General features: G+C 72.4%; 54 protein-coding genes and 1 pseudogene (2 of these 55 cut by a window edge). 19 read left to right on the forward strand and 36 right to left on the reverse strand.

What is annotated here, in order from left to right:
• Positions 1-49, reverse strand: partial view of a helix-turn-helix transcriptional regulator gene (locus IE251_RS31955; protein ID WP_229897025.1) — the beginning only. Its footprint begins 722 nt before the window's first position; the window shows 49 of its 771 coding nt (coding positions 1-49); its start codon is at positions 47-49; its stop codon lies off the left edge, out of view.
• Positions 50-100: 51 nt separating this feature from the next.
• Here IE251_RS31955 and IE251_RS31960 point away from each other — a divergent pair, with 51 nt between their 5' ends.
• Complete coding sequence (locus IE251_RS31960; protein WP_189756445.1) at positions 101-1,555, forward strand: MFS transporter; 1,455 nt, start codon at positions 101-103, stop codon at positions 1,553-1,555.
• A 9-nt stretch (positions 1,556-1,564) separates the two neighbouring features.
• Here the strand turns inward: IE251_RS31960 and IE251_RS31965 are convergent, their stop codons facing one another.
• Positions 1,565-2,131 carry a DUF2690 domain-containing protein gene (locus IE251_RS31965; protein ID WP_189756446.1) on the reverse strand — a complete coding sequence of 189 codons (567 nt, stop codon included), beginning with the start codon at positions 2,129-2,131 and terminating at the stop codon, positions 1,565-1,567.
• Positions 2,132-2,419: 288 nt separating this feature from the next.
• Here IE251_RS31965 and IE251_RS31970 point away from each other — a divergent pair, with 288 nt between their 5' ends.
• A complete protein-coding gene (locus IE251_RS31970; protein WP_189756447.1) occupies positions 2,420-3,694 on the forward strand; it encodes a VanZ family protein in 1,275 nt (424 codons plus the stop codon).
• Positions 3,695-3,877: 183 nt separating this feature from the next.
• Here IE251_RS31970 and IE251_RS31975 read toward each other — a convergent pair whose 3' ends face one another.
• Both IE251_RS31975 and IE251_RS31980 read right to left on the reverse strand, forming a co-directional pair.
• Complete coding sequence (locus IE251_RS31975; protein ID WP_189756448.1) at positions 3,878-4,477, reverse strand: TetR/AcrR family transcriptional regulator; 600 nt, start codon at positions 4,475-4,477, stop codon at positions 3,878-3,880.
• 25 nt (positions 4,478-4,502) lie between these two features.
• Positions 4,503-5,513, reverse strand: coding sequence for an aldo/keto reductase (locus IE251_RS31980; RefSeq protein ID WP_189756449.1), 1,011 nt, complete (start codon positions 5,511-5,513; stop codon positions 4,503-4,505).
• A gap of 170 nt (positions 5,514-5,683) precedes the next feature.
• On the opposite strand from IE251_RS31980, the gene IE251_RS31985 reads away from it, so the two are divergent.
• The gene (locus tag IE251_RS31985) at positions 5,684-6,736 is read left to right on the forward strand and encodes a chitinase (RefSeq protein WP_189756450.1); all 1,053 of its coding nucleotides are present in this window, start codon (positions 5,684-5,686) and stop codon (positions 6,734-6,736) included.
• Positions 6,737-6,801: 65 nt separating this feature from the next.
• Here IE251_RS31985 and IE251_RS31990 read toward each other — a convergent pair whose 3' ends face one another.
• Complete coding sequence (locus IE251_RS31990) at positions 6,802-8,184, reverse strand: glycine--tRNA ligase (RefSeq protein WP_189756451.1); 1,383 nt, start codon at positions 8,182-8,184, stop codon at positions 6,802-6,804.
• Between the two features lie 161 nt (positions 8,185-8,345).
• Here IE251_RS31990 and IE251_RS31995 point away from each other — a divergent pair, with 161 nt between their 5' ends.
• The 4 genes from IE251_RS31995 (at position 8,346) to IE251_RS32010 (ending at position 11,471) form a co-directional block, all read left to right on the forward strand.
• On the forward strand, positions 8,346-9,305 hold the full coding sequence (locus IE251_RS31995) for a metal ABC transporter substrate-binding protein (RefSeq protein ID WP_189756452.1): 960 nt from the start codon (positions 8,346-8,348) through the stop codon (positions 9,303-9,305).
• 17 nt (positions 9,306-9,322) lie between these two features.
• Positions 9,323-10,096, forward strand: coding sequence for a metal ABC transporter ATP-binding protein (locus IE251_RS32000; RefSeq protein ID WP_189756453.1), 774 nt, complete (start codon positions 9,323-9,325; stop codon positions 10,094-10,096).
• Positions 10,096-10,998, forward strand: a complete 903-nt coding sequence (locus IE251_RS32005; RefSeq protein WP_189756454.1) for a metal ABC transporter permease — start codon at positions 10,096-10,098, stop codon at positions 10,996-10,998. Before IE251_RS32000 ends, IE251_RS32005 begins: the two co-directional genes overlap by 1 nt.
• Before the next feature lie 62 nt (positions 10,999-11,060).
• Complete coding sequence (locus IE251_RS32010) at positions 11,061-11,471, forward strand: Fur family transcriptional regulator (RefSeq protein WP_030777170.1); 411 nt, start codon at positions 11,061-11,063, stop codon at positions 11,469-11,471.
• Between the two features lie 98 nt (positions 11,472-11,569).
• Here the strand turns inward: IE251_RS32010 and IE251_RS32015 are convergent, their stop codons facing one another.
• Genes IE251_RS32015 through IE251_RS32030 form a run of 4 tightly spaced genes read right to left on the reverse strand, consistent with a single transcriptional unit; the run spans position 11,570 to position 13,632 of the window.
• Positions 11,570-12,412 carry an isoprenyl transferase gene (locus tag IE251_RS32015; RefSeq protein ID WP_189756455.1) on the reverse strand — a complete coding sequence of 281 codons (843 nt, stop codon included), beginning with the start codon at positions 12,410-12,412 and terminating at the stop codon, positions 11,570-11,572.
• Between the two features lie 31 nt (positions 12,413-12,443).
• On the reverse strand, positions 12,444-13,190 hold the full coding sequence (recO, locus tag IE251_RS32020; protein WP_030604856.1) for a DNA repair protein RecO: 747 nt from the start codon (positions 13,188-13,190) through the stop codon (positions 12,444-12,446).
• Positions 13,191-13,219: 29 nt separating this feature from the next.
• Positions 13,220-13,435, reverse strand: a complete 216-nt coding sequence (locus IE251_RS32025; protein ID WP_030777175.1) for a hypothetical protein — start codon at positions 13,433-13,435, stop codon at positions 13,220-13,222.
• A complete protein-coding gene (locus tag IE251_RS32030) occupies positions 13,432-13,632 on the reverse strand; it encodes a hypothetical protein (RefSeq protein ID WP_030777177.1) in 201 nt (66 codons plus the stop codon). Before IE251_RS32030 ends, IE251_RS32025 begins: the two co-directional genes overlap by 4 nt.
• A gap of 338 nt (positions 13,633-13,970) precedes the next feature.
• Between IE251_RS32030 and IE251_RS32035 the strand changes: the two genes are divergently transcribed.
• Genes IE251_RS32035 through IE251_RS32055 form a run of 5 tightly spaced genes read left to right on the forward strand, consistent with a single transcriptional unit; the run spans position 13,971 to position 20,479 of the window.
• The gene (locus IE251_RS32035) at positions 13,971-15,593 is read left to right on the forward strand and encodes an ABC transporter substrate-binding protein (RefSeq protein ID WP_189756456.1); all 1,623 of its coding nucleotides are present in this window, start codon (positions 13,971-13,973) and stop codon (positions 15,591-15,593) included.
• Between the two features lie 4 nt (positions 15,594-15,597).
• Positions 15,598-16,554, forward strand: coding sequence for an ABC transporter permease (locus IE251_RS32040; protein ID WP_030777182.1), 957 nt, complete (start codon positions 15,598-15,600; stop codon positions 16,552-16,554).
• On the forward strand, positions 16,554-18,530 hold the full coding sequence (locus IE251_RS32045) for a dipeptide/oligopeptide/nickel ABC transporter permease/ATP-binding protein (protein ID WP_189756457.1): 1,977 nt from the start codon (positions 16,554-16,556) through the stop codon (positions 18,528-18,530). Before IE251_RS32040 ends, IE251_RS32045 begins: the two co-directional genes overlap by 1 nt.
• Positions 18,527-19,531, forward strand: coding sequence for an oligopeptide/dipeptide ABC transporter ATP-binding protein (locus tag IE251_RS32050; RefSeq protein WP_189756458.1), 1,005 nt, complete (start codon positions 18,527-18,529; stop codon positions 19,529-19,531). Before IE251_RS32045 ends, IE251_RS32050 begins: the two co-directional genes overlap by 4 nt.
• A complete protein-coding gene (locus tag IE251_RS32055; protein WP_189756459.1) occupies positions 19,532-20,479 on the forward strand; it encodes a dihydrodipicolinate synthase family protein in 948 nt (315 codons plus the stop codon). It abuts the gene before it with no gap.
• A 45-nt stretch (positions 20,480-20,524) separates the two neighbouring features.
• Here the strand turns inward: IE251_RS32055 and IE251_RS32060 are convergent, their stop codons facing one another.
• The 4 genes from IE251_RS32060 to leuA all read right to left on the reverse strand — a co-directional run bounded on the left by IE251_RS32060 (position 20,525) and on the right by leuA (position 25,398).
• Entirely contained in the window at positions 20,525-21,472 is a 948-nt protein-coding gene (locus tag IE251_RS32060; RefSeq protein WP_189756460.1) for an RNA polymerase sigma-70 factor, read from the reverse strand.
• 84 nt (positions 21,473-21,556) lie between these two features.
• Positions 21,557-22,756, reverse strand: coding sequence for a sialidase family protein (locus tag IE251_RS32065; RefSeq protein ID WP_189756461.1), 1,200 nt, complete (start codon positions 22,754-22,756; stop codon positions 21,557-21,559).
• A 50-nt stretch (positions 22,757-22,806) separates the two neighbouring features.
• The gene (locus IE251_RS32070; RefSeq protein WP_189756462.1) at positions 22,807-23,502 is read right to left on the reverse strand and encodes a tellurite resistance TerB family protein; all 696 of its coding nucleotides are present in this window, start codon (positions 23,500-23,502) and stop codon (positions 22,807-22,809) included.
• A 174-nt stretch (positions 23,503-23,676) separates the two neighbouring features.
• Positions 23,677-25,398: a 2-isopropylmalate synthase gene (leuA, locus tag IE251_RS32075; RefSeq protein ID WP_030777198.1), complete on the reverse strand. Its 1,722-nt coding sequence runs from the start codon at positions 25,396-25,398 to the stop codon at positions 23,677-23,679.
• Positions 25,399-25,739: 341 nt separating this feature from the next.
• Between leuA and IE251_RS32080 the strand changes: the two genes are divergently transcribed.
• The 3 genes from IE251_RS32080 to IE251_RS32090 are packed head-to-tail and all read left to right on the forward strand — an operon-like array spanning position 25,740 to position 28,459.
• Positions 25,740-26,810 carry a M4 family metallopeptidase gene (locus tag IE251_RS32080; RefSeq protein WP_189756463.1) on the forward strand — a complete coding sequence of 357 codons (1,071 nt, stop codon included), beginning with the start codon at positions 25,740-25,742 and terminating at the stop codon, positions 26,808-26,810.
• Positions 26,811-26,831: 21 nt separating this feature from the next.
• Complete coding sequence (locus tag IE251_RS32085) at positions 26,832-27,098, forward strand: protealysin inhibitor emfourin (RefSeq protein ID WP_189756464.1); 267 nt, start codon at positions 26,832-26,834, stop codon at positions 27,096-27,098.
• Between the two features lie 44 nt (positions 27,099-27,142).
• Positions 27,143-28,459: a GH1 family beta-glucosidase gene (locus tag IE251_RS32090; RefSeq protein ID WP_189756465.1), complete on the forward strand. Its 1,317-nt coding sequence runs from the start codon at positions 27,143-27,145 to the stop codon at positions 28,457-28,459.
• Between the two features lie 4 nt (positions 28,460-28,463).
• Here IE251_RS32090 and era read toward each other — a convergent pair whose 3' ends face one another.
• Complete coding sequence (gene era / locus IE251_RS32095; RefSeq protein WP_030604902.1) at positions 28,464-29,417, reverse strand: GTPase Era; 954 nt, start codon at positions 29,415-29,417, stop codon at positions 28,464-28,466.
• Positions 29,418-29,592: 175 nt separating this feature from the next.
• On the opposite strand from era, the gene IE251_RS32100 reads away from it, so the two are divergent.
• Together IE251_RS32100 and IE251_RS32105 are read left to right on the forward strand one after the other, a co-directional pair.
• The gene (locus IE251_RS32100; RefSeq protein WP_189756466.1) at positions 29,593-30,903 is read left to right on the forward strand and encodes an ammonium transporter; all 1,311 of its coding nucleotides are present in this window, start codon (positions 29,593-29,595) and stop codon (positions 30,901-30,903) included.
• A complete protein-coding gene (locus IE251_RS32105) occupies positions 30,900-31,238 on the forward strand; it encodes a P-II family nitrogen regulator (protein WP_189756467.1) in 339 nt (112 codons plus the stop codon). Before IE251_RS32100 ends, IE251_RS32105 begins: the two co-directional genes overlap by 4 nt.
• Here the strand turns inward: IE251_RS32105 and IE251_RS32110 are convergent.
• The 19 genes from IE251_RS32110 to hrcA all read right to left on the reverse strand — a co-directional run bounded on the left by IE251_RS32110 (position 31,132) and on the right by hrcA (position 52,091).
• Complete coding sequence (locus IE251_RS32110) at positions 31,132-32,145, reverse strand: WxL protein peptidoglycan domain-containing protein (RefSeq protein WP_189756468.1); 1,014 nt, start codon at positions 32,143-32,145, stop codon at positions 31,132-31,134. The two genes, IE251_RS32105 and IE251_RS32110, sit on opposite strands and share 107 nt — an antisense overlap.
• A 72-nt stretch (positions 32,146-32,217) precedes the next feature.
• Positions 32,218-33,546 (reverse strand): beta-xylosidase, encoded by a 1,329-nt coding sequence (locus IE251_RS32115; RefSeq protein WP_189756469.1) that lies wholly within the window; start codon positions 33,544-33,546, stop codon positions 32,218-32,220.
• A 190-nt stretch (positions 33,547-33,736) separates the two neighbouring features.
• Positions 33,737-34,210 (reverse strand): hypothetical protein, encoded by a 474-nt coding sequence (locus tag IE251_RS32120; RefSeq protein WP_189756470.1) that lies wholly within the window; start codon positions 34,208-34,210, stop codon positions 33,737-33,739.
• Between the two features lie 1,065 nt (positions 34,211-35,275).
• Complete coding sequence (locus tag IE251_RS32125) at positions 35,276-35,629, reverse strand: cytidine deaminase-like protein (protein ID WP_189756471.1); 354 nt, start codon at positions 35,627-35,629, stop codon at positions 35,276-35,278.
• A gap of 47 nt (positions 35,630-35,676) precedes the next feature.
• A complete protein-coding gene (locus IE251_RS32130) occupies positions 35,677-36,036 on the reverse strand; it encodes an MmcQ/YjbR family DNA-binding protein (RefSeq protein WP_189756472.1) in 360 nt (119 codons plus the stop codon).
• Complete coding sequence (locus IE251_RS32135; protein ID WP_189756473.1) at positions 36,033-37,334, reverse strand: hemolysin family protein; 1,302 nt, start codon at positions 37,332-37,334, stop codon at positions 36,033-36,035. Before IE251_RS32135 ends, IE251_RS32130 begins: the two co-directional genes overlap by 4 nt.
• Positions 37,335-37,343: 9 nt before the next feature.
• The gene (gene ybeY / locus IE251_RS32140) at positions 37,344-37,841 is read right to left on the reverse strand and encodes an rRNA maturation RNase YbeY (RefSeq protein WP_030777220.1); all 498 of its coding nucleotides are present in this window, start codon (positions 37,839-37,841) and stop codon (positions 37,344-37,346) included.
• A 12-nt stretch (positions 37,842-37,853) separates the two neighbouring features.
• Positions 37,854-38,936: a PhoH family protein gene (locus IE251_RS32145; RefSeq protein ID WP_189756474.1), complete on the reverse strand. Its 1,083-nt coding sequence runs from the start codon at positions 38,934-38,936 to the stop codon at positions 37,854-37,856.
• A gap of 157 nt (positions 38,937-39,093) precedes the next feature.
• Positions 39,094-40,251 (reverse strand): carbohydrate kinase family protein, encoded by a 1,158-nt coding sequence (locus IE251_RS32150; RefSeq protein WP_189756475.1) that lies wholly within the window; start codon positions 40,249-40,251, stop codon positions 39,094-39,096.
• A 94-nt stretch (positions 40,252-40,345) separates the two neighbouring features.
• Positions 40,346-41,662, reverse strand: coding sequence for a glucarate dehydratase family protein (locus IE251_RS32155; protein ID WP_189756476.1), 1,317 nt, complete (start codon positions 41,660-41,662; stop codon positions 40,346-40,348).
• 122 nt (positions 41,663-41,784) lie between these two features.
• The gene (locus IE251_RS32160; protein WP_189756477.1) at positions 41,785-42,789 is read right to left on the reverse strand and encodes an adenosine deaminase; all 1,005 of its coding nucleotides are present in this window, start codon (positions 42,787-42,789) and stop codon (positions 41,785-41,787) included.
• Between the two features lie 20 nt (positions 42,790-42,809).
• Positions 42,810-43,715: a ribonuclease Z gene (locus IE251_RS32165; RefSeq protein WP_189756478.1), complete on the reverse strand. Its 906-nt coding sequence runs from the start codon at positions 43,713-43,715 to the stop codon at positions 42,810-42,812.
• A gap of 6 nt (positions 43,716-43,721) precedes the next feature.
• Positions 43,722-44,075: a histidine triad nucleotide-binding protein gene (locus IE251_RS32170; RefSeq protein WP_030604935.1), complete on the reverse strand. Its 354-nt coding sequence runs from the start codon at positions 44,073-44,075 to the stop codon at positions 43,722-43,724.
• Positions 44,076-44,188: 113 nt separating this feature from the next.
• Positions 44,189-47,419 (reverse strand): S41 family peptidase, encoded by a 3,231-nt coding sequence (locus tag IE251_RS32175; protein ID WP_189756479.1) that lies wholly within the window; start codon positions 47,417-47,419, stop codon positions 44,189-44,191.
• Positions 47,420-47,476: 57 nt separating this feature from the next.
• Positions 47,477-47,869 (reverse strand): VOC family protein, encoded by a 393-nt coding sequence (locus IE251_RS32180; protein WP_189756480.1) that lies wholly within the window; start codon positions 47,867-47,869, stop codon positions 47,477-47,479.
• Between the two features lie 19 nt (positions 47,870-47,888).
• Entirely contained in the window at positions 47,889-48,626 is a 738-nt protein-coding gene (locus IE251_RS32185) for a 16S rRNA (uracil(1498)-N(3))-methyltransferase (RefSeq protein WP_189756481.1), read from the reverse strand.
• A complete protein-coding gene (locus IE251_RS32190) occupies positions 48,623-49,726 on the reverse strand; it encodes a nitronate monooxygenase (protein ID WP_189756482.1) in 1,104 nt (367 codons plus the stop codon). Before IE251_RS32190 ends, IE251_RS32185 begins: the two co-directional genes overlap by 4 nt.
• Before the next feature lie 211 nt (positions 49,727-49,937).
• On the reverse strand, positions 49,938-51,074 hold the full coding sequence (dnaJ, locus tag IE251_RS32195; protein ID WP_189756483.1) for a molecular chaperone DnaJ: 1,137 nt from the start codon (positions 51,072-51,074) through the stop codon (positions 49,938-49,940).
• On the reverse strand, positions 51,075-52,091 hold the full coding sequence (gene hrcA / locus IE251_RS32200; protein ID WP_030604953.1) for a heat-inducible transcriptional repressor HrcA: 1,017 nt from the start codon (positions 52,089-52,091) through the stop codon (positions 51,075-51,077). It lies immediately after the preceding gene.
• A 161-nt stretch (positions 52,092-52,252) separates the two neighbouring features.
• Here hrcA and IE251_RS32205 point away from each other — a divergent pair, with 161 nt between their 5' ends.
• Together IE251_RS32205 and IE251_RS32210 are read left to right on the forward strand one after the other, a co-directional pair.
• Positions 52,253-52,975, forward strand: a complete 723-nt coding sequence (locus tag IE251_RS32205) for an MBL fold metallo-hydrolase (protein WP_189756484.1) — start codon at positions 52,253-52,255, stop codon at positions 52,973-52,975.
• Positions 52,976-53,043: 68 nt separating this feature from the next.
• Positions 53,044-53,859 carry a DUF3097 domain-containing protein gene (locus tag IE251_RS32210; protein ID WP_189756485.1) on the forward strand — a complete coding sequence of 272 codons (816 nt, stop codon included), beginning with the start codon at positions 53,044-53,046 and terminating at the stop codon, positions 53,857-53,859.
• Here the strand turns inward: IE251_RS32210 and IE251_RS32215 are convergent.
• The 3 genes and pseudogenes from IE251_RS32215 to IE251_RS32225 form a co-directional block, all read right to left on the reverse strand.
• A pseudogene (locus IE251_RS32215) lies at positions 53,837-54,085 on the reverse strand (Uma2 family endonuclease); the annotation flags it as partial. The gene IE251_RS32210 and the pseudogene IE251_RS32215 overlap by 23 nt on opposite strands.
• A gap of 141 nt (positions 54,086-54,226) precedes the next feature.
• Positions 54,227-55,459, reverse strand: coding sequence for a radical SAM family heme chaperone HemW (hemW, locus tag IE251_RS32220; protein ID WP_189756486.1), 1,233 nt, complete (start codon positions 55,457-55,459; stop codon positions 54,227-54,229).
• 40 nt (positions 55,460-55,499) lie between these two features.
• Positions 55,500-56,366: the 3' end of a SpoIIE family protein phosphatase gene (locus IE251_RS32225; RefSeq protein WP_189756519.1), read on the reverse strand. Its footprint extends 951 nt past the window's final position; only the last 867 of its 1,818 coding nucleotides appear in the window; the start codon falls outside the window, past its right edge — the gene reads right to left on this strand; the stop codon is at positions 55,500-55,502.

Here is a 56,366-nt window from a genome sequence, read left to right on the forward strand (position 1 = left end):
CCTCGCGGCGCAGTCCGGGGGTGCGGCGGCGGGGACCGCGGGACATCATGCATGACTCATTAGTTAGACACACTATCGAAATCGGCGTACGATGGCGGACATGCCCGAGTTGAGCCATCGCCGCCGCATGCTCGTGCTCGCGATCTGCTGCATGAGCCTGCTGATCGTGAGCCTGGACACCACCGCGCTGAACGTGGCACTGCCCGCGATGCAGCACGACCTGGACGCCACCACCTCCGGTCTGCAGTGGACCATCGACGCGTACACGCTCGTCCTGGCCTCGCTGCTGATGCTCGCCGGCTCCACGGCCGACCGGATCGGCCGCAAGCGGGTCTTCATGGCGGGCCTGGCGGTGTTCACCGCGGGGTCGGTGCTCTGCTCCCTCGCCCCGAACCTGGAACTGCTCGTCGTGTTCCGCATGGTCCAGGCGGTGGGCGGCTCGATGCTCAACCCGGTCGCCATGTCGATCATCACCAACACCTTCACCGACCCCCGCGAGCGCGCCCGCGCGATCGGCGTGTGGGGCGCGGTCGTCGGCATCGCCATGGCGGCGGGCCCGCTGGTCGGCGGGCTGCTGGTGCAGTCGGTGAGCTGGCGCGCCATCTTCTGGCTCAACCTCCCGGTCGGCCTGGCGGCCCTGCTGCTCACCCTGCGCTACGTCCCCGAGTCCCGCGCGCCCCGGGCCCGCCGCCCCGACCCGGTCGGCCAGCTGCTGGTGATCGCCCTGTTCGGCGCGCTGACGTACGCGATCATCGAGGCCCCGGAATCCGGCGCCGGTCCCGTCCTCCCCTTCGCCTTGATCGCGGTGGCCGCCCTCCTGGCCCTCCTGTGGTACGAGCCCCGGCGCGCCGAACCCCTCATCGACCTGCGCTTCTTCCGCTCGGCCCCGTTCAGCGGCGCCACCGTGATCGCGATCAGCGCGTTCGCGGCCCTGGGCGGCTTCCTGTTCCTGTCCACGCTGTACCTGCAGAACGTGCGCGGCCTCGACGCCCTGCACGCGGGCCTGTGGATGCTGCCGATGGCCGTGCCGATGTTCCTGTGCGCCCCGCTGTCCGGCCGTCTGGTCGGCAGCCGCGGCCCGCGGGTCTCCCTGCTGGTGGCGGGTGCGGCGATGACCGCGAGCGGTGTCCTGTTCGCCGCGTTCGAGGCGGAGACGGAGAACGCCACCCTGCTGCTCGGCTACGTCCTCTTCGGCATCGGCTTCGGCTTCGTGAACGCGCCGATCACCAACACGGCGGTGTCCGGCATGCCCCGCGCCCAGGCCGGGGTCGCCGCCGCCGTCGCCTCCACCAGCCGGCAGCTGGGCTCCACGCTCGGCGTCGCGGTGATCGGCGCGGTCCTGGCCTCCGGCATCGGCTCGTCGCCGTACCGTCCCACGTTCGTCCCGGCGGCCCGCCCCGGCTGGTGGATCCTCGCCGGCTGCGGCCTCGCCGTCCTGGTCCTCGGCCTGCTGTCCAGCGGCGGCTGGGCGCGCCGGACGGCCGAGCGGACGGCGGCGAGCCTGGAGCCGGCGGAGATACGCCCGGTCGCGGAGACGGCGTCGAAGGGGGCGTGACCCGGGCGGTCACCGCCAGGCGGTGGCCTCGGTCGCGTGGATGCAGTACCGCTCGAAGGTGCTCTTGCCACCGGGCTTCGGCACGGCGCACGCGGTGACCTGGAACTCGCCGTCGGGGACCGACACCATGTGGGTGAACTGGTCGTTGCCGTACGCGATCTCGGCGGTCCGCGTGCTGCCGCCCGTGACACTGACCGTCACCTGGTCGCCGGGATTCCCCTGCTCGATCTTCGCCCAGACCGCCTCGCAGTCCTCGCTGTAGCGGATCTGGAGGAGCGCGGGATTGCCCGCGGTGGGCTTGAAGGTGCCCGCGTCTTCGCCGCACCCCTCGTTCTGCGGGTTCTTCCCCTCGCAGACCGCTCCGTCGCCGGGGCAGGTCGGCTCGTCGAAGAGCGACTTCAGCACATGGTCGCCGAGCGGAGTCATCACGGCACCGGCCCCCGCACCCACAATGGCGACCGCGTACGCCAGCGCGGCCGGGCCGCTGAGCATTTTCCTCCACCACGGGCGGTGCGGCGGGGGGTTCGGGGGGTCGGAGGGTGCCGGGGAGTTGTCGCCGGTGTTGGCCGTAGTCATGAGAACACTCACCTTGACGTGCTGCTCCTGACGGCCAGGATCGCCCTGCCGCCGTCGCAGGCGTAAGGCGCACACGGAAGCAGGAAGGCGCGTCGGCCGGCCATGCATGCGCCCCCACGTGCCCACTCCGCACCACCAGAGGGCCGCCGAGCCGACTCCTCGTAAATGGCTCGGAGTTGTTTCCGCGACTCACGAACTGGCGCGGGCGATGGACTACGCTGCTCAGAAGGCCGTTTCTGCGGGCAGAGCGTCTCGCGCTCCCTTTCCCTCGAAAGGACCGCCGCTCTCGTGATCGACGCGTCCGTTCAGGCCATTCCCGGGCTGCTCGTCTGGTTCCTTCCGATCGCCCTGTGCTTGGCGGTGCCGTCAGCTCTGATCGCGCGTGCGCGCCGGAAACCGGTCACCGTGCGCGTACTCCTGGCCGTCTGTTCCGCCGGAATCCTCGCCGTGACCTTGCTGCCGGCAGACGGAGGTCCCGTCGGCGACGGAGCGGTATGCGATCTGAGTTCGCCATTTCCTCAGATGCTGACCTCTTCCAGCGCGCTGCTGAACGTTGCCTTGTTCGTCCCGGCCTCCTTCTTCGCCGCTCTCGTCTTTCCGCGCCCCCTGACCGTCCTCGCGGTCACATCAGTGGGAAGCGGACTCATCGAACTGTTCCAGGCGGAGGGGGCCATGGGCCGCTCGTGCAGTGCGACGGACATCGTTGCCAACACGACCGGTTCACTGATCGGAGTGGCGGCGGGAACCGTATGGTGCCGACGTACCGGGCGGCGGGTCACGGGAAGGGCCAAGCGTGATGCGCTCTGGGGCGCGACTCTCGCCGTTACCGGCTCTGCCGCCTTGGCCGCCACCTTCCACTCCTCCGTCACTCCCTACATTCCCCTGACAGAGCGACCGGGATTCGCGGCCGACCAGCGTGCCATCGAGGGCGCGGACACATGGATCACCGAGGCCGCCGCGTATGTCTTCGGAAAGGGGACGCGGATCGAACAGACCATTGTCGCGAAGCACAGTGGACTGGTGACGGCAAAGACCAACAGGGGCGAGATCACCGGATGGTGGCCTGAGAGGAAATTGGAAGAAGCCGCCTTCACGGACAACAGGGCAGAGCCCGGCTCCCTGAATCAGGCCCAGGCCGAAGAGATCTCGACCCGCTTCGTCCGCCGATGGTTCCCTGCCGAGGCGCTCGGCGCCGAACGAACCGTGCATGTCAGCGGATCAGGGAACAGCGCGGTCTACATGTTCGCGTACCGTCGGTACAAAAAGGGACTGATGATGCCTATGCGGCTGAATGTCACGGTGACCTCAAGTGGGCGCATCATGAACTTCACCGCCCGCGCGTTGACGGACCCCGAACTGCCCGAAAGCACCGTGTCGAAGGACGAGGCAGCGCGGCTTGCCCGCACGTACACGGGCCGTACCGCCCAAGGCGCGGTGCTCCTGGCCCAGAAGGTCAAGGGCCAGGGCTGGCGACCCGTGTGGATGATGGGTGCCGAGAGCGGTGATGTGTTCGTTGACGCCGTCACCGGCCTGCGGATCCCCCAAGGCGCCCTGGTCCGCTAGCGGTGTGCGAGCCGTCCTGCTGCCCCGTGCGGTGGTCGGGACCCCGAGCGGCGTCCAGGTGATCGTCCGCGCCGCGCCATCCCGGGCAGGGTGTGCGCGGCGGCGGCGAGGGCGCCGAGGACGTTGACCGCGTCGGCGGATCCAGGGGCCGTCGTACAACGGGAGTCCCTCATGCGCCGGGAATCACTGCCCTTCCGCCCTCAACCCCCGCACCAGCAGCCCCACCACCGCCTCGAACTCCTCCTCGATTCCCGGTGTCGTCCACTCGCGGGCGTACCCCGGGTCGTGGAAGCGGCCGGTCGCGTGGAAGACGGCGCGGGCGGCCGTGGCCGGGTCGGGGGCGGTGAAGTCGCCCGACTCCGCGCCCGCGGCGATGATCCGGGTGAGCTGGCCGGTGAGGTCGGCGATGTGGTCGTGGACCACGCCCCCGAGTTCGTCGACGAGCACGGTGTACGTGGCGAACAGCTCGGGGTCGTCGCCCGCCTTGTGCCGCTTGGCCTCGAAGAGGGCCGCGAGCCAGTCCCGCAGCCGCCGTTCCGGGGCGAGGTCCTCGGCGGCGGCGATGCCGGCGAGCCGCTCGGAGGTGCGGTCCAGCCAGCGCTTGGTCACCGCCTCGCGCAGCGCCGCCTTGGTGCGGAAGTGCCGGTAGACGCTGCCATGGCTGACGCCGAGCGCGCGGGCCACGTCGACCACGGTGGCCTTGGCCGGGCCGTGGCGGCGCAGCACCTCCTCGGTGGCTTCGAGGATGCGCTCGGCGGTCAGGGTCTCGGTGGTCGAAGGCATGCCTAGACGGTACCCGGCACGACCGTCAGCGTTCGCTGTCGAGCATCGCCATCTGCTCCGCCGCGTACCGGTCGCCGGCCGCCGCGTCCGCCGGCACGGCGGCCTCGATGGCGGCGAGGTCGGCCTCTTCCAGGGTCACGTCCAGCGCGCCCAGCGCCTCGTCGAGCCGCTGCCGGGTGCGGGCGCCGACCAGCGGCACGATGTCCTCACCCCGGGAGAGCACCCAGGCGATGGCGATCTGCGCGACGGAGACGCCCTTCTCCTCCGCGATCTTGCGCAGGGACTCGACCAGGGTGAGGTTGTGCCGCAGGTTGTCGCCCTGGAAGCGGGGCGAGTGGGCGCGGAAGTCGTTCGCGGCAAAGCCCTGGTCGGCCGAGACGTGCCCGGAGAGCAGCCCGCGCGAGAGCACGCCGTAGGCGGTGACGGCGATGCCCAGCTCGCGCAGGGTGGGCAGGATCTCCCGCTCGGGGCCCCGGGAGATGAGGGCGTACTCGATCTGGAGGTCCGCGATGGGGGCGGTGGCGGCGGCCCGGCGGATGGTGTCCGCGCCGACCTCGCTCAGCCCGATGTGCCGGACCCATCCCTTGTCGACGAGTTCGGCGATGGCGCCGACGGTCTCCTCGATGGGCACGTCCGGGTCGAGCCGGGACGGACGGTAGATGTCGATGTGGTCGACGCCGAGGCGCTGGAGGGAGTAGGCGGCGAAGTTCTTCACGGCGGCCGGGCGGCCGTCGAAGCCGAACCAGTCGCCGTCCGGGCCGCGCAGCGCGCCGAACTTCACGCTGACCCGCGCGTTCTCGCGCAGCGCGGCGGGGGCGGTGCGCAGCGCCTCGTTGATCAGCAGCTCGTTGTGGCCCATGCCGTAGAAGTCGCCGGTGTCGAGCAGGGTCACGCCGGCCTCCAGGGCGGCGTGGATGGTCGCGATCGACTCGGCGCGGTCCGCCTCGCCGTACATGCCGGACATGCCCATGCAACCGAGGCCGAGGGCGGAGACCTGGGGGCCGGTGGTGCCGAGGTTTCGGGTTCGCATCGTCATGCCCCCACTGTGGCATGACAGCTAACAGATTTCAATATCTGTCAGTCCAATAATGTCCACGCATACCCTCCGCGCCCCCGCGTGGTCCAGACCTCTTGACGAATGGTCTGGACCAGCGCACTGTCATGTCTGCGACACCCCATCGACCCGAACCCCCACCGGGAGGCCCGATGCTCCGCCGCACCCTGCGCCTGCTCACCGCCGCCCTGACCGGCGCCGTCCTCGCCCCGCTGGCCATCGCCACCGCACCCGCCGCCTCCGCCGCCGACACCTGCGCGGTGAAATCGAGGCCGGCGGGCAAGGTGCTCCAGGGCTACTGGGAGAACTGGGACGGCTCCGCCAACGGCGTCCACCCGCCCTTCGGCTGGACCCCGATCACCGACTCCCGCATCCCCGCCCACGGCTACAACGTGATCAACGCGGCCTTCCCGGTGATCCGCTCCGACGGCACCGCGCTGTGGGAGGACGGCATGGACGCCGGCGTGAAGGTGGCCACGCCCGCCGAGATGTGCCAGGCCAAGGCGTCCGGCCAGACGATCCTGCTGTCCATCGGCGGCGCGGCGGCCGGCATCGACCTGTCGTCCCAGACCGTCGCCGACCGCTTCGTGGCGACGATCGTGCCGATCCTGAAGAAGTACAACTTCGACGGCATCGACATCGACATCGAGACGGGTCTGGTCGGCAGCGGCAACATCAACCAGCTGTCCGCGTCCCAGGCCAACCTGATCCGCATCATCGACGGGATCCTCGCCCAGATGCCCTCGAACTTCGGCCTGACGATGGCCCCGGAGACGGCGTACGTCACGGGCGGCAGCGTCACCTACGGCTCGATCTGGGGCGCGTACCTGCCGGTCATCAAGAAGTACGCGGACAACGGCCGGCTGTGGTGGCTGAACATGCAGTACTACAACGGCAGCATGTACGGCTGCTCGGGCGACTCGTACTCGGCGGGCACCGTACAGGGCTTCACCGCGCAGACCGACTGTCTGAACAAGGGCCTGGTGGTGCAGGGCACGACGATCAAGGTGCCCTACGACAAGCAGGTCCCGGGGCTGCCCGCCCAGCCCGGCGCGGGCGGCGGCTACATGTCCCCGTCCCTGGTCGCCCAGGCCTGGCGGAACTACGGCACCTCGCTCAAGGGCCTGATGACCTGGTCCGTCAACTGGGACGGTTCGAAGAACTGGACGTTCGGCGACAACGTCAAGGCGCTCCAGGGCCGTTGAGCGGGCGCGGACACACGAATGCCGGGCGGGCCCTCATCGGCCCGCCCGGCATTTCGCGGTCGTGACTAGGCGCCCAGCAGACGCGAGGCCAGGTACCCCTCGATCTGGTCGAGCGACACCCGCTCCTGCTTCATCGAGTCACGCTCGCGCACGGTGACGGCGTTGTCCTCGAGGGTGTCGAAGTCGACGGTCACGCAGTACGGCGTGCCGATCTCGTCCTGACGGCGGTAGCGGCGGCCGATGGCGCCGGCGTCGTCGAACTCGATGTTCCAGTGCTGGCGCAGCGCCTGGGCCAGGCCCTTGGCCTTCGGGGACAGCTCCGGGTTGCGGGACAGCGGCAGCACGGCCACCTTCACCGGGGCGAGACGGTGGTCGAGCCGCAGGACGGTCCGCTTCTCCATCTTGCCCTTGGCGTTGGGCGCCTCGTCCTCGACATAGGCGTCCAGGAGGAAGGCCAGCATGGTGCGGCCGACACCCGCCGCCGGCTCGATGACGTACGGCGTCCAGCGCTCGCCGGCCTCCTGGTCGAAGTAGGAGAGGTCCTGGCCGGAGGCCTTGGCGTGCGCGGAGAGGTCGTAGTCGGTGCGGTTGGCGACACCCTCCAGCTCGCCCCACTCGCTGCCGCCGAACTGGAAGCGGTACTCGATGTCGGCGGTGCGCTTGGAGTAGTGGGAGAGCTTCTCCTTCGGGTGCTCGTACCAGCGCATGTTCTCCTCACGGAGACCCAGGCCGGTGTACCAGTTCCAGCGCTGCTCCATCCAGTATTCCTGCCACTGCTCGTCCTCGCCCGGCTTGACGAAGAACTCCATCTCCATCTGCTCGAACTCGCGGGTGCGGAAGATGAAGTTGCCCGGCGTGATCTCGTTGCGGAACGACTTGCCCATCTGGGCGATGCCGAACGGCGGCTTGCGGCGCGAGGTGGTCTGCACCTGGGCGAAGTTGGTGAAGATGCCCTGGGCGGTCTCGGGGCGCAGGTAGGCGACGGAGCCGGAGTCCTGGGTCGGGCCGAGGTGGGTGGACAGCAGGCCGGAGAACTGCTTGGGCTCGGTGAACTGGCCCTTGTTGCCGCAGTTCGGGCAGTTGATGTCCGCGAGGCCGTTCGCCGGGGCGTGGCCCTTCTTCTCCTCGTACGCCTCCTCCAGGTGGTCGGCGCGGAACCGCTTGTGACACGAGGTGCACTCGGTCAGCGGGTCCGTGAAGGTGGCGACGTGGCCGGAGGCGACCCAGACCTCGGAAGCCAGGATCACGGACGAGTCGATACCGACGACGTCCTCGCGCGACGTCACCATGTAGCGCCACCACTGGCGCTTGATGTTCTCCTTGAGCTCGACACCCAGCGGTCCGTAGTCCCAGGCGGCACGCTGGCCGCCGTAGATCTCACTGCAGGGGAAAACGAAGCCACGGCGCTTGCTCAGGCTGACGATGGTGTCGATCTTGTCGGCGGCCACGGTGCTCTCTTCATTAACGACGACGGGCGTTGAAGCGAGATGCTTCCAGCGAATGATTCAGGTTACCGGCGCAGGCTCCCCCACGACCAAATCGGCCCCTGTCCAGACCGTATGACGAGCGTTGTTGACAACGGTTTCCATATTTGTTGAAAATGACTGTCATGAACGTACGACGACGCCTCATACCCACCGCCGCGCTGGCCGCGGTCACCGCGCTCGGTACCGCCACCCTCGCCGGCTGCTCCGGCGACGCGGCGGGAGCGGGCAACACGTCCAAGTTCGACGTCGTCTCGTCGTTCTACCCGATGACCTTCCTCGCCGAGCGGATCGGCGGGGACCACGTCCACGTCACCACCCTCACCTCCCCCGGCCAGGAACCGCACGACCTGGAGCTGAGCCCGAAGCAGATCGGCTCCCTGGAGGATTCCGACGCGGTGCTGTACCTGAAGAACCTCCAGCCCTCCGTCGACAAGGCGGTGGCCCAGTCCCCGGTCGACACCAAGATCGACGCGGCCTCCCTGACCACGCTGGAGGACCACGGCAACGAGGTCGGCGGCCACGCGGCCGAGCACGACCACCACGAGGACGGCGAGGAGGCGGGCAAGGACCCGCACATCTGGCTCGACCCCGTGCGCTACGCCCAGGTCGCCGAGGGCGTCGGCAAGGCCTTCGAGAAGGCCGACCCCGACCACGCGGCCGACTACAAGAAGAACACCGCCGCCCTGGTCGAGCAGCTGAACGCGCTGCACAACGAGTTCCACAACGGCCTCGCGCACACGAAGAGCAAGGTCTTCATCACCACCCACGCCGCCTTCGGCTACCTCGCCGAGCGCTACGGCCTGACCGAGGAGGCCATCAACGGCCTCGACCCCGAGTCGGAGCCGAGCGCCGCCCGGGTGAAGGACCTGGAGAAGACGGCCGAGGCCGACGGCGTCTCCACGGTCTTCTACGAGACCCTGGTCAGCGACAAGACCGCCAAGACCATCGCGAACGACACCGGCCTGAAGACCGACGTCCTCGACCCGATCGAGGGCATCACCGACCACTCCCGCGGCCAGGACTACTTCGCGGTCCAGCGGGCCAACCTGAAGGCGCTCCAGCAGGCCCTGGGCGCCAAGTGAGCGGCACGGGAGGCACCATGACCACCGGCGAACCCGTCATAGCCCTGCGCGAGGTGAGGGCCGAGCTCGGCGCCCGGCCCGTGCTGCGCGGCATCGACCTCACCGTCGGCCGCGGCGAGGTCGTCGCGCTGCTCGGCGCCAACGGCTCCGGCAAGTCCACCGCCGTCCGCGCGATCATCGGCCAGGTGCCGGTCAGCGGCGGCACGGTCGAGCTGTTCGGCACCCCGCGCCGCTCCTTCCGCGACTGGGCGCGCGTGGGCTACGTACCGCAGCGCACGACGGCCGCGGGCGGCGTCCCGGCGACGGTCACCGAGATCGTCTCCTCCGGCCGGCTCGCCCGCACCCGCTTCGGGCCCTTCCGCAGGACCGACCGGGAGGCGGTCCGGCGCGCCCTGGAGCTGGTCGGCATGGCCGACCGCGCCAAGGACTCGGTGACCGCCCTGTCCGGCGGCCAGCACCAGCGGGTGCTGATCGCCCGCGCGCTGGTCTCCGAGCCGGAGCTGCTGATCATGGACGAGCCGATGGCCGGCGTCGACCTGGCCAGCCAGGAGGTGCTGGCCGAGACCCTGCGCCGGCAGGTGGAGGCCGGTACGACGGTCCTCCTCGTGCTGCACGAGCTGGGCCCGCTGGAGCCGCTCATCGACCGGGCGGTCGTCCTGCGCGACGGCTGCGTCCTGCATGACGGCCCGCCGCCGCGCGCGGTCGGCCAGCACGCCCTGCCCGGCCACGACCACGTACACCCGCACGCGCCGGCGGGCACCGAACCGATCCGCACGGGACTGCTGAGCTGATGGAATTCCTGAACTACGCCTTCATGCAGCGGGCGCTGCTGGCCGCCGTGCTGGTCGGCATCACCGCGCCCGCGGTCGGCATCTACCTGGTCCAGCGCCGCCAGGCCCTGATGGGCGACGGCATCGGGCACGTGGCCATGACCGGCGTCGGCCTCGGCTTCCTGCTCTCCACCTCCCCGGTGTGGATGGCGACGGCCGTCTCCGTGCTCGGCGCGGTCCTGATGGAGCTGATCCGCTGGTACGGCCGCACGCGCGGCGACATCGCCCTGGCCATGCTGTTCTACGGCGGCATGGCCGGCGGCGTGATGCTGATCAACCTGGCGCCGGGCGGCTCCAACGCCAACCTGACCTCGTACCTGTTCGGCTCCCTGTCCACGGTCGCCCCGTCCGACGTGACCGCGATCTGTGTGCTGGCCGCCTTCGTGCTGCTGGTCACCCTGGGCCTGCGCCGCCAGCTGTTCGCGGTCAGCCAGGACGAGGAGTTCGCCCGGGTCACGGGCCTGCCGGTGCGCGCCCTGAACCTGCTGACGGCCGTCACCGCGGCCGTCACCGTGACCGTCGCCATGCGGGTGGTCGGGCTGCTGCTGGTGTCCGCGCTGATGGTCGTGCCCGTGGCGGCGGCCCAGCAGCTCACCCGCAGCTTCACCGTGACCTTCGTGATCGCCGTCGCCATCGGCGTGGCCGTGACCGTCAGCGGCACGGTCACGTCCTACTACCAGGACGTCCCGCCCGGCGCCACGATCGTCCTGCTGACCATCGCCGCCTTCCTCGCGCTGACCGCGCTCGCCACCCCGCTGGCCCGGCGGCGCGCCCGCGCGGCGGCCGCGGCCCGGCCCGCCCCGGACCCCGCGGAGTGCGCGGTCCCGGGCGCGCGCGGCGCCGCGGACGAGGTCGGCGTCTGACCGCCGATCGCCCGGGCTGGCACAATGGCCCGGGCAGAAGCGAGCCATCGAAGGAGGCAACGGTGACGACCGCTGGACCGCCCGTGAAGGGGCGCGCGACCCGCCAGCGTGCAGCCGTGGCGGCGGCCCTGGACGAGGTCGACGAGTTCCGCAGCGCCCAGGAGCTGCACGACATGCTCAAGCACAAGGGCGACTCCGTCGGGCTGACCACGGTCTACCGCACCCTCCAGTCCCTCGCCGAGGCCGGCGAGGTCGACGTCCTGCGCACCTCCGACGGCGAGTCCGTCTACCGCCGCTGCTCCTCCGGGGAACACCACCACCACCTGGTCTGCCGCGCCTGCGGCAAGGCCGTGGAGGTGGAGGGCCCGGCCGTCGAGAAGTGGGCGGAGGCCATCGCGGCGGAACACGGCTACGTCAACGTGGCGCACACGGTGGAGATCTTCGGCACGTGCGCGGAGTGCGCCGAGGGCTAGCCGCCGTGAGAGAGCGGGGGCGTTGCCGGCCGCGGGCGCGTTGTGGCCGGTCGCGCAGTTCCCCGCGCCCCTCGGCGGGGCGCGGGTGACCGTGGCGGCTAGGAATCGCCCTTCATCGCGGCCTCCATCGCCAGCAGCTGCTCGTTCGGGACGGCGCCGCCGAAGCGGCGGTCCCGGGAGGCGAACTCCATACAGGCCCGCCACAGGTCACGGCGGTCGAAGTCGGGCCACAGCACGTCCTGGAAGACCATCTCGGCGTACGCGCTCTGCCACAGCAGGTAGTTGGAGGTGCGCTGCTCACCGCTCGGCCGCAGGAACAGGTCGACGTCCGGCATGTCCGGGTAGTACAGGTACTTCTGGACGGTCTTCTCGGTGACCTTCGACGGATCGAGCCGGCCCGCCCGCACGTCCTCGGCGATGGCCTGCGCCGCGTCGGCGATCTCGGCACGGCCGCCGTAGTTCATGCAGAAGTACAGGGTGAGCAGGTCGTTGCCCTTGGTTTGCTCCTGGGCGACCTGGAGCTCCTTCGCCACCGACTTCCACAGCTTGGGCATGCGGCCCACCCAGCGCACCCGGATGCCGAGCGCGTCGAGCTCGTCGCGGGTCTTGCGGATGAAGTCCCGGTTGAAGTTCATCAGGAAGCGGACCTCGTCGGGCGAGCGCTTCCAGTTCTCGGTGGAGAAGGCGTACAGCGAGATGTTGCGCACGCCGACCTCGATCGAGCCCTGGAGCACGTCCAGCACCCGCTCGGCGCCGACCTTGTGCCCCTCCGTGCGCGGCAGCCCCCGCTCCTTGGCCCACCGTCCGTTGCCGTCCATCACGATCGCGACGTGGTTCGGCACCAGCTCACCGGGGAGCTTGGGCGCGCGGGCACCGGACGGATGCGGCTCCGGCGCCTTGTACTCGCGCCGCTGGCGCCCCAGGATCCCGCGTACGACCATGTGCTTCTCGTCTCCTCGACCCGTGCCGTGGTTACTTCTCTACGTAGCGCAGGGAGCGCAGTCCGCGCTCCAGATGCCAGTGCAGGTAGGCGGACACCAGCCCGCTGCCCTCGCGGACGTACCTCGGCTCGCACGCGTCCGCCGTCTCCCAGTCTCCCGTAAGCAGCGCGCCCAGCAGGACCAGGGTCTGGGGCGACGGCACGACGCTGCCGGGCACCCGGCAGTCGGCGCACACCGAGCCGCCGGAGGCCACGGAGAAGAACCGGTTCGGGCCCGGCATCCCGCACTTGGCGCAGTCGCCGAAGCTGGGCGCGTAGCCGTTGACGGCCAGGGACCGCAGCAGAAAGGCGTCAAGGACGAGGTGCGGCGCGTGCTCGCCCCGGGCGAGCGTCCGCAGCGCCCCGACGAGCAGCAGGTACTGCTGTACCGCCGGCTCGCCCTCGTGATCGGTGAATCGCTCGGCGGTCTCCAGCATGGCCGTCCCGGCGGTGTACCGGGCGTAGTCCGTGACGATCCCGCCGCCGTACGGAGCGATGGTCTCGCTCTGCGTGCACAGCGGCAGGCCACGCCCGACCAGCTCACTCCCACGGGCGAAGAACTGCACGTCCACGTGGGAGAACGGCTCCAGCCGGGCCCCGAACTTCGACTTCGTCCGCCGCACCCCGCGGGCCACGGCCCGCACCCGTCCGTGCCCGCGCGTGAGCAGGGTGATGATCCGGTCCGCCTCGCCCAGCTTCTGGGTGCGCAGCACGATGCCGTCGTCGCGGAACAGACTCATGGGCCCATTCTCGCCCATGCGCGAAGGCGCTAGAGCACCTCTCCGCGGCTGCGGGCGTTGGCGTACGCGGTGGCCGCGCTGAGCCGCTCGGCCGGGGTGGCGCAGCGCAGCGCGCCCGGCTCGGCGTCCCACTCACGCCCGCCGCCGTAGGGTCTCACCTGCACATACGGCCCCTCATGCCCCATGACGACGCCGACCTTCCCGGTGCGGGTGTCCACCACATGACTGCCGACGACGGGTTTCACCGGGCCTCCCCCGCCAGTGCCGCCGCCAGCCGGCGCGCGGTCTGGACCGAGCACCGCCCCAGGTCCACCAGCGGGCTGGGCACCTCCCGCACGAGACTCACCGGATCGAGCCCCAGCGACGGGAGAACGACCCCGGCCTTTTCGAGAGCCGACCGCAATTCCCTCAACGCCTCCTCCGCCTCTTCGATGCCGCTCACTTCGCTCCCCTTCCATGTCCGAGTTTACGCTTTGTACATCAAGCGTGACGCTGTGCTTTCCCGCTCGGAAGGGGTCCCCGCCCCGGGTCGGCCGTGGCCGGAGGTCCGCGACAGGCGGTACGGGTGCGCTCGGGGGCGGAACGCGAACGCGCCGGACGGGGGCGGGATTCACCCGGGTGGAGCTGGGACGGGCGGGTTCGTTCGCGTGCGCTGTCTTGACCGCCCCCACGGCCCCTCCTATCGTCGCGCTACCGAGCGGACGTAGGACGTAGGACGTCGTATCTCACTCCTCCCACCACCCCCATCCCTCATCGGCTCACCGACCTGCTGGAGGACCCGTGCGCGACGACGTGATCCCCGACGTACCGGCACCGCGCCGCCGGTCGTTACTGCTGGGTGCCGGGGGGCTGGGCGCGGGGGCGGTGCTGGCGGGGTGTTCCGCCGGGCCGGAGTCGACCAACGACACCGGCGGCGGGGGCAGTGGCAAGGACCGGACGCTGACCGCCGTCATCGGCTACGGCAACGACGGCAGCTGGGACCCGACACAGACCGCCTCCGCGTTCGCGATGGCCGCCAACAATCACATCTACGAGGGACTTCTCGACACCGACCCGATCACCCGGGCGCCGTACCCCGCCCTCGCCACCGCGCTCCCCGCCGACCCGAAGGCGACCACCTGGCGGTTCACGCTCCGCGACGGCGCCACCTTCCACGACGGCAAGCCCGTCACCGCCGACGACGTCGTGTTCGTCTTCGACCGGATCCTCGACCCCAAGACCCAGACCCTCGCCAAGGGCTTCTTCGCCTCCTGGCTGGAGTCGGTCCGCAAGACCGGTGCCCGGACCGTCGAGCTGAGGCTCAGGTTCCCGTTCCCGGACGGGCTCGCCCGGCTCACCCTCGCCAAGATCATGCCCGCGCACGTCTACTCCCGGCCCGGCGCCTGGGACGACGCGGTCAAGGGGCTGGCCGTGGGCTCGGGGCCGTACCGGCAGACCGCGCACCACCCGAAGTCGAACACCACCTTCGAGGCGTTCGCCGCGTACAACGGCCCGCGCAGGCCCGTCTTCCGGAAGATGAACTGGCTGACCATCGTGGACGCCTCCTCCCGCGTCGCGCGGATCTCCGGCACCGGCGCCGGCGCGCAGATCGCCGACAACATCCCGTACGCCAACATCCCCCGTCTGGAGCAGGGCGGGCTGAAGGTGGCCGGCGGGGCCGGGATGAACAACCTGTTCCTGATGTTCAACACCCGGCACAAGCCGTTCGACGACGTGCGGGTGCGCCAGGCCCTGCACTACGCCATCGACAGCGAGAAGATGGTGCGGGTCGCCCTGAAGGGGCACGGCCGGCCCGCGTCCTCGTTCCTCAACGAGGGCAACCCGAGCCACCGGCGGGCCAGGACCGTCTACGACTACGACCCCGGCAAGGCGAAGGCACTGCTGAGGGCCGCCGGGGTGACGGACCTGAAGGTCGAGATCATGGCCGTCAACGTCAGCTGGATCGTGGACTGCCTGCCGACGGTCAAGTCCTGCTGGGACGCCGTGGGCGTGCGCACCACCCTGGCGCCGCAGGAGACCACGGCCGTGTTCACCAAGATGGACCAGCGGCGGGACTACCAGGTGGTGGCCGCCGCCTCCAACCCCAACCAGTTCGGGCTCGACGCCGACCTGATCATGCGCTACAACTACGGCCCCGAGAACCTGTGGATGCGCTACACGCGGTGGGCGGACGACCCGGTCGCCCGGCGGCTCTTCGCGGACATGGACCGGGCCACCCGGGAGCCGGACCCCGCGCGGAAGAAGGCGATGATCCAGGACTACATCGACGTCGTCGCCGAACAGGCCGTGCTGTACCCGGTCGTCCACAACGAGCTGATGACCGCCTGGGACCCGCGCGAGCTCACCGGGATAAGGCCCCAGCCCTACCCCGGCGTCAACCTCCTCCAGGCCCGCTGGATCTGACGGCATGACCACGGTCGTACGCATCCTGCTGCGCCGGATCGCCCTGCTGGTGCCGCTGCTGCTGGGCATCGTGCTGTTCGTGTTCCTGGTGATGCGGTTCTCCGACGCCGACCCGGCCTCCGCGTTCTTCCAGGGCGCCAATCCCACCCCCGAGCAGCTGCACGACTTCCGGGAGCGCAACGGGCTGCTGGACCCGCTGCCCGTGCGCTACGTCCACTTCGTCGGCGACGTCCTCCACGGCGACCTCGGCACCAGCGCCCTCACCCGCGCCCCGGTGCTCGACCAGGTCACCACCGCACTGCCGCTCACCCTCCAGCTGACCTTCCTCGGGCTCGCCCTGGCCGTCGTCCTGGCCCTGGCGGGCGGGGTGACGGCGGCGGTGTACCGGGACCGGCTGCCGGACCAGATCATCCGGGTGGTGTCGCTGGTCGGGGTGGCCGCGCCCGGGTTCTGGCTGGCACTGCTGATGATCCAGTACCTCGCGGTGGACCTGGGCTGGTTCCCCACCGGCGGCTACATCAACCCGGGCGACTCGGTCACCGGCTGGCTGAGGACCATGGCGCTGCCCGCCGTCGCCCTGTCCCTGCCGGTCGCCGCCCAGCTCACCCGGATCGTGCGGACCTCGGTGGTGGAGGAGCTGGACAAGGACTACGTCCGCACGGCGATCGGCGGCGGGCTGCCGCCACGGGTCGTGGTCGGCCGGAACGTGCTGCGCAACGCGCTGGTCAACCCGCTCACCGTGCTCGGGCTGCGGGTCGGCTATCTGCTCGGCGGCGCCGTCGTCATCGAGACGATCTTCTCGCTGCCCGGCATGGGCAAGCTGATGATCGACGCGGTGCAGAACGGCGACCCGGCGGTGGTGCAGGGCGTGGTGCTGACCACCGCGACCGGGTTCGTCGTCGTCAACCTCGTCATCGACATCCTGTATCTGCTGGTCAACCCACGACTGAGGGCGGGCTGATGGTCACGCGCGCGAGGCTCACCGAGCGGCTGTCCCGGCCCGGCGTCCGGCTGCGCGGCTGGCGCCGGCTGCCGCTGCCGTCGAAGGCCGCCGTCTGCTTCCTGGCCGTGGTCGTCCTCGTCGCCCTCCTCGCCCCGGTGCTGGCGCCGGACGACCCGCTCGACATGCGGGACCCGGCCGGCGGGACGGGGGCGCCGTCCGCCGCGCACTGGATGGGCCAGGACAGCCTGGGCCGGGACATCCTGAGCCGGCTGATGCACGGCGCCCGCTGGTCGCTGGCCATCGGACTGGGCGCCACCGCGCTGGCGCTGGTGGCCGGGGCCGTGCTCGGGGCCGTCGCCGCCACCTCCCGCAAGGCCGTGGACGAGACGCTGATGCGCTGCCTGGACGTGGTGATGGCGTTCCCCGGCATCGCGCTGGCCGCCGTGCTGGTGGCCGTGTTCGGCGGCGGGATCGGCGTGCTGATCTGCGCCATCGCCTTCCTGTTCACCCCGCCGGTGGCACGGGTGGTACGGGCGAACGTGCTGGACCAGTACGGCGAGGACTACGTCACCGCCGAGCGGGTCATCGGCGCCCGCACCCCGCACATCGTGCTGCGCCACGTGGCCGTCAACTGCGCCGCCCCGGTGCTGGTGTTCTGCACGGTCCAGGTCGCCGAGGCCATCGTCTTCGAGGCGTCCCTGTCCTTCATCGGCGCCGGCGTGCGCCCCCCGGACCCGTCCTGGGGCAGTGTCATCGCCGACGGCAAGAACATGGTGCTGACCGGCGGCTGGTGGGCGACCGTCTTCCCGGGGCTGCTGATCCTGGTCACCGTGCTGTCGCTGAACATCCTCTCCGAGGGCCTGTCGGACGCGTGGGCCGCGCCCGCCCCCAGGGAGGTGCGGGCGCCCGCGGACCGGCTCCAGACGCCCGAGCCCGGCACCCGCGAGGTGCTGCCGCTGCCCGGCCTCGCCGAGGCCGCCCGGCGGCTGCGCTCCCGGGCCCGGCCGCTGCCCGACCGGAGCGGACAGCCGGTGCTCGCCGTGGAGAACCTCACCATCGGCTTCCCGGACCGGCACCGGGGCGTGGACATCGTGGCCGGGGTCGGCTTCGAGGTGTACCCCGGCGAGGTGCTGGGCCTGGTAGGCGAGTCGGGCTGCGGCAAGTCGCTGACCGCGCTCACCGTGATGGGCCTCCAGCCCAAGGGCGCCCGGATCGGCGGGCAGGTGCGGTTCCGGCAGCGGGACCTGCTGACCGAGCCGGCGCGGGCCCGGCGCCGGCTGCTCGGCCACGAGATGGCCATGGTCTACCAGGACGCCCTGTCCTCGCTGAACCCGGCCATGACCATCCGCGCCCAGCTCCGGCAGCTCGTCCGGCGCGGCGGCCGCCGCGGCCCCGCGGAGCTGCTGTCGCTGGTCGGGCTGGACCCGGAGCGCACCCTGCGCAGCTATCCGCACGAGCTGTCCGGCGGGCAGCGCCAGCGCGTGCTCATCGCCATGGCCCTCTCCCGCGAGCCGAAGCTGATCGTCGCCGACGAGCCGACCACCGCCCTGGACGTCACCGTGCAGGCCCAGGTCATGGAGCTGCTGCTGCGGCTGCGCGCGGAGCTGGGCTTCGCGCTGGTGCTGGTCTCGCACGACCTGGCGCTGATCGCCGACGTCACCGACCGGGTGGCGGTGATGTACGGCGGACAGATCGTGGAGACCGGGGTGACCGCCGACCTGGTGGCGGCGCCGGCCCACCACTACACGCGCGGTCTGCTCGGCAGCGTGCTGTCGCTGGAGTCGGCCGAGGAGCGGATGACGCAGATCAGGGGCGTCGTGCCGGCCCCGGCCCACTTCCCGGCGGGCTGCCGCTTCGCCGACCGCTGCCCGCTGGCCACCGAGGTGTGCCACACCACCGCCCCGGTCCTGACCGGCACCGGCACGCACACGGCCGCCTGCCACCACCCGGCGGTGGAGCTCGCGTCCACGGAGAGCGAGGAGGCCCTGCAATGACCGCCGTCGTGGAGGTACGGGACGCGCACGTGGTGCACCGGGCGCGCGGCGGCGGGCTCTTGCGCCGGGACCGGGTGTACGCCCTGACCGGCGCCGACCTGTCCGTGGCGGCCGGGGAGACGGTCGGCGTGGTCGGCGAGTCGGGGTGCGGGAAGTCGACGCTGGCGAAGGTGCTGGTGGGCATCCAGCGGCCGGTCTCGGGGACGGTGGCGTTCCGCGGCCGGGACCTGTGGGCGATGCCAGCCGCCGAGCGCCGGGCGACCGTGGGGGCGGGCACCGGGCTGGTCTTCCAGGATCCGTCGACCGCGCTGAACCGCCGGCTGACCGTCCGGCGCATCCTGCGCGACCCGCTGGACGTGCACCGGCGCGGCACCCGGGCCGAACGCGAGGAGCGGGTGCGGGAGCTGATGGGGCTGGTGGGGCTGCCCGGGGCGCTCGCCGACGCCCTGCCCGGGCAGCTGTCGGGCGGGCAGCGGCAGCGGGTGGCCATCGCCCGCGCGCTCGCCCTGGACCCGGCGCTGGTGGTCGCCGACGAGCCGACCAGCGCCCTGGACGTCTCGGTCCGCGCGCAGATCCTGAACCTGCTGCTGGACCTGAAGGAACGCCTCGGCCTCGCCCTGGTGTTCGTCTCGCACGACATCCAGACGGTACGGCGGATGAGCGACCGGGTGATCACGATGTACCTGGGCCGGATCGTGGAGGAGACCCCGGCCGGCCGGGTCACCGACGCGGCCCGGCACCCGTACACCCGGGCCCTGTTCTCGGCGACGCCGGGCCTGCTGGACCCCATCGACCCGATCCCGCTGACCGGGCCGGTGCCCTCGGCGACCCGCCCGCCGAGCGGCTGCCCGTTCCGCACCCGGTGCTGGAAGGCCGACGAGCTGTGCGCCCGGGTGATGCCGGACTTCTCGGCCGCGTCACACCCCGCTCACCGCTACCGGTGTCACCATCCTGTGGAGGAGGACACGTCGACCAGAGACCTAGCGCGCCAGGAGCCCTGAATGACCCTTCCCGCCCCGCTCACCGGTGTCGTCCCGCCCGTCTGCACGCCCCTGACACCGGAGCGCGAGGTGGACGTGCCGTCCCTGCTGCGCCTGGTGGACTTCCTGGTGGAGGCGGGGGTGCACGGGCTGTTCCTGCTGGGCTCGACCTCGGAGGCGGCGTTCCTGACGGACGCGCAGCGCCGGCGGGTGGTGGCGGCGGTGACCGCGCACGTGGGCGGCCAGTTGCCGGTCATCGCCGGCGCGATCGACATGACCACCCCGCGCGTCCTGGAGCACGTGGCGGCGGTCACCTCGGCGGGCGCGCAGGCCGTCGTCGTCACCGCCCCGTTCTACGCCCGCACCCACCCCGCGGAGATCGTCCACCACTACCGCCGGACCGCCGCCGCGAGCCCGGTCCCGGTGATCGCCTACGACATCCCCGTGGCCGTGCACACCAAGCTGCCCGCGGACCTGGTGCTGGGGCTCGCCGGGGACGGCGTCCTGGCCGGGATCAAGGACTCCAGCGGGGATCTGGCGGCCTTCCGGGAGCTGGTCACGGGCTCACGCGCGCACCCGGGGTTCGGGGTGCTGACCGGCTCGGAGCAGATCACGGACGCGGCGCTGGAGCTGGGCGCGGACGGGGCGGTGCCGGGCCTGGCCAACGTCGACCCGCACGGGTACGTCCGGCTGTACCGGCACTGCCGGGCGGCGGACCAGGAGGGCGCGCGGGCCGAACAGGAGCGGCTGTGCGCCCTGTTCGGGATGGTGGGCGTCGGTGATCCGGCGCGGATGGGCGGCAGTTCGGCGGCGCTCGGCGCGTTCAAGGCGGCCCTGCACCTGCGCGGCGTCATCGACTGCCCGGTGACCGCCGAGCCGCAGGTCCCGCTGTCCGGCGAGGAGGTCGAGCGGGTCGGCAAGTTCCTCGCGGCGGCGGGCCTGCTGGGACAGGACGCGCACGAACGCTGACGGCCGCCTGCCGCGCACACCGGCGCCCGCGCCCGCGTACGGCGCTCAGCGCGCTCCCCGGCGTGTCTCCCGCAGCGCGTAGTGCACCGCCCAGGCGTCCGCCACCGGGCCCAGGTGGCCGAGCTTGTCGGGGTTGACCACGATGCGGATGGCCTGGATCCGCCCGTCGAGGACGTCGAGCGCCACGGCGTTGAGCACCCGGCCCTCCGGGTCCCGGAAGACCGCGCCGGGCTGCCCGTTGACCTGGTGCGGCTCGCAGGTGACACCGATCCCGGCGAGCTGGGGGAAGACGGAGGCGAGCAGGCGGGCCACGTTCTCGGCGCCCAGGACGCTCCGGGCCAGCTGGGGCGCCTTCCCGCCGCCGTCGCCGGCCATGGACACATCGGCGGCCAGCAGGTCCCGCAGCCCGATGACATCGCCCTCGCGCAGGGCGTCGAAGAACCGGGAGGCCAGTTCGTCCCGCTCGGTGCGGTCCGCCTCGAAGCGGGGCCGGCCCTCGGTCATGTGGCGCCGGGCCCGCACCAGCAGCTGGCGGCAGGCCGCCTCCGAGCGGTCGACCGCCTCGGCGATCTCGGGGAAGCCGAAGTCGAACACCTCCCGCAGCACGAAGACCGCGCGCTCCAGCGGGCTGAGCCGCTCCAGGAGCAGCAGGGCGGCCATCGACACCGAGTCGGCCAGCTCCGCCGACCGCTCCGGGTCCTGGTAGGGGTCGGCGAGCAGCGGCTCGGGGAACCAGGGGCCGACGTAGGCCTCCCGACGGACCCGGGCCGAGCGCAGTACGTCGATGGACAGCCGGGTCACCGTGGCCGACAGGAACGCCTTGGCCGACCGGGGCCGGACCGGGGAGGCGGTGAAGCGCAGCCAGGTCTCCTGGACGGCGTCCTCGGCCTCGCCGACGCTGCCGAGGATCCGGTAGGCGATGGAGAACAGCAGGGGCCGCAGCTCCTCGAACTCCTCGGTTCTGCTCGTACTCGTGCTCGTGCTCGTACCCATGCCGGACGCCCCCGTCGTAGTCGATCAGCGCACCACATCATCCCCTCCCGGGCGCCGGAAAGCACCCGCCCGCTCCCTTGGCCCTCAGGGCAGCGGGATCCGGCGGAACTCCAGGGTCTCGTAGGGGCTGTCGGTGCCGGTCTCGTAGAGGACGCCGACGCGGTGGGTGTCGAGCTGGACGAGGTCGGAGTAGGCGGACCGGCGGTCGGTGAGGGTGAGCAGCGGGGTGAAGGTGCGGCCGGCGTCCAGGCCGGCCCACAGGGCGAGGGCGCGGCGGGCGGTGGGCACGGAGGGCGCGGAGAACAGCAGGGGCGCGCCGGGGGTGTCGGGCTGCAGGACGCTGCCCTGGACCACGGGGACGGCGTTCAGGGCGGGCTGGACGGCGTAGGGGCGGTCGAGGGTGAGACCGCCGTCGCTGGAGTAGCCGTGGAGCCGGTTGCCGGGCGCGGTGCCGTTCTGGTCGCGGGCGGCGAGGTAGACGCGGCCGTCGGGGAGCTGGGCGGCGCTGGTCTCGTTGGCGTTGGTCACGCCGTCGTAGTCCGCGTCCACGAAGCCGAGGTGCCAGGTGTGGCCGACGTCGTCGCTGTAGAGGGCGTGGCCGCCGTAGTACTTGGCCTCCTGGCCGGTGTCGGGGGAGCCGGCGGGCGGGGCCGCGGAGTGGTTGGCGGGGACCAGCAGGCGGCCGGCGTGGGGGCCGTGGGTGAGGGCGAGGGCGTGGCCGGGGCCGGTGGCGTACCAGCGCCAGCCGGGCCGCTTCACCGCGGCGGTGATGTCCCGGGGGGCGGTGAAGTGCCGGCCGTCGTCCGCGCTGCGCTGGACGTAGACCCGGCGGCCCTGCTCGGGGGTGACCTCGCCGCGCATGATCCGCGCCTCGGTGGCGCTGCCGCTGTTGCCGCAGGTCACCAGGACGACGGTGCCGGTGCGCGGGTCGACGACGGGGGCCGGGTTGCCCCGGGTGTCGCCGTGGCCGGCGGCGACCACGGTCAGCGGGCCCCAGGTGCAGCCGCCGTCGGCGGAGCGGCGCAGCACGACGTCGATGTCCCCGCTGTCCTGGGCGCCGCCGCGGCGGCCCTCGGCGAAGGCGAGGAGGGTGCCGGGCCGGGTCCGCACCACGGCGGGGATGCGGTAGACGGCGTAGCCGCCCTGTCCGGAGACGTACGGCACGGAGGAGTCGCAGGCGGCGGGCGCCGCGTGCGCGGGCTGCCGGGTGGTGAGCGCGGTGAGGGCGCCGAGTGCGGTGAGGAGGGCGAGGACGGTCGCGTGGGAGCGGGTGCGCGGGGTCACGCCCTGATGCTGCCCGCGACGGGGGCGCCGTCCTTACTCCGGCGGGGTGATCAGGAGGGGGTGCGGGCGGCGGCCAGCAGCCGGGTGACGTCGTCGGCGCGGATGGTGAGGGCCGCGCCGACGGTGGCGAGGGCGTCGCGTTCGGCGGGGGTGTAGGGGCCGTCGGCGAGGGCGATGCGGGCGCCCTGGAGGAGCAGCGCCTCGCGGCCGGCCGGGGCGAGGTGCGGGGCGAGCGGGTCCAGCGCCTCGTGCAGCTCTATGGTCAGCCCGGCCCCGGACGGCTGCTCGAAGTACCGGCCGGTGTCGGCGGCGAGGGCGTCGACCAGCGCGGCGAGCTGTTCCTCGGTGCAGTCCGCGAAGCCGGCCGCGCGGACCGTGGCGGCGGCCGTCTCCAGGGCCGTACGGGAGGCCGTGCCGCCCGCGGCGAGGACCGCGAGGGCGACGGTGTGCACGGCGTCGCGGAGCATCGCGGAGAAGCGGCGGGTGGTGGGGTGGCCCAGGACCTCGGTGCCGAAGTGCTGCCGGCAGGCGGCGCACTCCACGACCGGTCCGGTCTCGCCGCGCGGCAGCAGGGGCACGCCGAGCAGGGTGAGCCTGCGGCGGCCGGTGAGCCGCTGGTAGTTGCGGTCGCCGCCGCAGCCGGGACAGAAGAACTCTCCGTCGCCGACGGGCGTCCACGCGGTGCGGGTGCCCAGGATCCGCAGGGCCCCGGTGGCACGGCCGTCTCGTCCCCGTACTGGCAGCACGTCGCACCTCCGTAACGGCGCGGCAACATCGCCGCGCTGGCGTGATGTTAGCCACATCTCGCAGGTGGAGTCAGTACCCCGTAGGAGACCTTTCCGTGACCTGGGGGCGCGTTGGCCGGAAACCGGCACCCCGCCCGCCGGTGTGCGGCGGGCGGGGTGCGGGCGGCCGGAGCGTCAGCGGGTGGCGCGGTTGACCGCGGAGACGACCGCCTTCAGCGAGGCGCGCGTGGTGTTCGCGTCGATGCCGATCCCCCACAGGATCTTGCCGTCGATGGCGCATTCGATGTAGGAGGCGGCCTGCGAGGAGGCGCCCTCGCTCATCGTGTGCTCCTGGTAGTCCAGCAGGCGTACGTCGATGCCCAGGGTGTGCAGGGCGTCGAAGAAGGCCGAGATCGGACCGTTGCCGGAGCCGGTCAGGACGGTGTCCCGGCCGTCGACGGTGGCCTCGACGGTGAGGGTGTCCACGCCGTCGGTGTCCGTGGTGGACTGGCCGGTCCGCACCTGGATGCGGCCCCAGGGGTTGTCCGGGTTGGGCAGGTACTCGTCCTGGAAGACGGCCCAGATGTCCTTCGGCGTGATCTCGCCGCCCTCGGCGTCGGTCTTCGCCTGGATGATCCTGGAGAACTCGATCTGCATCCGGCGCGGCAGGTCCAGCTTGTGGTCGTTCTTCAGGACGTAGGCGATGCCGCCCTTGCCGGACTGGGAGTTGACCCGGATGACGGCCTCGTAGGAGCGGCCGACGTCCTTGGGGTCGATGGGCAGGTACGGCACCGCCCACTCGATGTCGTCGACGGTGACGCCCTTGGCCTTCGCCTCGGCCTCCATGGCGTCGAAGCCCTTCTTGATGGCGTCCTGGTGGGAGCCGGAGAAGGACGTGTAGACCAGGTCGCCCACGTACGGGTGGCGCGGGTGGACCTCCATCTGGTTGCAGTACTCCCACGTACGGCGGATCTCGTCGATGTCGGAGAAGTCGATCTGCGGGTCGACGCCCTGGGAGAACAGGTTCATGCCCAGGGTGACCAGGTCGACGTTGCCGGTGCGCTCGCCCTGACCGAACAGGCAGCCCTCGACGCGGTCGGCGCCGGCCATCAGGGCCAGCTCGGCGGCGGCCACGGCCGTGCCGCGGTCGTTGTGCGGGTGCACGGACAGGCAGACGTACTCGCGGCGGGAGAGGTTGCGGTGCATCCACTCGAAGCGGTCCGCGTGCGTGGAGGGGGTGGAACGCTCCACGGTGGCGGGCAGGTTGAGGATGATCTCGCGGTCCGGGCCGGGCTGCCAGACGTCCATGACCGCCTCGCAGACCTCCAGGGCGAAGTCCAGCTCGGTGTCGGTGAAGATCTCCGGCGAGTACTGGTAGCCGAACTCGGTCTCGGGGCCCAGCAGCTTCTCGGCGTACTCCATCACCAGGCGGGTGCCGTCGACGGCGATCTGCTTGATGTCGTCCTTGGAACCGCGGAAGACGACCCGGCGGAAAACCGGCGCGGTGGCGTTGTACAGGTGGACGGTGGCGCGCCTGGCGCCCTTGAGGGACTCCACCGTGCGCTCGATCAGGTCCTCGCGGGCCTGGGTCAGCACCGAGATCGTGACGTCGTCCGGGATCGCGCCCTCTTCCTCGATGATCGAGCGCACGAAGTCGAAGTCGGTCTGGCCGGAGGCGGGGAAGCCGACCTCGATCTCCTTGTAGCCCATCTTCACCAGCTGGTCGAACATCCGGCGCTTGCGCTCGGGCGACATCGGGTCGATCAGCGCCTGGTTGCCGTCGCGCAGGTCGGTGGAGAGCCAGCGGGGCGCGGCGGTGATCCGCTTCCCGGGCCAGGTGCGGTCGGGGATGTCGACCTGCTCGTAGCGGCCGTACTTGTGGATCGGCATGGGGCTGGGCTGCTGGCGGTTGGCCATGGTGCGTGGGCTCCTCGGGGTGTCCCGGATATCCGACTGGACGGCCGACGACGCAACGCCGAGCTCCGCGGGGAGGGAGTCGGCCTCGACTACAGACCCTCGCCGCGGCAGCTAAGAAGAAGCAGCCAGGAACGCATGATGCTCCGCAGCCTAGCCGAGCCGTTCCGGGCGCGCGGGCCTGTCCCAGTATGCGGGACTCCATGACACATCGGGACAAAAAGTGCGCCGCACCACATCGCCCTACCACAACGTCACGCAGCGTGGCCATCGTTGTCCGGGTATTTCACCAATCATGGTGGCAGGTAGTGACAGTGAGGTCACACAATGCGATGGTTCCAGATATGACCAGCACCGGGGGCTTCGAGCCCGTCTTCTGCACGATCGTGCCGCCGCACGTCCTCGACCAGCTCGCCCGGCACGACGACCCCGCCCTGTCCGGGCCGGCCCGCCGGTCCCTGGAGCACGACGCCTACCAGCGCACCAAGCGCCGCCTGACCACGGTGATCGGCGCCGCCGCCGTCGCCCCGCCGCAGGGCGCCGCCGCCGACCGGCCGCAGCGCACCATCTACGACGCCGAGCACACCCAGGACCTGCCCGGCACCAAGGTCCGCGAGGAGGGCTCCGAGCCCGGCTCCGACGCCTCCGTCAACCGGGCCTACGCGGGCCTCGGCGCCACCTTCGACCTGTATCTGAAGGTGTACGGCCGGCACTCCATCGACGGCAACGGCCTGCCGCTGGACGCCACCGTGCACTTCGGCGAGGGCTACGACAACGCCTTCTGGAACGGCGAGCAGATGGTCTTCGGCGACGGGGACAACGAGGTCTTCCTCGACTTCACCATCCCGGTCGACGTCATCGGCCACGAGCTGACCCACGGCGTCACCCAGCACACCGCCAACCTCGACTACCACGGCCAGTCCGGCGCGCTCAACGAGTCGCTCTCCGATGTGTTCGGCTCGCTGATCAAGCAGTACACCCTCGGCCAGACCGCCGCCGAGGCCGACTGGCTGATCGGCGCCGGGCTGCTCGCCCCGCGCGTCACCGGCACCGCCCTGCGCTCGATGAAGGCCCCGGGCACGGCGTACGACGACGACGTCCTCGGCAAGGACCCGCAGCCGGCGCGGATGGAGGACTACGTCCGCACCAGCCGCGACAACGGCGGCGTGCACATCAACTCCGGCATCCCCAACCACGCCTTCTACCTGACCGCCACCGCCCTCGGCGGCCACTCCTGGGAGAAGGCCGGGCAGGTCTGGTACGACGTGCTGACCGGCGGCGACCTCAAGGAGGACGCCCAGTTCGCCGACTTCGCCACGCTGACGGTGAAGGCGGCCCGGGAGCGGTACGGCGCCGGGGACGAACTACGGGCCGTGCAGAAGGCCTGGGAACAGGTGGGGGTGCGCACGCTCTAGTTCCGTACTAGACACGTAGCCATGCGTATTCGAGTACGGCGTACAGGCGGTTTCGCGGGCATCGAGCGCCAGGCCGAGGTGGACACCTCCGACCGGCCCGACGCCGAGGAGTGGCAGGCCCTGGCCAGGCGCGTCCTCGCGTCCGGCCGGAGCGTGCCCCCGGCGGGCATCCCGGACGGCTTCAGCTACGAGATCACGGTCGGCGGCCGCACGGTGTACACGGCCGATCCCCGACTCACCGACGACCAGAGGGAGTTGGTCACACGAGTACTGAAGGAAGGCGCGTGACGAGGCGTTGACTTCCGTCGCCGGGGGTGCGGATGATCCCGCCCATGGCGACTGACGCAGGCACCGAGATACCCCGGTTCCCGGCCGGCTTCCTATGGGGCGTGTCGACCTCGGCCCACCAGATCGAGGGCGCGGCCGCGCTGCGGGAGCCGTCCGTCTGGGACGTGTTCACGGCCGGACCGGGGCGGGTGCGGGACGGCTCGACGGCGGCGGTGGCCTGCGACCACTACCACCGCTACCCAGAGGACGTGGCCCTGCTCGCGGACCTCGGCGTGGACGCGTACCGCTTCTCCGTCTCCTGGCCCCGGGTGAACTCCCCCGGCGGCCTGGACTTCTACGACCGGCTGGTGGACGAGCTGTGCGCGGCGGGCGTACGGCCCGTGCCCACCCTCTTCCACTGGGACCTGCCCGCCACGCTGGACTGGCTGGAGAGGGACACGGCGTACCGGTTCGCCGACCACGTGTCGGTGGTGGCGGACCGGCTCGGCGACCGGGTGGCCACCTGGATCACCCTCAACGAACCGGCGGAGCACACCCTGCTGGGTCACGCGATCGGCGCCCACGCCCCCGGCCGGCGGCTGCTGTTCGACGCCCTGCCCGCCGCCCACCACCAGCTCCTCGCCCACGGTCTCGCGGTGCGGGCGCTGCGCGCGGCCGGCGCGGCGGACATCGGCATCGCCAACTCCCACGGCCCGGTCTGGCCCGCGTCCGAGGACCCGGCCGACCTCGCGGCCGCGGACCTCTACGACACCCTGCTGAACCGGCTGTTCGCCGAGCCGGTGCTGCTGGGCGCGTACCCGGAGGGCATGGCGGAGCTGATGGGCGGCAACGCGGCGGAGGACCTGGAGGTGATCGCCGGACCCGTCGACTGGTACGGCGTCAACTACTACGCGCCGTCCCGGGTGGGTGCCCCCGGGGACGGCAACGGCGAGTACGGCGGCCTGGAACTGCCCGCCGAACTGCCCTTCTCGGTGCGGGAGATCGAGGGGCGTCCGGTGACCGACTTCGGCTGGCCGGTGGTCCCCGAGGGCCTGACCGAACTCCTCACCGGCCTGCGCGACCGCTACGGCGACCGGCTCCCGCCCGTCCTCATCACCGAGAACGGCTGCTCCTACGAAGGCGTCGACGACCAGGACCGCATCGCCTACCTGGACGCCCACATCCGCGCCCTCCACACCGCCCGCGCCGCCGGCGCCGACGTCCGCGGCTACTTCGTGTGGTCCCTGCTGGACAACTTCGAATGGGCCGAGGGCTACACCCGCCGCTTCGGCCTGGTGCACGTGGACTACGCGACGCAGACGCGCACCCCGAAGGCGTCGTACCACTGGTACCGGGAGGTGCTGCGGGCCCAGCGCCGGTGAGACCTCAGAAGCCCAGCTTGCGCAGCTGCCTGGGGTCGCGCTGCCAGTCCTTGGCCACCTTGACGTGCAGGTCGAGGAAGACCGGCGTGCCCAGCAGCGCCTCGATGTGCTTGCGGGACTTGATGCCGACCTCCTTCAGGCGCTTGCCCTTGGGGCCGATGATGATGCCCTTCTGGCTGGGGCGCTCGATGTAGACGTTGGCGTGGATGTCGAGGAGGGGACGGTCGGCGGGGCGGTCCTCGCGCGGCAGCATCTCCTCCACGACCACCGCGATGGAGTGCGGCAGCTCGTCGCGCACGCCCTCCAGGGCGGCCTCGCGGATCAGCTCGGCCACCATCACCTGCTCGGGCTCGTCCGTCAGATCGCCCTCGGGGTAGAGCGCGGGCCCCTCGGGAAGCATCGGGATGAGCAGGTCGGCCAGCAGGTCCACCTGCTTGTCGCCGACCGCCGACACCGGCACGATCTCCGCCCACTCGATGCCCAGCTCCTTGCCCAGCTGGTCGATGGCGATCAGCTGCTCGGCGAGGGTCTTGGGGTCGACCAGGTCGGTCTTGGTGACGATCGCGACCTTCGGCGTCTTCTTGATGCCGGCCAGTTCCTTGGCGATGAACCGGTCACCGGGGCCGAGCTTCTGGTCCGCCGGCAGGCAGAAGCCGATCACGTCGACCTCGGCCCAGGTCGTGCGGACCACGTCGTTCAGCCGCTCGCCGAGCAGCGTGCGCGGCTTGTGCAGGCCGGGGGTGTCAACCAGGATCAGCTGCGCGTCCGGCCGGTGCACGATGCCCCGCACCGTGTGCCGGGTGGTCTGCGGGCGGTTGGAGGTGATCGCCACCTTCTGCCCGACCAGAGCGTTCGTCAGGGTGGACTTGCCCGCGTTGGGGCGGCCCACGAAGCAGGCGAAGCCGGCGCGGTGGACGGACTCGGCCGGCTGCTCGGAAGTCTGGGTACGAACGCTCATGCCGCCCATTGTCCCTGATCCACGAAGCCGCGTCGTACCACCGCCGCCCACCGCCCCCGCCGGTGAGCCTCCGGAAACCCGGCGGCAACGAAACGTCACGGAAACACACCCGTACGCGACCGGAAACGCACACCGGTGACCCTCTTGCGCAGCCCCACGCCCGTTGGAGACGCCCGTGACCCTCGCCGCACCCCACGCCGACACCGGCGACACCGCCTGGCTGCTCGCCGCGACCGCCCTCGTCCTGCTGATGACCCCGGGCCTGGCCCTGTTCTACGGCGGCATGGTCCGCACGAAGAGCGTCCTCAACATGCTGATGATGAGCTTCGTGTCGATCGCCCTGGTCACGGTGGTCTGGCTGGCGGCCGGCTACTCCCTCGCCTTCGGTGACGACCTCGGCGGCGGCCTGCTCGGCGGCCTGGAGCACGCCGGGATGCGCGGCCTCGGCCCGGACAGCGTCCACGGCACGGTCCCCACCGTGCTGTTCGCCACCTTCCAGCTCACCTTCGCGATCATCACGGCCGCGCTGATCAGCGGCGCGGTCGCGGACCGCACGAAATTCTCGGCGTGGCTGGTCTTCGTACCGGTGTGGACCCTGCTGGTATACGTTCCGGTCACCCACTGGGTGTGGGGCCCCGGCGGCTGGATCACGGACCGGCTCGGCGCGCTCGACTTCGCCGGGGGGCTGCCCGTCGAGATCACCTCCGGTGCCTCCGGTCTCGCCCTGTGCCTGGTCCTCGGGCCCCGGCTGGGCTTCAAGAAGGACGCCATGCGCCCGCACAACCTGCCCATGGTGATCCTCGGCGCCGGTCTGCTCTGGTTCGGCTGGTTCGGCTTCAACGCCGGTTCCGCGCTCGGCGCGAACGGCCTCGCCGCCGCCGCGTTCCTCAACACGCTCGCCGCCGGCTGCACCGGCCTGCTCGGCTGGCTCTTCGTCGAGCAGCGGCGCGACGGCCACCCGACCACCCTGGGCGCCGCCTCCGGCGCGGTGGCCGGCCTGGTCGCGATCACCCCCTCCTGCGGCACGGTCTCCCTGCTCGGCGCCCTGGTGGTGGGCCTGGCCGCCGGTGTCGTCTGCTCCTACGCGGTGAGCTGGAAGTTCAAGCTGGACTACGACGACTCCCTGGACGTGGTCGGCGTCCACCTGGTCGGCGGGATCATCGGCACCGTGCTGATCGGCCTGTTCGCCGACAAGGCGATGACCGGCGGCGCGCAGGGCCTGTTCCACGGCGGCGGGCTCGCCCCGCTCGGCCGGCAGCTGCTGGCGGTGGCGGCCGTGGCGGCGTACGCGTTCTCGGTGACGTACGGGCTGGGCAAGCTGCTCGACAAGGCGCTGGGCCTCCGGGCGAGCGAGGAGCAGGAGTACACCGGTCTCGACCTTACGGTGCACGCCGAGACGGCATACGATCACGGCGTCCTGGGGCACGGCGCCCCGGTCTCCCACTCCGCCCCGCTCACCGCCCAGAAGGTCAAGACCCAGGCATGAAGCTCATCACCGCGATCGTCAAGCCGTACCGTCTGGACGAGGTCAAGACCGCCCTGCGGGAGCTGGGGGTGCACGGGCTGACCGTGACCGAGGCCAGCGGCTACGGCCGGCAGCGCGGGCACACCGAGGTCTACCGGGGGGCCGAGTACCGGGTCGACCTGGTGCCGAAGGCGCGGATCGAGGTGGTCGTGGAGGACGCGGTCGCCGACGACGTGATCGACGCGGTGGTCAGGGCCGCCCGGACCGGGAAGATCGGCGACGGGAAGGTCTGGGCCGTCCCCGTCGAGACGGTCGTCCGGGTGCGGACCGGCGAGCGCGGGCCCGACGCGCTCTGACCAGCAGCGCCCCGGTCAGCGCCCCGGCGGCGGACACCAGCGCCACCAGCAGCCAGGGCACCACGAGGAAACCGGCGCTCGCCGACTCCCGGGTGTCCCGGGCGCTCGCGGTGACCGTGACCTCGCCCCGGTCGAACCGGGGCAGCCCGCGCCAGGTCTCGGTGAGCCGTACCCGCTGTCCCGGCAGCAGTTCGGCGGGCACCCGGGTGAGCCTGCGGTCCAGCAGCGCCCGGCCGAACAGTCCGCGTGCCTTCAGCTCCACCCGGGGGCTGAGGGTGACGTTGCCGGTGTTGCGCAGGGTGTAGGAGACGGTGGCCGTGCCGGCGCCGAGCCCGGGCGGCGACGGGCGGTGGTGGCTGACCCGCACCTGGCCGACGGAGAGCGCGGGCAGCTGAGGCCCGCCGACCCGGAGGTAGACCCGGGCGCCGACGGCCCGTCGCACTCCCAGGGCGAGCTTTCCGCCGCCGGTGCCGGTGCGCTCGTCCAGGGCCACGATCGCGCCGGGATGGTCGCCGGGCTCGGCTCGCTCCGGGACGCGCAGGGTGAAGGGCACGGTGACGGTCCGGTGTCCGGGCACGGTGATCCGGGTCCGGGCGAGACCGGCCCAGGCACCCACCCCGCGCATCCGCTCCCCCGCGGTCCGCACGGCGAACCCGCCGTCCCGGGCGGTGTTGTAGGCGTCGGCCGCGTACAGCCGGAAGGTCAGCGGGCCGCCGGTCCTGTTGTGGACGGCGACCTCGTCGGTCAGGGTCTGGCCGGGGTCGGCGGAGAGGGTGAAGTAGGGCCGCGCGGCGAGCTCGGAGGCGACCGGGTACACGGACCAGCTGCCGTTGTCGGCGGCGTGGGCGGGCGCGGCCGGCCACAGCGGCAGGAGCGCGGCCAGGAGCAGGGCGTACGGCTTGCGCATGGGTGCGGAAACCCCCACGGGCTGAAAGGACAGGGGAGGCGAGGGCCGGGCGGGTGCGGACGCCCGTGGAGCTCACGTGAGGGTCAGCGTGAGCACGCCCGCGTACGCGCCGGGCGGGGTGAACGCCGGTACGTCCAGGGAGAGTCCGGCGTCGACGGTGAACTCGCCGCCGGTCCGCGCCCCGTCGGCCGTGGAGGCGAGGGTCGCCCCCGAGTCGCCCACGGAGCCCGCCGAACCCGCCTGGCAGGCGCTGGGGCTGCCCGCCCTGGCCGCGCAGGCGGGGGTCCAGCTCAGCTCGTCCGCGTCGATCCTGCCGCCGGGGCCGGTGAAGTCGGTGACCTCGCCGGTCAGGGACCAGCCCGCGGGCCCGCCGCGGAAGTCCTTGACGGTCACCGTGTTCAGGCGGCCGGTGGACGGTCCGCCCTGGCCGAAGTCGACCGCGGAGAGGGCGACGGAGTCCCCGGCCTGGGTCATGGACAGGGTGCCCGCCTTGACGGTCGTGGTGAGCTTCTGGCCGTTGCCGGGGACGGGCGTGTCGTCATGGACGGCGTAGGCGGCGGGCCCGGCGCCCCGGTCCGGGTTCCAGGAGCCGCCTTCGTAGGCCACGATCCCGGTCGTCGCCCTGTCGCGCACGACGAGGGAGCCGCTGAAGGAGCCCTGGGCGTTCGCGGTGACGGTCGCGGTGTCCGCGGTCTGGGTGCCGCCGGCCCGTCCGGCCAGGGTGACGGCGGCGCCCGGCGTGAAGTGGCTGCCGCTGACGGTGACGCTCGCCCCGGGGGCGCCGGACGCCGAACCCAGGGAGATCGACCGGCGGTCGGCCGGGGTGCCGTCGGTCGCGGTGACGGTCACCGAGACCGGGGCGGGCGGGGTGATGACCGTGCAGGGGGTGTCCAGCTCCATGATGTAGCTGGTGTGGATGGTGTAGTCGCCGGGCGAGAGGGTGATCCGCCCGGGCTCGGTGACGGTGAACGTGCCCGTCATGGAGAACGACGGGAAGGCCGCCTTCCCCGGCACCGGCGGGTTCTTCCTCGGCCCGGCGACGGTGACGGCGCCGCTCTGGGCGCCGCCGAGGGCGACCTTCCCGGTCGGGGTCATGATGTCGGCGGGCAGGGCCAGTTCGGTGGGGTTGCTCGCGGCGGCGGTGACCACGGTGTAGGTCACCGTGACCTTGTCGCCGACCTTGGGCCGGGTGGTGTCCACCGCCACGTTCGCGGTGGTGGTGCCGTCGATGGGCGGGATGCCGGCGACGGCGGGCGGGATGCAGTGCGTGCCGAAGTCCACGTTCGCGCCGGCGGCACCGGCCGGACAGGCCAGCGCGCCGCCCGCGGTGACCGCGAGGGCGGTCGGCCCGAGCAGTGCCGTCCAGCGCCACCGTCGGGTTCTTCGGGGTGTCGGACCCATGGGCCCCCTCCTGAGGGTTGCGGGCGCAGCGGCTCGGCTGCGCCGACAGGGGGCATTGGCGGGGAGCGGGGGTGAGAAGTCAATGGAAATGCCGCAGACACCTGACGGAGTATCAGTTTCTGCGGCATTCCCGGGATTTCGGCGGTTGCGGCGGTTACGGCGCGATCCGGAACAGATCGCTCGGCCGCGGTCAGAACACGAACGGTCCGGGCGACTGCTTGGCCGTGGCCGTACAGGTCACGGAGACCCCGAAGATCACCATCTTCAGCGAGCCGCCGTACGCCTCCAGCTTGTCGCCGGCGGCCACGGTGCCGGCCAGCGGGCCGACGGTGACCGCGGCACCGGCGGCCATGGCCGGGTTCTTGGTCCCGCTGAAGACGGTGGTGCCGCCGCTCGCCCTGACCATGGTGAGCGTGGTGGCGATCGAGTCCTGGGCCACCGCGACCGGGGTCTTGATCGCGGTGGAGCTGAGGGTGAGGGTGGCCGAGGTGCCGCTCTGGGTGGCGGTGAGCGTCGCCGCGCCGCCGCCGAAGACGCCGCAGTTCGCGTTGATGGTCGCCGACTGGGGAGTGACGGCGGCCGCGGAGGGCGCGAAGGCCAGTCCGGTGACCGCGAGGGCCCCGGCGGCCAGGGCCGCACCCATCGCCGTGCGTGTGCCTCTCATGGGGATCCGCTTCCCTTTCGTGGTGGGGACGTGCCAGGTGGGGACGCCGGCGGAACGGAGAGGCCTGAGCAGGCGGGTGCGGGCGCTGCGCGGCGATGCGGATCTGACGGTCCGTCGGACGTACGGCCCCATTGACCCGCGCCGACGAAAACCCGACAAGGCCGAAATCCAGCCGACCTGGCGGGGGTGGGGGTGGATGTTCGGGGGGACGGAAAGCCCGGGGGACGGAGGTCCAGGGGGGGCGGAGCCTGGGCGAGGGGGGAGCCCGGGGTGGCGCGGAGCCCGGGCGGGATGGAGCCCGGACGAGGGGAAGCCTGGCAGCCCGAGCCCGGGCGGCTCAGAAGCTCCGAGCGGCACGGAGCACGCGCGGGCAGAATCCCCCCGCCCGGGGCGGCCGCAATCCGGCGAGGACGGAGCCCGGGCGAGGAGGCGGCCCGGACGGAGGGTACGAGCCCAGCCGAGGGCGGGGACCCGAATGGGGCGCGAGCCCAAGCAGGGCCGCAAACCCGGATAGGGGCCACGAGCCAAGGCGAGGGCGGGAACCCGGATGGGGCGCGAGCCCAAGCGGGACCGAGAACCCGAACAGGGGCCCTGAGCCCAAGCGGGACCAAAAGCCCGGACGGAGGCGCGAGCCCAAGCGAGGCCGACAACCCGGATAGGCGTCCCGAACCCAAGCGGGACCGGAAACCCGAACAGGGGCCCCGCGCCCAAGCGAGGCCGACAACCCGAATAGGACCCCGCGCCCAAGCAGAGCCGCAAACCCGGATAGGCGTCCCGAACCCAAGCGGGACCGGAAACCCGAACAGGGGCCCCGCGCCCAAGCAGGGCACAGGGGCCCTGAGCCCAAGCGGGACCGGAAGCCCGGGCGGAGGCCCGAGCCCAAGCAAGGCCGACAACCCGAATAGGGCCCCCGAGCCCAAGCAGAGCCACAAACCCGAACAGGGGCCCCGAGCCCAAGCGGGACCGGAACCCGAACGGGGCGCGAGCCCAAGCAGGGCCGCAAACCCGGAAAGAGCACCGAGCCCGGGCCGGGCCGGGGGGCGGCCCGGGGCGGGTGCGGAGGGGTCAGGTGGCGGGGATGGTGAGGCGGACCGTGCCGTCGGGGGCGGCGAGCAGGACCGGGGTGCCGGTGCCGCCGAGGTCGGCCACGGCGGACAGGTCCTCGGCCGGGAGCGACTCCGCGTCGCTCACCACGGCCGCCGCCTCCAGTGACCGCGCCCCCGAGGCCACGGCCATCGCGACGGCGGTCCGCAGCGCGCTCAGCTTCAGCGAGGGCAGCTCCACCGTCCCGGCGACATACGTGCGCCCGGTCTCGTCCCGTACGGCCGCGCCCTCGGGCACGACGTTGCGGGCCCGCGCGGAACGGGCCAGGGTGACGATCTTGCGGTCCTCGGGGTCAAGCCCGGTGCTCTCGGTCATGCCCCGAGCATACGAAGCCGCTCCGGGCCCGCCCCGCCACGGGTGCGTCACGCCCGGTCGAGCCGCAGCCGCTCCGCCCTCGGCAGACCCGCCACGACCAGGTCGTAGGAGTCCTCGATCAGCTCCCTGACCAGCCGGTCCGGCAGCGCCCCGTCGACGGTCACCGTGTTCCAGTGCCGCTTGTTCATGTGCCAGCCGGGGACGATCAGCCCCTCGTGCTCACCGCGCAGCCGGACCGCGTCCTCCGGGTCGCACTTGAGGTTGACCGTCAGGGGCCGCGCGTCCAGCGTCGTCAGGGCGAACATCTTGCCCAGCACCTTGAAGACCGAGAACTCCGGGCCGAACGGGAACTCCTCCACCGCCGCGTTGAACGACAGGCAGAAGGCGCGCAGCTCCTTGGGAGTCACTCGGCCTTCTCCTCCTCGGCGGCCGGCACCGGGACCGGCTCGACCAGCACCGTGACGATCTTGTTGCGGCGGCCGGCCGCGGCCTCCGCCGTCAGCCGCAGCACCCGCCCGTCCGGCAGGCGCACCTCGGCGGACGCGCCGGCGATCGGCACCCGGCCGAGCGCCTTGGCGAGCAACCCGCCTACGGTCTCCACGTCCTCGTCGTCGTACTCCTCCAGGCCGTACAGCTCGCCGAGGTCGGTGATGTCCAGGCGGGCGGTGACCCGGAAGCGGTCGTCACCGAGGTCCTCCACGGGCGGCAGTTCCCGGTCGTACTCGTCGGTGATCTCGCCGACGATCTCCTCCAGGATGTCCTCGATGGTGACGATGCCGGCGGTGCCGCCGTACTCGTCGATGACGACGGCGACGTGGTTGCGTTCCTTCTGCATCTCGCGCAGCAGGTCGCCGGCGTTCTTGGTGTCGGGCACGAACACGGCCGGGCGCATCGCCGTGGACACCAGGTCGCCCTCCGCCTCCCGGCTGATGTGCGTCTTGCGGACCAGGTCCTTCAGATACACGATCCCGATGATGTCGTCCTCGCTCTCACCGGTGACCGGTATCCGCGAGAAGCCGGACCTCAGGGCCAGGGTGAGGGCCTGGCGGATGGTCTTGAAGCGCTCGATGGTGACCAGGTCGGTGCGCGGGACCATGACCTCGCGCACCAGGGTGTCGCCCAGTTCGAACACCGAGTGCACCATCCGGCGCTCCTCGTCCTCGATCAGCGACTCCTTCTCGGCGAGGTCGACCAGCGCGCGCAGCTCCGCCTCGGAGGCGAAGGGGCCGTGCCGGAAGCCCTTGCCGGGCGTGAGCGCGTTGCCGATGAGGATCAGCAGGGAGGGCACCGGGCCCATGATCCGGGCCAGCGGCAGCAGCACATAGGCCGCCGCTGTCGCGGTGTGGATCGGGTGCTGGCGGCCGATGGTGCGCGGGGAGACGCCGACGGCGACGTACGAGACGAGGACCATCACGCCGAGGGCGACCAGCAGGGCCTCCCAGGTGGTGGAGAACTCCTTGAGGCAGGCGTAGGTGACCAGGGTCGCGGCGGCCATCTCGCAGGCCACCCGGACCAGCAGGGCCACGTTCAGATAGCGGGTGGGGTCGGCGGCGACCTGGGCGAGCCGGGCGCTGCCCCGCCGCCCGGACTTCACGGCCTCCTCGGCGCGGAAGCTGGAGACACGGGCGAGGCCCGCCTCCGCGCAGGCGGCGAGCCAGGCCACGACGACGAGCGCGATCGCGCCGAGCACGAGCTGAACGGACATGTGGCCCGCTTACGAGACGGTCGGCGCGGGCGACGGGCCGGTCAGGCCGCGCTCGGCCCGCCAGCCGTCCACGATGGCCGCCTGGAGCCCGAACATCTCGGCCTTCTCGTCGGGCTCCTCGTGGTCGTACCCGAGCAGGTGGAGCACGCCGTGGACGGTGAGCAGCTGGAGCTCCTCGTCCATGGAGTGCCGCGTGGGCGCCTCGGCGCCCTGCCGGGCGGCGACCTCCGGGCACAGCACGATGTCCCCGAGCAGCCCCTGCGGCGGCTCGTCGTCGTCCTTGGACGGCGGCCGGAGCTCGTCCATCGGGAAGGACATGACATCGGTGGGGCCCGGCAGGTCCATCCACTGGATGTGCAGCTGCTCCATGGCGTCGGCGTCCACGACGATCACCGAGAGCTCGGAGAGCGGGTGGATGCGCATCCGCGCGAGCGCGTAGCGGGCGATGTCCAGGATCGCCTGCTCGTCTACCTCGGTGCCGGACTCGTTGTTGACGTCGATCGACATGGTCGTGCTGGTCTACTTCCCCTTGGAGCCCCTGGCACCGGTCCCGGCGCGGCCTCCCTTGGGGGAGCCGCCGTTCTCGGTGCCGTGCTTGCTGTCGTACTGCTCGTACGCGTCGACGATACGGCCCACCAGCTTGTGCCGTACGACATCGTGGGACGACAGCCGGGAGAAGTGCACGTCCTCGACGCCCTCGAGGATCTCCTGCACCTGGCGCAGACCGGACTTCTGCCCGCCGGGCAGGTCGACCTGCGTCACGTCACCCGTGATCACGATCTTCGAGTCGAAGCCGAGGCGGGTGAGGAACATCTTCATCTGCTCGGGGCTGGTGTTCTGGGCCTCGTCCAGGATGATGAAGGCGTCGTTGAGGGTGCGGCCGCGCATGTAGGCGAGCGGCGCGACCTCGATCGTCCCGGCGGCCATCAGCCGGGGGATGGAGTCCGGGTCGATCATGTCGTGCAGCGCGTCGTACAGCGGGCGCAGATACGGGTCGATCTTCTCGTAGAGCGTGCCGGGCAGGAAGCCGAGGCGCTCGCCCGCCTCCACCGCCGGGCGGGTCAGGATGATCCGGTTGACCTGCTTGGACTGCAGGGCCTGCACGGCCTTGGCCATGGCCAGGTAGGTCTTGCCGGTGCCGGCGGGGCCGATGCCGAAGACGATCGTGTGCTTGTCGATCGCGTCGACGTACCGCTTCTGGTTGAGGGTCTTGGGGCGGATGGTGCGGCCCCGCGAGGAAAGGATGTTCTGCGTGAGCACCTGCGCCGGGGTCTCGGGCCCGTCGTTCGTGCCGTTCTCGCTCGCCTTGAGCATGGCGATCGAGCGTTCCACTGCGTCCTCCGTCATCGGCTGCCCGGTGCGGAGCACCAGCATCATCTCGTCGAACACGCGCGAGATCAGGGCGACGTCGACGGGGTCGCCGACCGCGCTGATCTCATTTCCCCGGACGTGGATGTCGGCCGCCGGGAAGGCCCTCTCGATCACGCGCAGGAGGGAGTCGCCGGAACCCAGCACGGTCACCATGGGGTGTTGGGCGGGGACGGTGAACTGCGCTCTCGCCTGCTCCTGCGCGGGGGTGTGAGCTGTCGGTGTCTCTGTCATGGGCCGGCGCTGAAGGCCTGCGCTTCCTCCTCGTCACGGCCGCACGGCTGAGGGCGGCCTCGCACTGTCCAGGGTACGACGGGGGGATGACAACGCCGTAGGGCTTTTCCTACGACCGTTTTTCCGGCCCGCCGTACCGTTTCGGCGTGGCACCGGCTCAGGCCGAGCGGCCGAACCCGATGGTGGGCACGGCCCGGCGCAGCGGCCAGGGCCGGTCCAGCCGCTTGGGGACGAGGTCCTCCAGGAAGGCGTACCGCTCCAGGGCCATCGGGTCCTGCCCGGGCAGGGACTGCACCTTGCGCCACCACGCCCCGATCTCCGACCAGCCGGGCGCGGACAGCGAGCCGCCGAACTCCTGCACCGACAGCGCGGCCGTGAGCCCGGCGAAGGCCAGCCGGTCGGCCAGCGGCCAGCCGGCCAGGGAGCCGGTCACGAACCCGGCGACGAACACGTCCCCGGCCCCGGTCGGGTCCAGCGCCTCCACGGCGATCGCGGGGACCTCGGCGGCCTCCCCGGTGCGCCGGTCCACCGCGTAGGCGCCCTCCTCGCCCAGGGTCACCACGGCCACCGGCACGCACTCGGTCAGCGCGTGCGCGGCGGCCCGGGGGCAGTCGGCGCCGGTGTAGCGGCGCGCCTCCTCCGCGTTGGGCAGGAACGCCTCGCAGTGCTCCAGGTCGGGCAGGCCGGCCAGGTCCCACGCGCCCGTCTCGTCCCAGCCGACGTCGGCGAAGATCCGGGTGCCCGCGCGGGCGGCCTCGGCGATCCACGGAGCGCCGCGGCCCGGGGTGAGGGAGGCCACGGCGGCCCGCGCGCGGGGCGGCCGGGCGGGCCCCCCGTCCGGGCCGAAGACGGCCTCGGGCGGCGGCTCGTGGCCGTGGGAGACCATGGTCCGCTCGCCCTCGTAGGCCATGGAGACGGTGACCGGGGAGTGCCAGCCGGGCACGGTCCGCGAGGCCGAGAGGTCGATGCCCTCGCCCCGTTCCAGGGCGTCCCAGCAGTACTCGCCGTAGTGGTCGTCACCGAACGCGGCGGCCAGGGCGGTGCGCAGGCCCAGCCGGGCGAGGGCGGCGGCCATGTTGGCGACCCCGCCGGGACTGGAGCCCATGCCCCGGGCCCAGGACTCGGTGCCGCGCACCGGCGCCGAGTCCAGGCCGGTGAAGATGATGTCGAGGAAGACCGTGCCGGTGAGGTAGACGTCCCAGGGCGGGTCGCCGGGGGCGCGCAGCGCGGCGAGCGGGTCGACCTGGACCTGGCGGCGCGCTGCCTGGGTGAGGTGTTCCGGTTCCTCTCGGGCGAGGGTGTGCGACGACGTCACGGTGCGCTCCCTGGCGTGGTGCGGTTTCGGCCAGTGTGCACCAGCACACGTACCGGCACGCCAGGGGTCCGCCCACCGGCGGGCCGGCGCCGGTTCACCAGCGGGGCATCACCGGGGTGTGCCAGGCGGGGTCGGCGACGCGCATCGCCGCCGCGTCGTCGCGGTCGCGCAGGGCGCCGTCGTCGTCGGCCCACCGCCGGTGCAGCCGGGCCAGTTCGTCCCGGTCCAGTTCGACGCCGAGGCCGGGCGCGTCGGACACGGCGACCCGGCCGGCCCGGAAGGCGATCCGCTCGGTGAGGACGTCCTCGGACTGCCAGGGGTAGTGGGAGTCGCAGGCGTGGTGCAGACCGGGGACCGTGGCCGCCACCTGGGTCATCGCGGCGAGGCTGATGCCGAGGTGGGTGTTGGAGTGCATGGAGACGCCGACCCCGAAGGCGGCGCAGATCGCGGCGAGCCGCTGGGTGTTGCGCAGCCCGCCCCAGTAGTGGTGGTCGGACAGGACGACCTGGACGGCGTCCTTCGCGAACGCCTCCTTGATCTCGCCGAAGGTGGTCACGCACATGTTGGTGGCCAGCGGCACGTCGGTGCCGGCGGCCACCTCGGCCATGGCGGGCGTGCCCAGCGTCGGGTCCTCCAGGTACTCCAGGACGTCGCCCAGCTCTTTCGCGACCTTCAGGGAGGTGGCGACCGACCAGGCGCCGTTGGGGTCGAGCCGCAGCGGGTGGCCGGGGAGGGCGTCGGCGAGGGCGCGGACGGCGGCGATCTCCTGTTCGGGCGGGAAGACCCCGCCCTTGAGCTTGAACGAGCCGAAGCCGTGCCGCCGCTGGAACAGGCGGGCCTGTTCGACCACGCCGGCCGGGTCGAGCGCGGCGCCCCACTCGTCGGGCTCGGCGGCAACGCCCGCCGGGTGCCCGGCCCACTTGTAGAAGAGGTAGGCGCTGTACTCGACGGCGTCGCGGACCTTCCCGCCGAGCAGCGCGTGCACGGGCAGGCCGAGCGCCCGGCCCTGGGCGTCGAGGCAGGCGACCTCGAAGGCGGACAGCACCGACAGCCGCAGCTTGTCGGCGGTCTGCGCCCCGCGCAGACCGCCCGCGTCCGTGCCGCCCTCGACCCGGGAGGCGTCCACGGCCAGGTCGATCCCGAACAGTCCGTTCACGTCCATGACCGAGCGACCGGTGAGCCGTTCGGCCAGCGGCCGGGCCAGCTCCAGGTACTTGGTGTCGCCGTAGGTCTCGCCGAGCCCGGTGACTCCGTCGGCGGTGACGATCTCCACGATCAGCCGGGGAGTGTACGGCTGGTGTACTCCCTGGGTGTTGAGCAGCGGCGGGTCGGCCACCAGGATCGGCGTCAGCCGCACCTCGGCGATGGTCAGGTCACGGGTCACTGGGAGGCCCCCACCATCTCTCCTCATGAATAACGTCCATATATGAGAACGCAGGCTAGACGGTTCTACCCCTGGACACCACCCGCAAACGACACCGTGGCCGGGATCACACACCCCGGCCACGGCAGCGACACCCCCGTCGTCCGCGACTACGACACGTCGTCCCCGAACTCGTACGCGTCCACCTCGGCGAGGTAGCGGGCCCGGCGCTCCTCGTCGTCCTCCAGGAAGGAGGCGAGGAAGGAGTTGCGGGCCAGCTCGCGCAGCCGGTCCCGGGTCAGGCCCAGGCTCTCGTGCACGGCCGCGAAGTTGTCGCCCGCGTACCCGCCGAAGTACGCCGGGTCGTCGGAGTTGACCGTGCACAGCAGCCCGGCGTCGAGCATGGCGGGCAGCGGGTGGTCGGCGAGGGTGTCGACGGTGCGCAGGCGCACGTTGGACAGCGGGCACAGCGTGAGCGGGATCCGTTCCCGGACCAGCCGCTCGACCAGCGCCGGGTCCTCCACGCAGCGCAGACCGTGGTCGACGCGCTCCACGCCCAGCACGTCCAGCGCCTCGGTGATGTACTCCGGCGGCCCCTCCTCACCGGCGTGCGCGACCCGGCGCAGCCCGAGCGCGGCGGCGGCCTCGTACACCTCACGGAACTTCGCCGGGGGGTGCCCGACCTCGGCGGAGTCCAGGCCGACCCCGGTGATCCGGTCCAGGTACGGCCGCGCGGCCTCCAGCGTGAGCAGGGCCGACTCGGCGGACTCGTCCCGCAGGAAGCACATGATCAGCCGGGTGGAGACGCCGTGGTTCGCCTCGCTCTCCCCCAGCGCCCGCCACAGCCCCTCCACGACCGTGCCCAGGGGCACGCCCCGGGCCACATGGGCCTGCGGGTCGAAGAAGATCTCCGCGTGCCGCACGCCCTGCGCGGCGGCCCGGGCGAGGTAGGCGTTCGCCAGGTCCGCGAAGTCGTCCTCGGTGCGCAGGACGGCCATCAGCTCGTAGTACAGGTTCAGGAAGGACTGGAGGTCCGCGAAGCGGTAGGCCTCGCGCAGGGCGTCGGTGTCCGCGTACGGCAGGCGCACGCCGTTGCGGGCGGCCAGCTCGAACGCCAGCTCCGGCTCCAGGGTGCCTTCGATGTGGAGGTGCAGTTCTGCTTTCGGGAGGGGCATCAAAGCATCGTACGGGTGTTTTACCGCCGTTTCGGAAGCGGTACCCGCAGCAGGTCGTGGGCCACGGTCAGCTCCCCGGTGAACCCGGCCGCCCGCGCCTGCCGCTCGAACTCCTCGGGCTCGGTGTAGCGCTGGCTGAAGTGGGTCAGCACCAGGTGCCGCACCCCGGCGTCCCGGGCCACGGCGGCGGCCTGCCCGGCCGTCAGGTGCCCGTGCTCGACGGCGAGGCCCGCGTCCTCGTCCAGGAACGTGGACTCGATGACGAGCAGGTCGCAGTCCTCCGCGAGCGCGTGCACGCCGTCGCAGAGCCGGGTGTCCATGACGAACGCGAACCGCTGTCCGCGCCGTACCTCGCTGACGTCCTCCAGGGCCACGTCCCCGAGCCGCCCCTCCCGCTGGAGCCGGCCGACGTCCGGGCCCTGGATGCCGTGCGCGGCGAGCCGGTCGGGCAGCATGCGGCGGCCGTCGGGCTCGACGAGCCGGTAGCCGTAGGACTCCACGGGGTGCGAGAGCCGGCGCGCCTCCAGGGTGTACGACCGGGTGACCGCGAGAAGGCCGTCGGCGGCGACCGGGGCCTCGGTCAGGGCGACGGTCTCGCGGTAGGCGGTCGCGTAGCGCAGGCGCTCGAAGAAGCGCCGGCCGGAACGCGGGTAGTGCGCGGTGATCTCGTGCGGCACCTGGTCCAGGTTGATCCGCTGGATGACCCCGGCCAGGCCCAGGGAGTGGTCGCCGTGGAAATGCGTGACGCAGATCCGGTTCAGGTCGTGGGCGGCGACCCCGGCGCGCAGCATCTGCCGCTGCGTGCCCTCGCCGGGGTCGAAGAGGATGCCCTCGCCGTCCCACCTCAGCAGGTAGCCGTTGTGGTTGCGGTGCCGGGTCGGGACCTGGCTGGCGGTGCCGAGGACCACCAGTTCACGTACGGACACGGGCGCTCATCCCGGGGGCCACTGCAGGCCACGGCCGCCGAGGACGTGCGCGTGGGCGTGCCAGACGGTCTGGCCGGCGCCGGAGCCGGTGTTGAAGACGAGGCGGTAGCTGTCGAGCCCCTCCGCGTCGGCCACGGCCTTGGTCTCGGCGAGCACATCGGCGGCCGCCTGCGGCGCTTCGGCGGCCAGGGCGGCCGCGTTCTCGTAGTGGGCTTTGGGGATGACAAGAATGTGGGTGGGGGCTTGGGGATTTATGTCCCGGAAAGCCACGGTTGTCTCTGTTTCGCGAACGATTGTCGCCGGGATCTCGCCCGCGACGATTCGGCAGAACAGGCAGTCGTTCTGCGGCTCTCCGGACATGCGTGCGCCTCCTGTGATCACTACGGTGGGCATCGTAGTCGTTCGGGTGCGGGTCGTACGTGGTTGCTCGCGCCCACGCGGCGGAACCGCGGATCGGTACCGCCCCGCGCCCCTCAGGTTGGCAAGCCGGGCGGAGTTTTCGCGGGCCGCTCCTCCAGCGCCTCCAGCGCGAGCGCGATCGCCGCGTCCAGCTGGGCGTCCGTGCCGGATGCCCAGTCCTGGGGCCGCTGGACGACCTCCACGTCCGGGTCCACCCCGTGGTTCTCCACGTCCCAGCCCACCCCCTCCAGCCAGATCGCGTACTTCGGCTGGGTGACCAGGGTGCCGTCGACCAGGCGGTAGCGGCTGTCGATGCCGATGACCCCGCCCCAGGTGCGGGTGCCGACGACCGGGCCGATGCCGAGCGCCTTGATCGCCGCGTTGACGATGTCGCCGTCCGAACCGGAGAACTCGTTGGCGACGGCCACCACCGGGCCGCGCGGCGCGTCGAGCGGGTAGCTGGTGGGGCGCATGCCGCGCGCCAGGTCCCAGCCGATGATCCGGCGGGCCAGCTTCTCCACCACCAGCTGGGAGGTGTGCCCGCCGCGGTTCTCCCGGACGTCGACCACGAGTCCCTCGCGGGCGACCTCCACGCGCAGGTCGCGGTGGATCTGGGCCCAGCCGGGGGCCTGCATGTCGGGGACGTGGAGGTAGCCGAGGCGACCGCCGGAGGCCGCGTGGACGTGGGCGCGGCGGTCGGCGACCCAGGCGTGGTAGCGCAGGGGTTCCTCGTCGGCGATGGGGACGACGACGGTGTGCCGGGGTTCGCCGCCGCCGGCCGGGGAGACGGTCAGCTCCACCGGGTGGCCCGCCGTGCCGGCCAGCAGCGGGCCCGGGCCCGTCACCGGGTCGACCGGGTGCCCGGCCACCGCGATGACGGCGTCCCCGGGGCGGACCGCGACACCGGGCGCGGCGAGCGGGGAGCGGGCGTCGGGGTCGGAGGTCTCCGCCGGCAGGATCCGGTCGATGCGCCAGCTGCCGTCCTCGTGCCGGGAGATGTCGGCGCCGAGCAGACCGTGCCGGGCGCGTCCGGAGCCGCCGCGCGGGGTGACGTAGGCGTGCGAGGTGCCGAGTTCGCCGTGCACCTCCCACAGCAGGTCGACCAGGTCGCTGTGGGTGGCGAGGCGGGCCAGCAGCGGGCGGTAGCGGTCGAGGATCCCGGCCCAGTCGGCGCCGCCGAGGTCGGGGCGCCAGAAGTGGTCACGCATGAGGCGGCCCGTCTCGTCGTACATCTGCCGCCACTCGGCGGCCGGGTCGACGGTCCCCCGGACCCGGGCGAGGTCGACGGTGACGCTGGTGTCGCCGTCGTCGTCGCTGCCGGTACGGCGGTCGCTGGGCACGACCCGCAGCCGGCCGTCGCTCCACAGCAGCAGGCGTTTGCCGTCGCCGCTGACCTCGAAGTGGTCGGCGTCGGCGGCGAGGTGCTCCAGGCGGCGCTGGGCGAGGTCGTAGCGCTCCAGCTCGGTGTGCGGGTCGGGGTCCTCGGGGTGGGCGCGGGCGGTGCCGAGGACGCCCCGCACCGGGTGGCGCAGCCACAGGACGCCGTCCTTGGCGGCGCGCAGCGTGGAGTAGCGGCCGGCCTCCACCGGGAAGGGGACTATCCGGTCCGCGAGCCCTTCGAGGTCGATGCGGGTGGCCGGGGTGCCCTCGCTGTCGGGGGTCTCGTCCTTGTCGGGGGTCTCGAAGGGGCGGCCGTGGCGCTGCGGGCCGAACGGCGAGGGGGTGGTGGCGGCCAGCGTGATCAGGTGCGGGCGGGCGCCCACCACGAAGGCGAGGTCGAAGACGTGTTCGTCGTAGACCGGGTCGAAGGCGCGGTTGGAGAGGAACGCCAGGTGTTTGCCGTCAAGGGTGAAGGCGGGCGCGTAGTCCTGGAAGCGCAGCGGGGTCGCCTCGGTGACCGACAGGTCGGTGGTGTGGGCGATGCGCAGCTGGGACAGCGGGCGCGGGCCGGGGTGGGACCAGGCCAGCCAGGCGGAGTCCGGGGAGAAGGCGAGGCCGGAGACCTCGCCGTCGTCGCTGCGGTCGACCTCGCGGACCTCGCCGGTCTCGCGCTCGACCAGCAGCAGCCGGCCGTCGTGCGCGGCCACGGCGGCCCGGCTGCCGTCGGGCGCCATGGCCAGTTCCAGGACCCGGCCGAGCTGTCCGGCGGCGAGCCGGCGCGGCGGGGCACCGGGCACGGTACCGGTCGCCGGGGCGAACTCCAGGGCGTCCTCGCCCTCGGCGTCCGTCACCCACACCACCCACTCCTCGCCGTCGGCGCGGAAGGCGCGCGGCATCCGGGCGCGGACGCCGGGGGTGGCGGCCAGGGCGCGGGCGGGGCCGGAGCGGTGGGTGACCCAGTGGACACCGCCGCGCACGCAGACGGCGCTGCCGCGCGCGGTGTGGTCGGGGGACGCCTCGCCGAACCAGCGGGAGGCGTTGACCGGGTACGGCCTGAGGTCCACGCGGGGCCCGCCGAGCCGGATCTCCAGCCGGCGCGGCTCGGCGCCCTCCAGGTCGTCCAGCAGCCACAGTTCACCGGCGGAGCTGTAGACGATCCGGGTGCCGTCGCCGGCCGCGTGCCGGGCGTAGAAGCCCCCGAGGGGGGTGTGCCGGCGCAGGTCGGAGCCGTCGGCGAGGGAGGAGTAGAGCGCGCCGGTGCCCTCGTGGTCCGACAGGAACGCGATGCGGTCTCCCGCCCACACCGGGCACTCGATGTTCCCGTCGAGGTCCTCGTGCAGCCGGACGAACTCCCCGGCGCCCTCTTCCCCTTGGGCGGCCCGGTCGATCCACAGCTTGCCCGCCGTGCCGCCCCGGTAGCGCTTCCAGTAGGCGGCCTCGCGGCCCATCGGCGCGGACAGCAGCACGGTGGCCGGGCCGAGGGCGACGCCGCCGACCGGGCCGTAGGGCAGGGTCTCGGCCGGGCCGCCGTCCAGCGGGACGGCGTGCGCCCAGGTGTGCCGGAAGCTGTGCCGGCCGTGCGCGCCGAGCGCGAGCACCCGTCCGTCCGGGGTCCAGCCGCGCACCTCCGTACGGGAATTGCCCCAGTACGTCAGCCGCTTGGCGGGTCCGCCGTCGACCGGGGCGACATGCACCTCGGGGGCGCCGTCCCGGGTGGAGGTCCAGGCGAGGTGCCGTCCGTCCGGTGACAGACGGGGCTGGGTCACCGGCATGTTGTCGGCGCTGACCCGCCAGGCCCGGCCGCCGTCCAGCGGGGCTAGCCATACGTCGTCCTCGGCGACGAAGGTCACCAAGTCGCCGTGCAGATGGGGGAACCGGAGGTAGCCGGAGCCGTGCGTGTTTCCCGTCGAAGCGCCCTGAGTCACCCCGTCACTCTACGCAGCGACCGGCCCGGCCCGCCCCCGGTTTCCGGTCACTCGCGGTCAGCCGCGCAGCAGCAACCACTCCTGGAGTTCCACCAAGTTGCCCTCCGGATCCTTCAGATGGGCCACGCGCATGCGGTCGGTCATGGGCGCCGGACCGTGCAGCAGGGTCGCGCCCCGGGCCGTGATCCCGGCGCAGTAGGCGTCGAGGTCGTCGACGCGCAGCACGACCAGGGAGCGGTGCCCGGTGGCGGTGCCGCCCAGCTCGGCCAGGACCCCGGCCATCATCGAGCGGTCCTGGAGGGCGATCCCGGCGGAGCCGGTGTGCGGGCTGAACTTCTCGTACGGCCCCCCGGTGGCGCCGGACTGCGGCTTGAGGCCGAGGACATCGGCGTAGAAGCGGTAGCAGGCGGCGAAGTCGCTGACCAGGAGCCGGACTTGGGCGAGTTCCACGGTGTCTCCGAGCGGTGGTCTAGGACCAGCGGCCGGTGCGGCCCAGCAGCAGGGCCGCGGCGGCGGTGCCGGCGGTGGAGGTGCGCAGGACGGTCGGACCGAGGACGTACGGCGCGGCACCGGCCTCGGCGAACAGCGCCAGCTCCTCCGGGGAGACGCCCCCCTCGGGCCCGACGACCAGCACGATCTCGCCCTCGGCGGGCAGCTGGACGGTGGCCAGACGCTCCGTGCCGCTCTCGTGGAGCACGGCGGCGAAGTCGGCGCGGGCGAGCAGCGCGGCCACCTGCTTGGTCGTCGCCGCGTCCGCGACCTCGGGGAAGCGGACCCGGCGGGACTGCTTGCCGGCCTCGCGGGCGGTGGCCCGCCACTTGCCGAGGGCCTTCAGCCCGCGGTCGCCCTTCCACTGGGTGATGCAGCGGGACGCCTGCCAGGGCACGATCGCGTCGACGCCGACCTCGGTCATGGTCTCGACGGCGACCTCCCCGCGGTCGCCCTTGGGCAGGGCCTGGACGACGGTGATCCGCGGGTTCGGCGCCGGTTCCTCGGTCACCGGGTCCATGCGGACGATCAGCCGGTCCTTGCCCTCGGTGCCGGTCACCTCGCCCACCGCGTAGCGCCCGGCGCCGTCGGTGAGGACGACATCCTCGCCGGGCCGCAGCCGCTTCACGGAGACGGCGTGGCGGCCCTCGGCGCCCTCCAGGACGTACCGGTCGCCGTCCGGCTCGAAGTGCTCCACCACGAAGACGGGAGCGGTCACGCGCCCTCACCCCCCTTACGGGACTCGTCCTCACGGGATGCGTCCGACAACGCTGTCCGGGCCTCGGCGAGTTCCGCCGCCAGCACCTCCACCAGCCGTCCGGCCGGCAGCTCCCGGGCCATCCGGTGGCCCTGTCCCGCCCACAGCGCCATGCCCTGCGCGTCACCGGCCTTCGCGGCGGCCTTGCGCAGCGGCGAGGTGAGGTGGTGGACGTCCGGATAGGCGGCGGGGGCGTACGGGCCGTGCTCGCGCAGGAAGCGGTTGACCAGGGAGCGGGCCGGGCGGCCGGTGAAGGCGCGGGTCAGCCGGGTGCGCGCGAAGAGGGGGTCGGTCAGCGCCCGTTTGTGCGGGTCGGGCGCGCCGGACTCGTCGGTGGCGAGGAAGGCGGTGCCGAGCTGGGCCGCGTCGGCGCCGGCCGCGAGGACGGCGGCGATCTGGCCGCCGCGCATGATGCCGCCGGCGGCGACGACCGGGATGTCCACGGCCTCGCGGACCTGCGCGAGAAGCGACAGCAGCCCGATGCCGGCGCCGTCGTCCTCGGACGAGTCGCGGTGGGTGCCCTGGTGGCCGCCGGCCTCCACGCCCTGCGCGATCACCGCGTCCGCCCCGGCCGCCTCGACCGCGCGGGCCTCCTCCGGGGTGGTGGCGGTGACCAGGGTGAGCGTCCCGGCCCGGCGCAGCCGCGCGATGACCTCGCGGTCCGGCACGCCGAAGTGGAAGGAGACCACCGGGACCGGGTCGTCGAGCAGGACGGCGAGCTTGGCGTCGTAGCCGTCGTCCCGGCCGCCGTCCGGGTCGCCCAGCTCGGTCTCGTACCAGGCGGCCTCGCCGGCCAGCTGGTGGGCGTAGACCTCGACGGCGCCGGACTCCGCGAGCTCGGGCTGCGGCATGAACACGTTGACGCCGAACGGGCGGCCCGTGAGCCCGCGCAACCGCTTGATCTCCTGGTACATCCCGTCGGCGGTCTTGTACCCGGCGGCGAGGAACCCGAGGCCGCCGGCCTCGCAGACGGCGGCGGCGAGCTGCGGGACGGAGACTCCGCCCGCCATGGGTGCCTGCACGATCGGGAGGGGAAAGAGATCGGTCAGCGCGGAGGACATGACCGCATGGTGTCACGTCCTTCCGACCGGCCGGAATCGGGGCATCCCCCGGAACGACCCTGAGACGCCCCCGGCACACCCCGGAGGCGCCCACATGGCTCAGCGGCCGTTGAACGCGTCCTTCAGCCGCAAGAACAGGCCCTGCTGCCCCGGCTGCCGTGCCTGCCCGGGGGGCGACCCCCGGACCCCCGGCCGCCCCGCTCAGCCGACGTCAGCGGCCGTTGAACGCGTCCTTCAGTCGCGAGAACAGGCCCTGCTGCCCCGGCTGGAACTGGCCCTGGGGCCGTTCCTCGCCGCGGAGCTTGGCCAGTTCGCGCAGCAGGCGTTCCTGCTCGGGGTCCAGCTTGGTCGGGGTCTGCACCTCGACGTGCACGACCAGGTCGCCCCGGCCGCCGCCGCGCAGATGCGTGACACCGCGGTCGTGCAGCGGGATCGACTGGCCGGACTGGGTGCCGGGCCGGATGTCGACCTCCTCCATGCCGTCCAGGGTCTCCAGCGGGACCTTGGTGCCGAGCGCCGCGGCCGTCATCGGGATGGTGACCGTGCAGTGCAGGTCGTCGCCGCGCCGCTGGAAGGTCGGGTGCGGCAGTTCGTGGATCTCCACGTACAGGTCGCCGGCCGGGCCGCCGCCGGGGCCGACCTCGCCCTCGCCCGCCAGCTGGATCCGGGTGCCGTTGTCGACACCGGCCGGGATCTTCACCGTGAGCGTACGGCGGGAGCGCACGCGGCCGTCACCGGCACACTCCGGGCACGGGGTCGGCACGACCGTGCCGAAGCCCTGGCACTGCGGGCACGGCCGGGAGGTCATGACCTGGCCCAGGAAGGACCGGGTGACCTGCGAGACCTCACCCCGGCCGCGGCACATGTCACACGTCTGGGCGGACGTGCCGGGGGCCGCGCCCTCGCCGTTGCAGGTGTTGCAGACGATGGCGGTGTCGACCTGGATGTCCTTGGTCGTCCCGAAGGCCGCCTCGTCCAGCTCGACCTCGATCCGGATCATCGCGTCCTGGCCGCGCCGGGTGCGCGAGCGCGGCCCGCGCTGCGACGCCGTACCGAAGAACGCGTCCATGATGTCGGAGAAGTTGCCGAAGCCGCCGGCCCCGAAGCCGCCCGCGCCGGCGCCGCCGGACTGCGAGAGCGGGTCGCCGCCGAGGTCGTAGACCTGCTTCTTCTGCGGGTCCGACAGCACCTCGTAAGCGGCGTTGATCTCCTTGAACCGCTCCTGGGTCTTCGGATCCGGGTTGACGTCCGGGTGCAGCTCGCGCGCGAGCCGCCGGAACGCCTTCTTGATCTCATCCTGCGACGCGTCGCGGCGCACGCCGAGAACGGCGTAGTAGTCCGTGGCCACTTACGACTCCGCCAGGATCTGTCCGACGTACCGTGCCACTGCGCGTACCGCTCCCATCGTTCCCGGGTAGTCCATGCGGGTCGGTCCGACCACGCCGAGCTTGGCAACCGCCTCGCCGCCCGAACCGTAACCGACCGACACGACGGACGTGGAGTTGAGTCCCTCGTGGGCGTTCTCGTGGCCGATGCGCACGGTCACGCCGGGGTCCTTCGCCTCGCCGAGGAGCTTGAGGAGCACGACCTGCTCCTCCAGTGCCTCCAGGACGGGCCTGATCGTGAGGGGGAAGTCGTGCCCGAAGCGGGTGAGATTGGCGGTACCGCCGATCATCAGCCGCTCCTCGTTCTCCTCCACGAGTGTCTCCAGCAGGGTGGAGAGCACCGTGGAGACCGTACCTCGGTCCTCCGGCTCGAAGGCGTCCGGCAGGTCCTCGACCAGCATCGGCACATCGGTGAACCGGCGGCCCGCGACCCTGCTGTTCAGCCGGGCCCGCAGATCCGCCAGCGATGCCTCGCCGAACGGGGCCGGGCAGTCGACCATACGCTGCTCGACCCGGCCGGTGTCGGTGATCAGCACGAGCATCACGCGCGCCGGGGCGAGGGAGAGCAGCTCCACGTGCCGGACCGTGGACCGGGTCAGCGACGGGTACTGCACGACGGCGACCTGCCGGGTCAGCTGCGCGAGCAGCCGCACCGTGCGCGCCACGACGTCGTCGAGGTCGACGGCGCCCTCCAGGAAGTTCTGGATCGCCCGCCGCTCGGGCGCGGTCATCGGCTTCACGCCCGCGAGCTTGTCCACGAACAGGCGGTAGCCCTTGTCGGTGGGGATGCGCCCCGCGCTGGTGTGCGGCTGCGCGATGTACCCCTCGTCCTCCAGGGCCGCCATGTCGTTGCGGACGGTGGCCGGGGAGACGCCGAGGTTGTGCCGCTCGGTGAGCGCCTTGGAACCGACCGGCTCCTCGGTGCCCACATAGTCCTGGACGATGGCGCGCAGTACCTGAAGCCTGCGTTCACTCAGCATTCGCGCGCACCTCCAGCACGTCGTCCCTCGTCCCGTCGGGTCGTCCGCCTGGCACTCTTCCCACGCGAGTGCCAGCATTCCCCGGCCCAGTGTACGGCCGTCGGGTACACCCTGGGCAAGGTCGGGCCGCCGTACCGGGTCGTACCGCTAGCGTCGCGGGTATGAGCGTGACTTGGGAAGAGCTGGGGTGGGAACGGCTGGCGGCCGGGGTGGGGCGGTGCCGGCTGCCGGGCTGGGACTGCACGGCGGGGCTGGTCGTGGGCGAGGGGACGGCGCTGCTCGTGGACGCCGGTTCGAGCCTGGCGGAGGGGGTCCGGCTGCGCGCGCGGGCCGAGGAGCTGGCGGGTGGCCGTGTGACCCATCTCGCGCTCACCCATCCGCACTTCGACCATGTCTTCGGCGCGGCGGTGTTCGCCGGGGCGGAGGTGTACAGGGCGGTCGGCCTGGACGCGGTGTTCGCCTTCGAGCGGGCGGAGCTGCGGCTGGACGCGGTGCGCAACGGGCTGCCGGTCGCCGACGCCGACGAGGCGGTGGACGCGCTGGTCACCCCCCGGCACCTGGTGTCCGGGGAGTGGACGCTGGACCTCGGCGGCGGCCGCCAGGCGCTGCTGGCCAACGTGGGCCCGGGCCACACCGCCCACGACCTCGCGGTGCTGATCCCCGGCTCCCCGGAGGTCGTCTTCTGCGGCGACCTGGTGGAGGAGTCCGGCGAGCCCCAGGCCGGCCCGGACGCGGTCCCCGCCCGCTGGCCGGACGCCCTGGACCGGCTGCTGGCGCTGGGCGGCGAGGACGCGGTGTACGTGCCCGGTCACGGGGCGGCGGTGGACGCGGCGTTCGTACGACGTCAACGGGACGAGCTGGCGGCACGGTTCGGCGTGATCTGAACGGCGGTTCCCTTCACGTTCCGGCGTGTCGCGCTTGTCACGGCGCGGCTTCTCCTATCGTCATCCGAATGCGCCAGTACTCCGCCGACCTCACCCCTCCGTGGAAGAAGAAACCGCGACCGGCGCCGGAGGTCCCGGCCGACCCGGGGCTGGTGGTGGAGGAGGCGGGCACCGGGTTCTGCGGCGCGGTGATCCGCTGCGAGGCGGGCACGGTGACCCTGGAGGACCGCTTCGGCAAGCACCGCGTCTTCCCGCTGGAACCGCGCGGCTTCCTGCTGGAGGGCAGGGTCGTCACCCTGGTCCGCCCGGCCTCGGCCCCGGCCCGCCCCACCCGTACGGCGTCCGGCTCGATCGCCGTCCCCCAGGCACGCGCGCGCGTGGCCCGCGCCGGCCGCATCTACGTGGAGGGCCGGCACGACGCCGAGCTGGTCGAGAAGGTCTGGGGCGACGACCTGCGCGTCGAGGGCGTGGTCGTGGAGTACCTGGAGGGCGTGGACGACCTGCCGGCCGTCGTGGAGTCCTTCGCCCCGGGCCCCGACGCCCGCCTGGGCGTCCTGGTGGACCACCTGCTGCCGGGCACCAAGGAATGGCGGATCGCCCAGTCGGTCACCAGCGAGCACGCCCTGGTGGTCGGTCACCCGTTCATCGACATCTGGCAGGCGGTGAAACCGTCCTCCCTGGGCATCGAGGCATGGCCCACGGTCCCGAAGGGCCAGGACTGGAAGACGGGCGTGTGCCGGGCACTGGGCTGGCCGGCGGAGAACACCGGCGCGGTGTGGCAGGCGATCCTGAAACGGGTGGGGTCCTACAAGGACCTGGAGCCGGAACTGCTGGGCCGCGTGGAGGAACTGATCGACTTCGTCACGGGTAGCGGTGGGGCCTGACGTCCGGAAAGGTTCCGAACTCGCTGGTGTCGAGTTCGAGCCCGAGATCGTCCATCGGGACCGGCTCGCCGAACTTGATGATTTCCTGAGCGTGGTAGTCGGCGTCCTCCCCTTGACCCGCGGGCTTCGTCAGCAGGACGCACTGCGCCATGATCGGGTCGATGACGAGGTAGGCGGGGATTCCGCCCGCCGCGTAGATCGAGCGCTTGACCACGTAGTCGATCTCGTCGAGGTACCTGGCCATTCCACGCTCGTCCACAGCGGTCATCTCCGTGGCCTCCACATCCGCCGCGTCCTTTTGGCGGCAGCCTACGAACCAGGTTAGGGACCGAACGGGCGCTCCGGGGGGATTCACTCACCCGAGTGATCAGTCCACCAGGTCCCGCACCACCGCGTCCGCCAGCAGCCGCCCCCGCAGGGTCAGCGCGGCCCGGCCCTCCTCGTAGGGCTGCTCCTGGAGGAGTCCGTCCGCCAGGGCGCGGCGGGAGGCCGCGAGGCCCTCCTCCTTCAACAGGGACAGGGGGACGCCCTCGCGCAGCCGCAGTTCCAGGAGGATGCGTTCCACGCGGCGGTCCTCGTCGGAGAGGATCTCGCGGCCGGCGCCCGGAGAGCGTCCGTCGGCGAGCGCCGCCGCGTACGCGCCGGGGTGCTTCACGTTCCACCAGCGCACGCCGCCCACGTGCGAGTGCGCCCCCGGTCCGGCGCCCCACCAGTCGGCGCCGCGCCAGTACAGCTCGTTGTGCAGGCAGCGGCCCGCCTCGGAGGTGGCCCAGTTGGAGACCTCGTACCACTCGAAGCCCGCCCGGCTCAGCGTCTCCTCGGCGATCAGGTACCGGTCGGCGTGCACGTCGTCGTCGGTCATCGGGACCTCGCCCCGGCGGATCCGGCGGGCCAGCTGGGTGCCCTCCTCCACGATGAGCGCGTAGGCGCTGACGTGGTCGGGCCCGGCGCCCAGGGCGGCCTCCAGCGAGGCCCGCCAGTCGTCGTCGCTCTCCCCCGGCGTGCCGTAGATCAGGTCCAGGTTCACGTGCTCGAAGCCCGCCGCCCTGGCCTCCGCCACGCACGCCTCGGGGCGGCCGGGGGTGTGGGTGCGGTCCAGGACCCTCAGCACGTGCTGCCGGGCGCTCTGCATGCCGAAGGAGATCCGGTTGAAGCCGCCCTCGCGGAGGGTGGCCAGGTAGGCGGGGTCGACGGACTCCGGGTTCGCCTCCGTGGTGATCTCCGCGTCCGGCGCGAGTCCGAACTCCTCGCGGATCGTCGCCAGCATCCGTACCAGGTCATCGGCGGCCAGCAGCGTCGGCGTACCGCCCCCGACGAACACCGTACGGACCTCTCGGGGGTCGTCGCCCAGCACCTTCCGCGCGAGCCGGATCTCCTGGGCGAGGGTGTCGGCGTAGTTGTCCCGGGAGGCGAGCACTCCGCCGGTGCCGCGCAGCTCGGTCGCGGTGTAGGTGTTGAAGTCGCAGTAGCCGCAGCGGGTCGCGCAGTACGGGACGTGCAGATAGAAACCGAGCGGGCGGGCGGCGGCCCCGGCGAGCGCGGAGCCGGGCAGCGCGCCGTCGGCGGGGACGGGCTCGCCGTCGGGGAGTGCGGAAGGCATGCCTTCCATTGTCCAGCACCGCGGGCATTGCGCGGCCGCGTCACTCGGCCTGGAGCACCAGCAGGGCCAGGTCGTCCCCGGGCAGGTCCGTGCCGAAGTCGTGGACCAGGCGGCGGATGCGCTCCGCGATCAGCTCGGCGCCGAGCCCGGCGCAGCCGGACAGGGCGTGGGCGAGGCCGTCGCCGTCGTCGAACTGGCGGCTGCCGGAGCGCCGCTCGGTCACCCCGTCGGTGACGCACAGCAGGCTGTCGCCGGGCCGCAGCTCCACGGTCTCGCTGGTGTACGTCTCGTCCTCCACCACGCCGAGCAGGGTCTGAGGGCGGGCGACGGTGCGCACGGTGCCGTCCGGGGCGAGGAGCAGCGGCAGCGGGTGACCGGCGGAGGCGAGGGTGCAGCGGACCCCGCCGGCGTGCGGGGTCAGCTCGCCGTAGAGGAGGGAGAGGAAGCGCGTCTGCGGGCCGTCCCCGAGGCCCGGCGGCCGGCCGCCCGCGGCGACCAGGGCGCGGGCGGCGGCGTCGGCCGCCTCGGTGGCGTCGTCCAGCAGCAGCTGGTTGAGGCGGTCCAGGACGTCGGCGACGCCGTACCCCTCGCGGGCGAGCAGCCGCAGCCAGGGCCGGGCGAGGCCGATCACCACGGCCGCCTCGGGGCCCTTGCCCTGGACGTCGCCGACGGCGAAGCACCAGCGTCCGTCGCCCGCCGGGAACAGGTCGTAGAAGTCGCCGCTGGGGCCGCCCTGGTCGCAGGGTTCGTAGACGAGCGCGCTGCGCACGCCGGGGATCTCGGCGACCGCGCCGGGCAGCAGACCGCGCTGGAGCACGGCGCTGATGGTGGCCTGGCGGGCGTACTGGCGGGCCGCGCCGATGGCCAGGGCGACCCGTCGGCTCAGGTCCTCCACCAGGCCGGTGAT

The sequence above is a fragment of the Streptomyces eurythermus genome, assembly GCF_014649115.1.
Classification (GTDB): Bacteria; Actinomycetota; Actinomycetes; order Streptomycetales; family Streptomycetaceae; genus Streptomyces; species Streptomyces eurythermus.

Coding starts and splice junctions, on each gene's coding strand:
- IE251_RS31975 (WP_189756448.1), bottom strand. CDS start 4,477: ATGCCTTCGACCACCGAGACCCTGACCGCCGAGCGCATCCTCGAAGCC.
- hrcA (WP_030604953.1), bottom strand. CDS start 52,091: ATGCTGAGTGAACGCAGGCTTCAGGTACTGCGCGCCATCGTCCAGGAC.
- recO (WP_030604856.1), bottom strand. CDS start 13,190: ATGAGTCTGTTCCGCGACGACGGCATCGTGCTGCGCACCCAGAAGCTG.
- IE251_RS32210 (WP_189756485.1), top strand. CDS start 53,044: ATGCGCCAGTACTCCGCCGACCTCACCCCTCCGTGGAAGAAGAAACCG.
- IE251_RS32160 (WP_189756477.1), bottom strand. CDS start 42,789: ATGCCCCTCCCGAAAGCAGAACTGCACCTCCACATCGAAGGCACCCTG.
- IE251_RS32170 (WP_030604935.1), bottom strand. CDS start 44,075: ATGTCCGGAGAGCCGCAGAACGACTGCCTGTTCTGCCGAATCGTCGCG.
- IE251_RS32115 (WP_189756469.1), bottom strand. CDS start 33,546: ATGGGTCCGACACCCCGAAGAACCCGACGGTGGCGCTGGACGGCACTG.
- IE251_RS31995 (WP_189756452.1), top strand. CDS start 8,346: ATGAACGTACGACGACGCCTCATACCCACCGCCGCGCTGGCCGCGGTC.
- IE251_RS32090 (WP_189756465.1), top strand. CDS start 27,143: ATGGCGACTGACGCAGGCACCGAGATACCCCGGTTCCCGGCCGGCTTC.
- IE251_RS31965 (WP_189756446.1), bottom strand. CDS start 2,131: ATGACTACGGCCAACACCGGCGACAACTCCCCGGCACCCTCCGACCCC.
- IE251_RS31985 (WP_189756450.1), top strand. CDS start 5,684: ATGCTCCGCCGCACCCTGCGCCTGCTCACCGCCGCCCTGACCGGCGCC.
- hemW (WP_189756486.1), bottom strand. CDS start 55,459: ATGCCTTCCGCACTCCCCGACGGCGAGCCCGTCCCCGCCGACGGCGCG.
- IE251_RS32055 (WP_189756459.1), top strand. CDS start 19,532: ATGACCCTTCCCGCCCCGCTCACCGGTGTCGTCCCGCCCGTCTGCACG.
- IE251_RS32000 (WP_189756453.1), top strand. CDS start 9,323: ATGACCACCGGCGAACCCGTCATAGCCCTGCGCGAGGTGAGGGCCGAG.
- IE251_RS32190 (WP_189756482.1), bottom strand. CDS start 49,726: ATGTCCTCCGCGCTGACCGATCTCTTTCCCCTCCCGATCGTGCAGGCA.
- IE251_RS32080 (WP_189756463.1), top strand. CDS start 25,740: ATGACCAGCACCGGGGGCTTCGAGCCCGTCTTCTGCACGATCGTGCCG.
- IE251_RS32015 (WP_189756455.1), bottom strand. CDS start 12,412: ATGGTCGTACGCGGGATCCTGGGGCGCCAGCGGCGCGAGTACAAGGCG.
- IE251_RS32105 (WP_189756467.1), top strand. CDS start 30,900: ATGAAGCTCATCACCGCGATCGTCAAGCCGTACCGTCTGGACGAGGTC.
- IE251_RS32085 (WP_189756464.1), top strand. CDS start 26,832: ATGCGTATTCGAGTACGGCGTACAGGCGGTTTCGCGGGCATCGAGCGC.
- IE251_RS32045 (WP_189756457.1), top strand. CDS start 16,554: ATGGTCACGCGCGCGAGGCTCACCGAGCGGCTGTCCCGGCCCGGCGTC.
- IE251_RS32155 (WP_189756476.1), bottom strand. CDS start 41,662: ATGAGGAGAGATGGTGGGGGCCTCCCAGTGACCCGTGACCTGACCATC.
- IE251_RS32110 (WP_189756468.1), bottom strand. CDS start 32,145: ATGCGCAAGCCGTACGCCCTGCTCCTGGCCGCGCTCCTGCCGCTGTGG.
- IE251_RS32060 (WP_189756460.1), bottom strand. CDS start 21,472: ATGGGTACGAGCACGAGCACGAGTACGAGCAGAACCGAGGAGTTCGAG.
- era (WP_030604902.1), bottom strand. CDS start 29,417: ATGAGCGTTCGTACCCAGACTTCCGAGCAGCCGGCCGAGTCCGTCCAC.
- ybeY (WP_030777220.1), bottom strand. CDS start 37,841: ATGTCGATCGACGTCAACAACGAGTCCGGCACCGAGGTAGACGAGCAG.
- IE251_RS32135 (WP_189756473.1), bottom strand. CDS start 37,334: ATGTCCGTTCAGCTCGTGCTCGGCGCGATCGCGCTCGTCGTCGTGGCC.
- IE251_RS32205 (WP_189756484.1), top strand. CDS start 52,253: ATGAGCGTGACTTGGGAAGAGCTGGGGTGGGAACGGCTGGCGGCCGGG.
- IE251_RS32120 (WP_189756470.1), bottom strand. CDS start 34,210: ATGAGAGGCACACGCACGGCGATGGGTGCGGCCCTGGCCGCCGGGGCC.
- IE251_RS32145 (WP_189756474.1), bottom strand. CDS start 38,936: ATGACAGAGACACCGACAGCTCACACCCCCGCGCAGGAGCAGGCGAGA.
- IE251_RS31960 (WP_189756445.1), top strand. CDS start 101: ATGCCCGAGTTGAGCCATCGCCGCCGCATGCTCGTGCTCGCGATCTGC.
- IE251_RS32050 (WP_189756458.1), top strand. CDS start 18,527: ATGACCGCCGTCGTGGAGGTACGGGACGCGCACGTGGTGCACCGGGCG.
- IE251_RS32125 (WP_189756471.1), bottom strand. CDS start 35,629: ATGACCGAGAGCACCGGGCTTGACCCCGAGGACCGCAAGATCGTCACC.
- IE251_RS32005 (WP_189756454.1), top strand. CDS start 10,096: ATGGAATTCCTGAACTACGCCTTCATGCAGCGGGCGCTGCTGGCCGCC.
- IE251_RS31980 (WP_189756449.1), bottom strand. CDS start 5,513: ATGACGATGCGAACCCGAAACCTCGGCACCACCGGCCCCCAGGTCTCC.
- leuA (WP_030777198.1), bottom strand. CDS start 25,398: ATGGCCAACCGCCAGCAGCCCAGCCCCATGCCGATCCACAAGTACGGC.
- IE251_RS32040 (WP_030777182.1), top strand. CDS start 15,598: ATGACCACGGTCGTACGCATCCTGCTGCGCCGGATCGCCCTGCTGGTG.